The organism is Roseibium sp. Sym1 (genome assembly GCF_027359675.1).
GTDB lineage: Bacteria > Pseudomonadota > Alphaproteobacteria > Rhizobiales > Stappiaceae > Roseibium.
In genome coordinates this window covers 2448733-2505366 of the sequence record NZ_CP114786.1, presented here as the reverse complement: position 1 = coordinate 2505366, position 56634 = coordinate 2448733, and the positions used below count along the sequence as shown (strand labels likewise).

The 56634-nt window shown below is 62.5% G+C and carries 57 protein-coding genes (2 of these 57 cut by a window edge); 30 read left to right on the top strand and 27 right to left on the bottom strand.

Annotation, left to right across the window (positions count from 1 at the left end):
• On the top strand, positions 1-751 hold the 3' portion of the coding sequence (locus tag O6760_RS11455) for a Glu/Leu/Phe/Val dehydrogenase dimerization domain-containing protein (protein ID WP_269585493.1). 323 nt of this gene lie to the left of the window's left edge; 751 of the gene's 1074 nt are visible here — the last part of the coding sequence; its start codon lies beyond the left edge, outside the window; it ends in the stop codon at positions 749-751.
• 203 nt (positions 752-954) lie between these two features.
• Here O6760_RS11455 and O6760_RS11450 read toward each other — a convergent pair whose 3' ends face one another.
• From O6760_RS11450 to O6760_RS11430, 5 genes are all read right to left on the bottom strand, one after another.
• Positions 955-1494, bottom strand: a complete 540-nt coding sequence (locus O6760_RS11450) for a TetR/AcrR family transcriptional regulator (RefSeq protein ID WP_269585492.1) — start codon at positions 1492-1494, stop codon at positions 955-957.
• 193 nt (positions 1495-1687) lie between these two features.
• Complete coding sequence (locus tag O6760_RS11445; protein WP_269585491.1) at positions 1688-2587, bottom strand: LysR family transcriptional regulator; 900 nt, start codon at positions 2585-2587, stop codon at positions 1688-1690.
• Positions 2588-2674: 87 nt separating this feature from the next.
• A complete protein-coding gene (locus O6760_RS11440; protein ID WP_269585490.1) occupies positions 2675-3175 on the bottom strand; it encodes a DUF2937 family protein in 501 nt (166 codons plus the stop codon).
• A 14-nt stretch (positions 3176-3189) separates the two neighbouring features.
• Positions 3190-4167: a WD40 repeat domain-containing protein gene (locus tag O6760_RS11435; RefSeq protein WP_269585489.1), complete on the bottom strand. Its 978-nt coding sequence runs from the start codon at positions 4165-4167 to the stop codon at positions 3190-3192.
• Positions 4168-4179: 12 nt separating this feature from the next.
• On the bottom strand, positions 4180-5274 hold the full coding sequence (locus tag O6760_RS11430) for a CobW family GTP-binding protein (protein ID WP_269585488.1): 1095 nt from the start codon (positions 5272-5274) through the stop codon (positions 4180-4182).
• A gap of 215 nt (positions 5275-5489) precedes the next feature.
• Here O6760_RS11430 and O6760_RS11425 point away from each other — a divergent pair, with 215 nt between their 5' ends.
• The 4 genes from O6760_RS11425 to O6760_RS11410 all read left to right on the top strand — a co-directional run bounded on the left by O6760_RS11425 (position 5490) and on the right by O6760_RS11410 (position 11500).
• On the top strand, positions 5490-6671 hold the full coding sequence (locus tag O6760_RS11425; protein WP_269585487.1) for a pyridoxal phosphate-dependent aminotransferase: 1182 nt from the start codon (positions 5490-5492) through the stop codon (positions 6669-6671).
• 149 nt (positions 6672-6820) lie between these two features.
• Positions 6821-8989: a diguanylate cyclase gene (locus O6760_RS11420; RefSeq protein ID WP_269585486.1), complete on the top strand. Its 2169-nt coding sequence runs from the start codon at positions 6821-6823 to the stop codon at positions 8987-8989.
• A 400-nt stretch (positions 8990-9389) separates the two neighbouring features.
• On the top strand, positions 9390-9830 hold the full coding sequence (locus tag O6760_RS11415) for a universal stress protein (protein ID WP_332306221.1): 441 nt from the start codon (positions 9390-9392) through the stop codon (positions 9828-9830).
• A 29-nt stretch (positions 9831-9859) separates the two neighbouring features.
• Complete coding sequence (locus O6760_RS11410; protein WP_269585484.1) at positions 9860-11500, top strand: BCCT family transporter; 1641 nt, start codon at positions 9860-9862, stop codon at positions 11498-11500.
• Between the two features lie 70 nt (positions 11501-11570).
• Here O6760_RS11410 and O6760_RS11405 read toward each other — a convergent pair whose 3' ends face one another.
• From O6760_RS11405 to O6760_RS11390, 4 genes are all read right to left on the bottom strand, one after another.
• A complete protein-coding gene (locus O6760_RS11405) occupies positions 11571-12662 on the bottom strand; it encodes a LacI family DNA-binding transcriptional regulator (protein ID WP_269585483.1) in 1092 nt (363 codons plus the stop codon).
• Between the two features lie 104 nt (positions 12663-12766).
• Positions 12767-13294, bottom strand: coding sequence for an OmpA family protein (locus O6760_RS11400; protein WP_269585482.1), 528 nt, complete (start codon positions 13292-13294; stop codon positions 12767-12769).
• A gap of 42 nt (positions 13295-13336) precedes the next feature.
• Positions 13337-13981: a L,D-transpeptidase gene (locus O6760_RS11395; RefSeq protein WP_269585481.1), complete on the bottom strand. Its 645-nt coding sequence runs from the start codon at positions 13979-13981 to the stop codon at positions 13337-13339.
• A gap of 188 nt (positions 13982-14169) precedes the next feature.
• Positions 14170-15075: a DMT family transporter gene (locus O6760_RS11390; RefSeq protein ID WP_269585480.1), complete on the bottom strand. Its 906-nt coding sequence runs from the start codon at positions 15073-15075 to the stop codon at positions 14170-14172.
• A 131-nt stretch (positions 15076-15206) separates the two neighbouring features.
• Between O6760_RS11390 and O6760_RS11385 the strand changes: the two genes are divergently transcribed.
• On the top strand, positions 15207-15662 hold the full coding sequence (locus tag O6760_RS11385) for a methylated-DNA--[protein]-cysteine S-methyltransferase (protein ID WP_269585479.1): 456 nt from the start codon (positions 15207-15209) through the stop codon (positions 15660-15662).
• A 92-nt stretch (positions 15663-15754) separates the two neighbouring features.
• Here the strand turns inward: O6760_RS11385 and O6760_RS11380 are convergent, their stop codons facing one another.
• The 5 genes from O6760_RS11380 to O6760_RS11360 form a co-directional block, all read right to left on the bottom strand.
• The gene (locus O6760_RS11380) at positions 15755-15988 is read right to left on the bottom strand and encodes a hypothetical protein (RefSeq protein ID WP_269585478.1); all 234 of its coding nucleotides are present in this window, start codon (positions 15986-15988) and stop codon (positions 15755-15757) included.
• Positions 15989-16111: 123 nt separating this feature from the next.
• On the bottom strand, positions 16112-16654 hold the full coding sequence (locus tag O6760_RS11375) for a MarR family winged helix-turn-helix transcriptional regulator (protein ID WP_269585477.1): 543 nt from the start codon (positions 16652-16654) through the stop codon (positions 16112-16114).
• 159 nt (positions 16655-16813) lie between these two features.
• On the bottom strand, positions 16814-17602 hold the full coding sequence (locus O6760_RS11370) for an ABC transporter ATP-binding protein (protein WP_269585476.1): 789 nt from the start codon (positions 17600-17602) through the stop codon (positions 16814-16816).
• A 43-nt stretch (positions 17603-17645) separates the two neighbouring features.
• Positions 17646-18803, bottom strand: a complete 1158-nt coding sequence (locus O6760_RS11365; protein WP_269585475.1) for an MFS transporter — start codon at positions 18801-18803, stop codon at positions 17646-17648.
• 150 nt (positions 18804-18953) lie between these two features.
• Positions 18954-19913, bottom strand: a complete 960-nt coding sequence (locus O6760_RS11360; RefSeq protein WP_269585474.1) for a putative metalloprotease CJM1_0395 family protein — start codon at positions 19911-19913, stop codon at positions 18954-18956.
• 168 nt (positions 19914-20081) lie between these two features.
• Here O6760_RS11360 and O6760_RS11355 point away from each other — a divergent pair, with 168 nt between their 5' ends.
• On the top strand, positions 20082-20888 hold the full coding sequence (locus O6760_RS11355) for a creatininase family protein (protein ID WP_269585473.1): 807 nt from the start codon (positions 20082-20084) through the stop codon (positions 20886-20888).
• Between the two features lie 226 nt (positions 20889-21114).
• Positions 21115-22053: a LysR substrate-binding domain-containing protein gene (locus tag O6760_RS11350; protein ID WP_269585472.1), complete on the top strand. Its 939-nt coding sequence runs from the start codon at positions 21115-21117 to the stop codon at positions 22051-22053.
• Positions 22054-22154: 101 nt separating this feature from the next.
• Here O6760_RS11350 and O6760_RS11345 read toward each other — a convergent pair whose 3' ends face one another.
• Positions 22155-22457 carry a response regulator transcription factor gene (locus O6760_RS11345; RefSeq protein ID WP_269585471.1) on the bottom strand — a complete coding sequence of 101 codons (303 nt, stop codon included), beginning with the start codon at positions 22455-22457 and terminating at the stop codon, positions 22155-22157.
• Between the two features lie 225 nt (positions 22458-22682).
• Between O6760_RS11345 and O6760_RS11340 the strand changes: the two genes are divergently transcribed.
• From O6760_RS11340 to O6760_RS11315, 6 genes are all read left to right on the top strand, one after another.
• Positions 22683-24122 carry a helix-turn-helix domain-containing protein gene (locus O6760_RS11340; RefSeq protein WP_269585470.1) on the top strand — a complete coding sequence of 480 codons (1440 nt, stop codon included), beginning with the start codon at positions 22683-22685 and terminating at the stop codon, positions 24120-24122.
• Positions 24123-24382: 260 nt separating this feature from the next.
• Complete coding sequence (locus tag O6760_RS11335) at positions 24383-25105, top strand: response regulator (RefSeq protein WP_269585469.1); 723 nt, start codon at positions 24383-24385, stop codon at positions 25103-25105.
• A 9-nt stretch (positions 25106-25114) separates the two neighbouring features.
• Positions 25115-26284, top strand: coding sequence for an FIST N-terminal domain-containing protein (locus O6760_RS11330; protein ID WP_269585468.1), 1170 nt, complete (start codon positions 25115-25117; stop codon positions 26282-26284).
• Entirely contained in the window at positions 26281-28527 is a 2247-nt protein-coding gene (locus tag O6760_RS11325; RefSeq protein ID WP_269585467.1) for a hybrid sensor histidine kinase/response regulator, read from the top strand. Before O6760_RS11330 ends, O6760_RS11325 begins: the two co-directional genes overlap by 4 nt.
• Positions 28528-28664: 137 nt before the next feature.
• The gene (locus O6760_RS11320) at positions 28665-29363 is read left to right on the top strand and encodes a hypothetical protein (protein ID WP_269585466.1); all 699 of its coding nucleotides are present in this window, start codon (positions 28665-28667) and stop codon (positions 29361-29363) included.
• A 65-nt stretch (positions 29364-29428) separates the two neighbouring features.
• Positions 29429-29728 carry a hypothetical protein gene (locus O6760_RS11315; protein WP_269586261.1) on the top strand — a complete coding sequence of 100 codons (300 nt, stop codon included), beginning with the start codon at positions 29429-29431 and terminating at the stop codon, positions 29726-29728.
• Positions 29729-29740: 12 nt separating this feature from the next.
• Here the strand turns inward: O6760_RS11315 and O6760_RS11310 are convergent, their stop codons facing one another.
• Entirely contained in the window at positions 29741-30616 is an 876-nt protein-coding gene (locus O6760_RS11310; RefSeq protein WP_269585465.1) for a quinoprotein dehydrogenase-associated SoxYZ-like carrier, read from the bottom strand.
• A gap of 121 nt (positions 30617-30737) precedes the next feature.
• Here O6760_RS11310 and O6760_RS11305 point away from each other — a divergent pair, with 121 nt between their 5' ends.
• A complete protein-coding gene (locus O6760_RS11305; protein WP_269585464.1) occupies positions 30738-31775 on the top strand; it encodes a quinoprotein relay system zinc metallohydrolase 2 in 1038 nt (345 codons plus the stop codon).
• A gap of 182 nt (positions 31776-31957) precedes the next feature.
• On the opposite strand, the gene O6760_RS11300 is transcribed toward O6760_RS11305, so the two are convergent.
• A complete protein-coding gene (locus tag O6760_RS11300) occupies positions 31958-32557 on the bottom strand; it encodes a hypothetical protein (protein WP_269585463.1) in 600 nt (199 codons plus the stop codon).
• Between the two features lie 199 nt (positions 32558-32756).
• On the opposite strand from O6760_RS11300, the gene O6760_RS11295 reads away from it, so the two are divergent.
• From O6760_RS11295 to O6760_RS11270, 6 genes are all read left to right on the top strand, one after another.
• Complete coding sequence (locus O6760_RS11295) at positions 32757-33869, top strand: S-(hydroxymethyl)glutathione dehydrogenase/class III alcohol dehydrogenase (protein WP_269585462.1); 1113 nt, start codon at positions 32757-32759, stop codon at positions 33867-33869.
• A gap of 9 nt (positions 33870-33878) precedes the next feature.
• Entirely contained in the window at positions 33879-34763 is an 885-nt protein-coding gene (gene fghA / locus O6760_RS11290) for an S-formylglutathione hydrolase (RefSeq protein WP_269585461.1), read from the top strand.
• A 320-nt stretch (positions 34764-35083) separates the two neighbouring features.
• Entirely contained in the window at positions 35084-36883 is a 1800-nt protein-coding gene (xoxF5, locus tag O6760_RS11285; RefSeq protein ID WP_332306220.1) for a lanthanide-dependent methanol dehydrogenase XoxF5, read from the top strand.
• 158 nt (positions 36884-37041) lie between these two features.
• Positions 37042-37569, top strand: coding sequence for a c-type cytochrome, methanol metabolism-related (locus tag O6760_RS11280; protein ID WP_269585460.1), 528 nt, complete (start codon positions 37042-37044; stop codon positions 37567-37569).
• 91 nt (positions 37570-37660) lie between these two features.
• Positions 37661-38491, top strand: a complete 831-nt coding sequence (locus tag O6760_RS11275; protein ID WP_269586259.1) for a substrate-binding domain-containing protein — start codon at positions 37661-37663, stop codon at positions 38489-38491.
• A 2-nt stretch (positions 38492-38493) separates the two neighbouring features.
• Positions 38494-39105: a PQQ-dependent catabolism-associated CXXCW motif protein gene (locus O6760_RS11270; RefSeq protein ID WP_269586258.1), complete on the top strand. Its 612-nt coding sequence runs from the start codon at positions 38494-38496 to the stop codon at positions 39103-39105.
• A 36-nt stretch (positions 39106-39141) separates the two neighbouring features.
• Here O6760_RS11270 and O6760_RS11265 read toward each other — a convergent pair whose 3' ends face one another.
• The 4 genes from O6760_RS11265 to O6760_RS11250 all read right to left on the bottom strand — a co-directional run bounded on the left by O6760_RS11265 (position 39142) and on the right by O6760_RS11250 (position 42004).
• A complete protein-coding gene (locus tag O6760_RS11265) occupies positions 39142-39987 on the bottom strand; it encodes a quinoprotein dehydrogenase-associated SoxYZ-like carrier (RefSeq protein ID WP_269585459.1) in 846 nt (281 codons plus the stop codon).
• Complete coding sequence (locus O6760_RS11260; protein WP_269585458.1) at positions 39960-40868, bottom strand: YncE family protein; 909 nt, start codon at positions 40866-40868, stop codon at positions 39960-39962. The genes O6760_RS11265 and O6760_RS11260 overlap by 28 nt, the downstream gene beginning before the upstream one ends.
• Before the next feature lie 82 nt (positions 40869-40950).
• Positions 40951-41496: an SRPBCC family protein gene (locus O6760_RS11255; protein ID WP_269585457.1), complete on the bottom strand. Its 546-nt coding sequence runs from the start codon at positions 41494-41496 to the stop codon at positions 40951-40953.
• Between the two features lie 7 nt (positions 41497-41503).
• Positions 41504-42004: a DUF3280 domain-containing protein gene (locus tag O6760_RS11250; protein ID WP_269585456.1), complete on the bottom strand. Its 501-nt coding sequence runs from the start codon at positions 42002-42004 to the stop codon at positions 41504-41506.
• 184 nt (positions 42005-42188) lie between these two features.
• Between O6760_RS11250 and O6760_RS11245 the strand changes: the two genes are divergently transcribed.
• The 9 genes from O6760_RS11245 to gfa all read left to right on the top strand — a co-directional run bounded on the left by O6760_RS11245 (position 42189) and on the right by gfa (position 49602).
• Positions 42189-43343, top strand: a complete 1155-nt coding sequence (locus O6760_RS11245; protein ID WP_269586257.1) for an ABC transporter substrate-binding protein — start codon at positions 42189-42191, stop codon at positions 43341-43343.
• Positions 43344-43352: 9 nt separating this feature from the next.
• A complete protein-coding gene (locus O6760_RS11240) occupies positions 43353-44369 on the top strand; it encodes a PQQ-dependent catabolism-associated beta-propeller protein (RefSeq protein WP_269585455.1) in 1017 nt (338 codons plus the stop codon).
• Positions 44370-44628: 259 nt separating this feature from the next.
• A complete protein-coding gene (locus O6760_RS11235; RefSeq protein WP_269586256.1) occupies positions 44629-45528 on the top strand; it encodes an ABC transporter substrate-binding protein in 900 nt (299 codons plus the stop codon).
• Between the two features lie 60 nt (positions 45529-45588).
• A complete protein-coding gene (locus O6760_RS11230) occupies positions 45589-46281 on the top strand; it encodes an ABC transporter permease (protein WP_269586255.1) in 693 nt (230 codons plus the stop codon).
• On the top strand, positions 46278-46928 hold the full coding sequence (locus O6760_RS11225) for an ABC transporter ATP-binding protein (protein ID WP_269585454.1): 651 nt from the start codon (positions 46278-46280) through the stop codon (positions 46926-46928). The genes O6760_RS11230 and O6760_RS11225 overlap by 4 nt, the downstream gene beginning before the upstream one ends.
• The gene (locus O6760_RS11220) at positions 46925-47356 is read left to right on the top strand and encodes a hypothetical protein (protein ID WP_269585453.1); all 432 of its coding nucleotides are present in this window, start codon (positions 46925-46927) and stop codon (positions 47354-47356) included. Before O6760_RS11225 ends, O6760_RS11220 begins: the two co-directional genes overlap by 4 nt.
• 37 nt (positions 47357-47393) lie before the next feature.
• On the top strand, positions 47394-48125 hold the full coding sequence (locus O6760_RS11215; RefSeq protein ID WP_269586254.1) for an ABC transporter ATP-binding protein: 732 nt from the start codon (positions 47394-47396) through the stop codon (positions 48123-48125).
• Positions 48122-48916 carry an ABC transporter permease gene (locus O6760_RS11210; RefSeq protein ID WP_269585452.1) on the top strand — a complete coding sequence of 265 codons (795 nt, stop codon included), beginning with the start codon at positions 48122-48124 and terminating at the stop codon, positions 48914-48916. Before O6760_RS11215 ends, O6760_RS11210 begins: the two co-directional genes overlap by 4 nt.
• Before the next feature lie 116 nt (positions 48917-49032).
• A complete protein-coding gene (gfa, locus tag O6760_RS11205; RefSeq protein ID WP_269585451.1) occupies positions 49033-49602 on the top strand; it encodes an S-(hydroxymethyl)glutathione synthase in 570 nt (189 codons plus the stop codon).
• Positions 49603-49803: 201 nt separating this feature from the next.
• Here gfa and O6760_RS11200 read toward each other — a convergent pair whose 3' ends face one another.
• The 6 genes from O6760_RS11200 to O6760_RS11175 form a co-directional block, all read right to left on the bottom strand.
• The gene (locus O6760_RS11200) at positions 49804-49956 is read right to left on the bottom strand and encodes a hypothetical protein (protein WP_269585450.1); all 153 of its coding nucleotides are present in this window, start codon (positions 49954-49956) and stop codon (positions 49804-49806) included.
• A gap of 31 nt (positions 49957-49987) precedes the next feature.
• Positions 49988-50701: a HoxN/HupN/NixA family nickel/cobalt transporter gene (locus tag O6760_RS11195; RefSeq protein WP_269585449.1), complete on the bottom strand. Its 714-nt coding sequence runs from the start codon at positions 50699-50701 to the stop codon at positions 49988-49990.
• Positions 50698-52032 carry an MFS transporter gene (locus tag O6760_RS11190; RefSeq protein WP_269585448.1) on the bottom strand — a complete coding sequence of 445 codons (1335 nt, stop codon included), beginning with the start codon at positions 52030-52032 and terminating at the stop codon, positions 50698-50700. The genes O6760_RS11195 and O6760_RS11190 overlap by 4 nt, the downstream gene beginning before the upstream one ends.
• Before the next feature lie 125 nt (positions 52033-52157).
• Complete coding sequence (locus O6760_RS11185) at positions 52158-52499, bottom strand: copper-binding protein (RefSeq protein WP_269585447.1); 342 nt, start codon at positions 52497-52499, stop codon at positions 52158-52160.
• A gap of 40 nt (positions 52500-52539) precedes the next feature.
• Complete coding sequence (locus tag O6760_RS11180) at positions 52540-55719, bottom strand: efflux RND transporter permease subunit (RefSeq protein ID WP_269585446.1); 3180 nt, start codon at positions 55717-55719, stop codon at positions 52540-52542.
• A protein-coding gene (locus O6760_RS11175; protein WP_269585445.1) for an efflux RND transporter periplasmic adaptor subunit crosses the window boundary here: on the bottom strand, positions 55719-56634 show its 3' portion. It continues 1274 nt past the right edge of the window; the window shows 916 of its 2190 coding nt (coding positions 1275-2190); its start codon lies off the right edge, out of view; the stop codon is at positions 55719-55721. The genes O6760_RS11180 and O6760_RS11175 overlap by 1 nt, the downstream gene beginning before the upstream one ends.

Sequence of the window (56634 nt, the reverse complement as noted above, 5' to 3'; positions counted from 1 at the left end):
CTTCGGACGCCACGTGGACCGCCTGGCCGGCACCTATATCACCGCGGAGGATGTCGGCGTATCACCGGACGACATGGAAGCGGTTGCCCGCCAAACGGATCATGTGCGCGGCACAAGGGCCACCGGTCTCGGCGATCCGTCTCCCTATACCGCGCTCGGCGTCTTTGAAGGCATCAAGGCATCGGCCAGGCATGTTTTCGGCAACAGCGACCTTTCCGGCAAGACCGTGTCGGTCCAGGGGCTCGGCCATGTCGGCTACGACGTTGCCAGCCAGTTGCACGAGGCCGGCGCCAGGCTGATCGTCTCTGACATTCACGCCCCTGCCGTCCTGAAGGCCATCGAGGTCTTTGGCGCCACGGCCGTCGACCCGGGCGAAGCCCACATGGTCGACGCGGACATCTTCGTGCCTTGCGCACTTGGAGCGGGCCTCAACGCCCGGACCATTCCGCACATCCAGGCGAAGATTGTTGCCGGTGCCGCCAACAACCAGCTCGAAACCCCGGCGGACGGCGAAGCCCTGCGCAAGCGCGGCATTCTTTACGCGCCGGACTATGCCATCAATGCGGGCGGCGTGATCTCGATCGCGCTGGCCACGCCGAGCGGCGGGGACAATCTGGTTCGGCAGAAGACCTTTGCCATCGGCGACACCCTGGCTGCCATCTTCAAACGCGCAGCCGACGAGGGGACCACTCCGGAAAGGGTGGCCGACACCATGGCCGAGGAACGGCTCGCCAAGGCGAAAGCCGCCTGAAACAAAAAATCGCGCGCAGAAAGGAAAACGGCGGTCAACCCGCCGTTTTTTGTGCAACCTCGCACCATCATTCCGAACGGTCTGCAGCCCAGCCGCTTGGCCAGATCCGGAATGACCCGACGAGAGTTGGCCAACTGCCTCGAACCGAGGTCGCCTGCCGTTTTTTGATCGATGGATAAGCTCTGGGCTGTCGTGACAACAGCCTAGGACAACAGCCGCTCGTTCGCGGACTTGAACATCTGCTGCACAAGGAGCTTCGCGTCTTCCACCGCTGTTTCGCCCATTTCGGCGTAACAGGCAGTCACACCCTCATGCAGCAGATAGAGCTTCGAGGCAAACTGCTCCTGACCGCTGAGCTCGCCGAAGAAACGCAGCAGCTCGCCCTTGTGACGCTTCACCATGGATTCGATTTCGCCGCTGTCGGGATTGGCCGCGAGCGCCTGGCGGAACAGGCACTCCTTGCCTTCGGTCATGCGCATCCAGCCGCCCAGCTTGTCAAACAATTGCTCGGCCGCCGCCAGTCCCGGTTCGCTGACCCCTTCGCGCACATATTCCATATAGCGGCGGTGCCGATGTTCGAGCGCTCCCAGAACCATCGCTTCACGCGATGGGAAATGGCGGTAGAGAGTCCGCATGCTGACGCCGACACCGGCCCGCAGTTCAGGTACACTCGGCTCCGCGAAACCCCTGTTCCAGAACACCTGTTCCAGGCGCGCGGCAATATGCTGTTGGGCGTCATTCATGACTCGAGAGTGGTTGGTATACATCACATTTTCAAGTCAAACTTATCCGGAACCTTAATCCACGTAGTTTTACGTAATTACCCATGGCGGAAATTCTATCTGCAGGTCACACATAGAAAGAATTTCCGCAGCTTTTCAGGGAAACACGGCCCGTCGCAGACAGCGTTTCAACCATCCGAAATCACTTGTCCTTTCAGGTGCAGCTCTTGCTCTGCGAGTACCATTCAACCAGAAAATCGACGAACGCACGGACCTTGGCGCTCAGGTGACGCCGATGTGGATAGACCGCATGGATTCCGCGCAGCGGCTCCTCATACTCTTCCAGAAGCGTGACCAGCCGGCCGGCGGCAATGTCCTCGGAAACAAAAAACAGCGGCGTTCTGAGAAAGCCCAGGTCACAGAGGGCGGCCTCCCGGGCCGCGGCCGCGCTGTTCACCTCAAGCGGCCCCTTGACCGCCACCGACTGCCGGACGCCATTTTCGTAGAAAGCCCAGTTCTGCTTGTAGCGGTAATTGGTGTCGATGATGCAGGGGCGCGACGCCAGATCGGCAGGCACCTTGGGAGCACCGTATTTCTCGATCGCCGCGGCGCTCGCGCACACCACCGTGCGGAAGGGGGCGATCTTGCGCGCGATCAGGCTGGAGTCGTCCAGCTGGGTCACCCGCACCGCCAGGTCGAAGCCTTCTTCCACCAGATCCACGAACCGGTCTTCGAGCCGCAAGTCGAGCGTGATCTCCGGATAGCGGACCAGGAACTGCATCATGGCCTTGTTGAGCATGTCGTCACCCATCGACCTGGGCGCCGACACGCGCAGACGGCCACGGACTTCCTGATGCGACGACTGAACGGAGGCCTGAAGGTCATCGATCCGCTGAAGGATCTCCAGGGCTTCCTTGTAATAGGCTTCACCGACCTCGGTCAGCGACACCTGCCGGGTCGTCCGGTTCAGCAGCCGGACCCCCAGTTCGTCTTCCAGTTCGCCCACATATTTGGATACCAGTGCCTTGGACCTGCCCATTTCCCGGGCTGCCGCGGAAAATCCGTTCGAATCGACAACTTGAATGAAGCAGCGCATCCGCGTGATCGCATCCATCCGGCATCCTTCCCGTGGGCAAGTAACAGGCGAGTTGCTTAGCGTATTTTCCGCACAAGCGTCAAAGCTCTTGGCACAGGTCCGGTTTCAGTCCGTCCTCGGCCCGCGGCGGCGGCCGAGACGGCCGACACCGATCAGGAGACGCATCGTCAGCAGCCCGGCCAGGGCGCCGACACCGGCAGTCACGAAACCGGTCGCCGTCACGGGCACGGCAGGTTCGTAGTCTTCGGCGGTTGCCTGTGCCAGCTGCGGGTCGAAGCCGCGCGCGAAAATCATCAGCCGTTGAACCGGCCCCGCCGTCTCCAGCTCGGCCTGCTGCTGCTTCAGCCGGCTCAGGCGGATTTCCGCATTGAGCATGCTGGTGCCGCGTGCCCTTATGAAAGGGTCCTCGGATTCCTTCTGGCGGGCAATTGCTTCGGCGGTGGTCAGCCCGTGCGCGGCCGCATCCCGGTTGAAATCCGCCAGGATCTCCTGCAGCGCGTCGATCGCACCGCCGAGTCTTTGCCTGTATTGCTGTGAGAATTCCGGCAGCTGCGACGTCGCCGTGCCGCTCACCAGCATCACAATCAGCATCAGGACCCGCGCCATCCCAACCTTCCCCGTCAGTCGCTAAGACTTATGATCCCCGCTTCGGCGGTCTCCGTGCCGAAAACGAGCCGCTCCCCTTTCGCGTCCCAGTCCATGGTCGACACCGGACCCTGACCCGGGCGCCTGAGCAGGACTTCCGCATTGTCTTCGAACCGGCACATCAGGATCATGCCGTCCTGATAGCCGACGGCAACGACATCCTCCTTCGGATGACAGGCCACCGCCGACACCAGATTGTCGCCCCTTGCCCCAAGTTGCAGCGGCGCCTGACCCATCGGCCCGGTCTTGCCGGAAAAAGGCCAGAGGATTGCGGCATTCGCGCCGGAAGTTGCCAGGTATTTGCCTTTCGCTGACCAGCTGAACGACTTCACCTTGGCCGGATAGCCGGTCATGCGCATGTCCTGCGTGTCGGACAGGCGCCATCCGTGCAATGCATTTTCCTGCATGGCCGTGACGAGATACTTGCCGTCCGGGGAAAAACTGATCCCCAGATGCGCGCCCTTCCAGCTGAACTCGACCGGGTCCCCGTCGGTGCCCGCCCACCAGAGCGTCGCTCCGTCGTAACGGGACACGGCAAGACGCATGCCCTTGGGCGCGAAGGCAAGGCCGCCGACCGCACGCTCATGCGCGAATTCCTTTTCGCGGCCGTCGCCGAGACGGACCCAGGCGGTGCGCCCGCTGGCAAAGGCGACCGCGCCGGACGGTCCGGCCGCGATCAGGTCGATCCACTTGCGCGCACGCTCGGCAACGAGCCCGCCCGACCCGTCGGGCGCGGTGGCATAGATGCAGCCGTCGTCTCCGGAGGTGATCAGGCAGGACTTGTCCAGCGCCGGCTCTGCGGCCAGCAGCCCGCCCTTGTGGGGAGCATGTTTCGTTTCGCCCACCCCGGAAAACAGGATCTCCCCTTCGCCGGAAGCGAACCAGGCGCAGTCTTTCAAGAAGCCGGCACGAACGACAAAGCCGTCCAGCTCAACAGGTGCGATTGTCGGCACGGCGGTCGATCCCTATTGCGCGGCACAAGCCTGGAAACTGTCTTTGAGCACGTCCCAGTTGAGATCGCGGCCGATGAAGACGAGGCGGCTTTCGCGCGGCTCATCCTCTTTCCAGTCGCGCTGGTGATCGCCTTCGACGATCATGTGCACACCCTGGATCACGTAGCGCTGCGGATCGTCCTTGAAGGCCAGGATCCCCTTCATGCGCAGGATGTTCGGCCCCTGCACCTGGGTAACCTGGTTGATCCAGGGAAAGAACATGTTCGGGTCGAGGTCACCGGCCTTCAGCGAAATGCTCTTCACCGAATGCGGGTCGTCATCATGATGATGGTGCCCGTGATCATGGTGGTGCCCGTGATCATGACTGTGGTCGTGTCCATGCTCATGATCGTGATGATGATGATCATGGTCGCAGTCCGGGCCGCATTCGTGCTCGTGGTGGCCATGTTCGAGGAAATGCGGATCGAGCGACAGGATCCGGTCGAGATCGAAGGCGCCGCGATCGAGCACCTTGGCGATGTCGACGCCGCAGCGTTCGCTGTGATGCAGCACGGCATAGGGGTTGATCGCCTTGATCCGCGCCTCGACGGCTGCGAGTTCTTCCGCGCTGACGAGATCCGTCTTGTTGATCAGGATCACATCGGCAAAGGCGACCTGGTCCTCGGCCTCTTCGGTGTCTTCGAGGCGTTGCAGCACATGGCGCGCATCGACAACGGCGACAACCGCATCCAGCTTGGCCGATGCCCGGACATCGTCGTCCATGAAGAACGTCTGGGCCACCGGCGCCGGGTCGGCAACGCCCGTGGTCTCCACGATGATGGCGTCAAAGGCGTTCTTGCGCTTCATCAGGTTCTGCACCGTGCGGATCAGGTCGCCGCGCACGGTGCAACAGATGCAGCCGTTGTTCATCTCGAAGATTTCCTCGTCGGATTCGACGAGCAGGTCGTTGTCGATGCCGACCTCGCCGAATTCATTGACGATCACCGCGTAGCGCTGCCCGTGGTTCTCGGTCAGGATCCGGTTGAGAAGAGTGGTTTTTCCGGCGCCGAGATAACCCGTCAACACGGTGACGGGGATCTGGGCCGGAGCGTCCTGGGTCGCGGTCATTGCGCAGCTTTCTGGCATGAGAGTGGTCTGACGGCCTGTCCCGCAGGCCTCCTGGGCGCGAATATAAGCACATCCAACGGCCAATGGGAGAGCCGGGGACAAATTTCCCCTCTTCCGGCGCCACCGTACCTTTTGAGGGCCGAAACACCTTTCCAAGGGCTTCGAACAGGTCTTAACGTCTATCCGCAAAGACCAACAGGCGCGGGAGGCCCATCATGCTTCAGACAATTGCCGGATTTGACCGCATAGGCGAGGAAAACGCGTTTGCCGTGCTGGCACGGGCCACGGAGCTGGCGCAACAGGGCCGCGACATCATCAATCTCGGCATCGGCCAGCCGGATTTCAAGACACCCGGGCACATCGTAGAAGCGGCGGTCAAGGCACTCAGGGACGGCCATCACGGATATACACCGGCGACCGGCATTGCGCCGCTCAGGGAAGCCGTCAGCGCGGATCTCCTGAAACGGCACGGTGCGGAGACCGATCCGGGCAACGTCCTGATCGTGCCCGGTGGCAAGGTGACCATGTTCATGGCCATCCTGATGTTCGGCGAACCGGGGACCGACATTCTCTATCCGGATCCGGGCTTTCCGATCTACCGTTCGATGATCGAATTCACCGGCGCCCGCCCGGTGCCCGTGCCGATCCGGGAAGAAAACGACTTTGCCTTTTCGGCTGAGGAAACACTGTCCCTGATAACCGGGCGCACGCGGCTTCTGATCCTGAACTCGCCGGCCAACCCGACCGGTGGCGTGACACCCCGCGCCGAGATCGAAAAACTGGTCCGCGGCCTCGAACACCATCCCCAAGTCGCGGTCCTGTCGGACGAAATCTATTCGCAGATGACCTATGACGGCATGGAACACGTGTCGCTGCTGACATTCGACTCTCTGCGCGACCGCCTGATCCTGCTGGACGGATGGTCGAAGACTTACGCCATGACGGGCTGGCGCCTCGGCTTTGCCGTCTGGCCGGACGCCCTGATCGACAAGGCGCGGAAACTCGCCGTGAATGCCTGGTCCTGCGTCAACGCGCCCGCCCAGTATGCTGCCCTTGCCGCCCTGACCGGCCCGCAAACGGCCGTCACCGAGATGGTTCGGGAATTCGATGACCGGCGCAAGGTCATCGTCGCGGGTCTGAATGCGATCGACGGAATGAGCTGCCGGACGCCCCTCGGGGCATTTTATGCGTTCCCGAACATCAAGAACACCGGCTGGAAATCCAAGGAACTCGCGTCAAGCCTGCTTGAACACGCGGGTGTCGCAACGATCGGCGGACCCGACTTCGGGATCCTCGGCGAAGGTTACATCAGGTTGTCCTACGCTAACTCGACCGGGAATATCCAAAAAGCACTGGGACGGATCGGGGAATTTCTTTCCCGGAAATCAAAGAGCTAACTTCGGCAAACATTACCTTTACGCACAACAGGAATTCGTGACTATCATCAAGTCAACCCGGAACACTTCCGCAACGTATCCCTTTTATTAAACTTTTATCGTCTTGAATACGGACAAGCCTGACCATGGGCGCGATGACGAGGACCGATATGGCTGAAAGCATCATACTGGATCTGGAGCGGTCGTTCGGAAGTTTGAACGAATGCGTGCTGATCACGAATGCGGAACGGACCATTGTCTTCGTCAACGATGCCATGGTCGATCTCCTGCGCGAGAGCAAGGACAAGCTGGTCGGTTCGACAACCGAGCGCTTTTTCGCGGACGCGTCGCAATTCGCGGCAATGGGTGAACTCTACAAGACGCCGTCTGATCAGCGGCACCGAAAATCCTACGAACTTGAACTGGTGCGTGGCGACGGCTCCAGGACAATTGCGGAAGTTGTCAGTGCTCCGTTGTTCGACAGCAAGCACAGCCTGGAAGGCCTTCTTTTCATCGCCCGCGACCAGTCCGAACGCAAGGCGCTGGAAAGCAAGCTCAGCGACATCGCGCTCACGCTGGAAGACGCCCTGGATGCGATCACCGAGGGGTTCGCGATCTATGACAGTGAAGACCGCCTGATCATCTGCAACGACCAGTATCGCGAGATCTATGCACATTCGGCGCCGGCGATTTTCCCGGGCAACCGGTTCGAGGACATCCTGCGGTTCGGCCTCAACAGGAACCAGTATGACACGGGCAATCTCAGCAATGATGAATGGCTCGAGGAGCGCATGGCCCGCCATCTGGCTGCAGACGGATCCGTCGTGGAGCAGAACCTCGGCGACGGCCGCTGGCTGCGCGTTTCGGAAACGCGGACCACCAGCGGCGGCATCGCCGGCATCCGGGCCGACATCACCGAGCTGAAAAAGGCCCGGGCCCAAGCGGAAAACGCCTATCGCAACCTGTCCCTGATGGCCGACAACATCACCGCGAGCGTCACCGAGGTGGATGTGGACGGCAACTGTGTCTTCGTCAACAAGACCGGGTGCGAATGGTTTGCCGAAAAGCCGGAAACCCTGATCGGCACCCGCCTGCGCGACCGGCTGCCCTGGAAGGAACGCGAACAGGTGCGCGCCGCCTTCGACCAGGCCCTGAGAGGCGAGAAGGTGTCCGCGGAGGTCAGCTTTCACTTTCCGGACGGCGTTCATCGCGAATGCCTGATGAGCTGCAATCCCCGCGTCGCCGAAGACGGCACGGTGGAGGGCATCGTTGTGCTGATCTCCGACATCACCGATCGCAAGAAGACCGAACGCACGCTGGCCGAGCTTTATGCAATCACCTCCACGCGCGAACTCAGCCATGATGACAAGATCGCCGAAATCCTGCGCCTGGGGACGGAGCATTTCGACCTGCCATTCGGCATCATCAGCCACGTCATCGACGATCACTACACCATCACCCATGCGCACAGCCCCGGCGAAGAATTCGTGCCCGGCACCTCCTTCCCGCTGGAAAACACCTACTGCAGGCTGACGCTGGACGCCGATGGCCCGCTGGCGACCGCGAAAGCCGGCGAATCCGAATTTGCCAGGCATCCCTGCTACGAGATCTTCGCTCTCGAGACCTATATCGGCGCGCCGCTCCTGGTGGACGGCGTGGTTCATGGAACGATCAACTTCACGTCGCCCGATACGCGTAAACGCCCGTTCTCTCCGGCGGACATTCAGATCGTGCGCCAGTTCGCGGACTGGGTCGGCCATGAAATTGCCCGCCAGCGCGACCATCAGGCCCTGATGGATGCCAAGATCAACCTGGAGCGTGTGGCCAGCATTGACGACCTCACCCAGATCCTGAACCGCCGCGCCTTTCTGGAACGCGCCAATACGGAAATCCAGCGCTTCCGCCGGACGAAGCAGCCTTTCACCGCGGTCATGATGGACATCGACAAGTTCAAGCAGATCAACGACCTGCATGGCCACGCCGCCGGTGATGAAATCCTCAAACTGTTCGCGAACGTCGTTGGCGGCGCCCTGCGCGCCGTTGATGTGTTCGGGCGTGTCGGCGGCGAGGAATTCTGCATGATCCTGCACAACACCAGCATGGAAGATGCCATGCTGGTCTGCGAACGGCTGCGGGTCAGGATCATGGAGGAGTGCCAGCTGGATCGCGTCGAGCAGACGGTCACCTGCAGCCTGGGTCTGGCCGCGGCGGCCCGCGAGGATGTCGAATTCTCGACCCTCATGCAAAAGGCGGACACGGCGCTCTACGAGGCCAAGTCCACCGGCCGCAACAAGTGCGTCGCCTATGTGGGGGAGCCTGAGAAGGTTTCGGTTTTTTAGACGGACGCACCGCGTCTGCCCACCCGGTTGCCCGGCCACGCCGGAACCGCCGGCAGGAAGTATGGCGCCAACCTGAAATCCGGGCCTTCAAGGCACGACCGCCATAGCCACACGTGACGGATCAGGTGGTCTTTGCCGTGATAAGGGCCTATGTGGTCCGGCATTTCCGACGCATTCCGAAAAGACATCCCGCCGCAAACCGGACACCCGAACGGCCTTCCGCACAAGCCTGCGCGGCACCCGTGTCGCCTGACAGCATTTTGGTGCCGTTCTTTTGACGCACACGGCCCGACATGCAACAGTACGGTGAAGCGGGCGGAGTGGTTTATAAATCAGAAACTGAAACAAAATTATTACGACCCCTTCGCCGGATCACCTCTACGGCTCGACTTGTCATTTCTTGCCTATACAATTCAGGGAGGGACATTTGTTCAAGAAAATACTCATTCCTATTGACCTAAGTCATGCGGATAAACTGGAAAAAGCTGTTTCCACGGGCGCATACCTGGCAAAACAGGACAATCTTCCTGTGGTCTTCACGGCCGTGACGACGGCTGCCCCGGGACCTCTGGCGCACACCCCTGACGAATTCAGGAAAAAGCTGGACGCGTTTGCCGCCGAGCAAGGCACGAAACACGAAGTTCAGGCTTCCGGCCATGCCGTGTTTACCCATGATCCGACGATCGACCTCGATGAAGGCCTCCTGCAGGCCGTTCATGAAACCGGTGCGGATCTTGTGGTCATGCAAACGCATATTCCCAACATCGCGGATCATCTCTGGCCCTCCAATGGCGGACGCCTCGCAAGTCATGCGGATGTCTCCGTCTTCCTCGTCAGATAAGTGAATCCCGAACCACAAGGAACGCGCCCATGAGCGACAGCACAGGCAACCAGGGCATCCCGGATCCTGAAGGGGATGCCAATATCATCGACACCGATTACGAAATCGGCCAGGACAATATCGAGACAAGCGTCGGCCCCTTCAACCTCGACATCCACAACCCGGTCTTTCTGGTCTCCGGACTGACCATCGTCGCCTTCGTTTTCCTGACCCTCGCCTTCCAGACCGAGGTCGGACCACTCTTCGACGCCTTGCGCAAATGGCTGACGTCCAATCTGGACTGGTTCTTCATCATTTCGGGCAACGTTTTCGTGCTTGTCTGCCTGGTGCTGATCGTCACGCCGCTTGGCGGTGTCCGCATAGGCGGCAAGGACGCGGATCCGGACTACACCTATTTCGGCTGGTTCGCGATGCTGTTCGCGGCCGGCATGGGCATCGGCCTGATGTTCTTCGGCGTTCTGGAACCCGTCTATCACATGGCCTTTTCCGAACCGCTCGGTGTGGCCAAACCCTTCGATGCTGACGGCAACCTGATCCCTGAAAATGTCGCTGCGGCGAAAGCCATGGGCATGGCGGCCACGATCTTCCACTGGGGACTGCATCCCTGGGCGATCTATGCCGTCGTTGCGCTGGCACTGGCCCTGTTCTCGTTCAACAAGGGACTGCCGCTGACCATGCGGTCGGTGTTCTATCCGATTTTCGGAGAGCGCACCTGGGGCTGGCCGGGTCACATCATCGACATCCTCGCGGTGTTCGCCACCCTGTTCGGTCTTGCGACCTCGCTCGGCTTCGGTGCCCAGCAGGCCAATGCCGGGCTCGACTTCGTGTTCGGCATACCGGTCAGCGACACCGCCCAGGTGATCCTGATCATCGGCATCACCACGGTCGCACTGGTCTCGGTGCTGCGCGGTCTCGATGGCGGCGTCAAGGTCCTGTCCGAAATCAACATGCTGATTGCGGCCCTGCTCCTGGTGTTCGTGATCGCCGCCGGGCCGACGGCCACGCTGGTGTCCGATTTCTTCGCCAACCTGGTAGCCTATGGCAAGGATGTCATTCCGCTGTCCATGCCGTTTGGCCGGGACGACGACGGCTTCCGGCAGGGCTGGACATCGTTCTACTGGGCCTGGTGGATTTCCTGGTCGCCGTTTGTCGGCATGTTCATCGCCCGGGTCAGCCGGGGCCGGACCGTGCGTGAATTCGTGGTCTGCGTCCTGATCATCCCGACCATTGTCTCGGTTGTCTGGATGACGGCCTTCGGCGGCACCGCGGTCGAGCAGGTTCTGACCAGCGGTGCCGACAGCAAGGTCCACGAATACGTCATCGCCAGCTACAGCCCGGAACTGTCGCTGTTCGGCATGCTTGCCGACCTGCCGATGGCCTCGATCACCTCGTTCATCGGCATCGTCCTGGTGATCGTGTTCTTCGTCACCTCGTCCGACTCCGGTTCGCTGGTTATCGACACGATAACGGCGGGTGGCAAGGTCGACGCACCGGTGTCACAGCGCGTGTTCTGGTGCACCTTCGAGGGGCTTGTGGCCATTGCCCTGCTCCTCGGCGGCGGGCTCGGGGCGTTGCAGGCCATGGCCGTCTCGACGGGCTTCCCGTTCACGATCGTGCTGCTCCTGTCCTGCTATGCCATCTTCAAGGGCCTCATGGACGAGCCCCGCTAGCACAGGGCACATTGACAAACACAACGGGCGGCCACTGGCCGCCCGTTTTCATGTCCGGAACCTGATGCACTTATTCGGTCAGTTTCGGTGCCAGCCGAACCCCGGGCGGCGGCGAACTTTCGCGGATCCGCAATTCTGGTTCGATCACGATCGGGGTATTGGGCACACGATCACCCGCAATCTGCCGCAACAGGGTCAGGGCCGCCAGGCGGCCGATCTTGTCCGGTTGCGCGGAAACAGTGGTCAGGGCGGGGGTCCGCGCATCCGCACCGTCGACATCGTCATAGCCGGTGATGGCGATATCCGGCCCGGGTTCGATACCAGCACGCCGGAAGGTGGTCATCAGTCCAAGCGCAACCAGGTCGTTGAAGGCAACGATCGCCGTCGGCCTGTTCGGAGCTTCCAGGATCTTGGGAACCGCGGCCCGGCCGTCTGCCTGTGTCATCAGTTCCGGAAGGTCGAGCTGCTTGTCCGGATCCAGTCCGGCCTCTTCAAGCGCCATGCGCCAACCCGCGTTGCGGTAGCGGCCGGTCGAGCTGCCGCGCCGGCCGCCGACCATGGCAATGTCCTTGTGCCCCTGCCGGATCAGGTGGCGGGTGACCTGGTAGACACCGCTCTGGTCGTCGCCGCGCACGCACGGCGCCCACACGCCCGGGACTTCGCGCGCCACCAGCGTGACCGGGATGCCCTGATCCACTAGGCGGTTGATTTCTTCCGCGGTGGTGCCGACCGAGGGACACAGGATCAACCCGTCCGCCCGATGCTGCAGCAGTGTGTTCACGAAGGCGCGCTGGCGCTTGACGTCGTCCCTGTGGTTGCTGATGAAGATCATCTGGCCCTGCTCCTCCAGAACGTCTTCGAGCGCGGAGAAGACTTCGGCGAAATAGGGGTTCAGGATGTCATGAACGGCAACGCCGACGATCTGGCTGCGCGCCGTGCGCAGCGACGCCGCGGAGCGATTGTAGATATAGCCGATTTCCTGGGCTGTCTGCTTGACCTTTTCCCTGGTTTCCTCGGCAACAAGCGGACTGTCCCTGAGCGCCAGCGACACCGTGGCGGTCGAAATGCCGAGCTGGTCGGCAATATGTCCAAGAGTGAGCCGCTTGCCTGGTTTTTGCGGGAGGTCCGGCGGAGGGGGCTTGGATCCGTTGTCTTCAGACATTCATTTTTCTCGGTGACCGCGGCAGCGATGGGAGCAACCGTTATATCTCCCGGCCACCGCGGTAAACAGGTTTTTCTGAATTTCCTGCGTTTCCTCTGAAAACCTCACCGGCCCGGCGCGGAATCATCGAATTCTTCGCGCAGGTTGACGACGACCCGCCGGTTCTGGGACTGGCAGGTCAGCTCGTCGCAGTCGGTGACCGGCCGTTCCACGCCGTATCCCTTGACCCACAGGCGTTTCTGGTTGACCCCAAGCTTGACGAGTTCGGCCATGACCGCGTTCCCGCGCTGCGTGGACAGGGTTTTCTGGGCCGCCTCGCTGCCTGGGTCGTCGGCATGTCCCTGGATCTTGACCAGCCACTTCTTGTTGCGCTTCAGCCAGCGCGCCTGGTTTTCGATCGTGATCCTGGCTTCGTCGGTGACAACGGCAGAGCCCTTCTCGAAATAGATCCGGCGGCCGACATTGATGATGAACTCTTCCTCGGAGCCGGGCGAGATATTGCCGAAACCGGCTGCCGGCGCGTTGGTGACGTCCGGAGACGAGATGCTGGAACTGTTACAGCCGGCAAGCGCGAATCCGATGATGAGCGCGATCGCCGCACCCTGGCCAAACCGGCCAATCCAATTTTCCAAGGAAGCCCCCACGGTCCTTTGTTGTTTTTATGAATGCCGGCATCAGCCGGCATTCGCCCCAAGGTGCTCCAGCACCAGAACGCCGGTTCCTTTCGGACAGCGCTGATAGAGATCGATCACGTCCTCCGGAAACATCCGGATGCAACCGCTCGACACATCACGGCCGATGCTCCAGGGCTCCAGTGTCGAGTGCAGCCGGTAGCCGAGATCGCGGCCGTCACGATAGAGATAGAGCGCGCGCGGCCCGAGCGGATTGTTGGCCGCCCCGCCCTCCACCAGGCGCGGCAGGTCAGGCTGTCGCTTGAGCATCTCGGGTGGCGGCACCCAGCGCGGCCACATCGCCTTGCGATCGATACGTGCGCGTCCGAACCACTGGAACCCTTCCCGGCCCACACCCACACCATAGCGAAGCGCGGTGTTGTTTTCCCAGACCCAGTAGAGGAAGTGGTTGTTGGTATCGACCACCACGGTGCCCGGTGGCTCGTCGCTGAAATACTTGACCATCTGGCGGTGCCAGACCGGGTCGATGCGCTTGAAATTGGTCCTGCGGTATTGAAAGCCGCTGTCGGGCTGATAGCCATTGAAATAGGCATTTGCGGCGGCATTCGCCCGGGCTACATGCGGCATGGCAAGCGTGCCCGCAACGGCAGCAGCCCCTCCCAGAAATCCGCGTCGGTTCAGTTCCATGCCATACCCCCTTCAGACAGGCTGGTGACCCTTGCTGACCGGCATGTTGCCAACAGCAGACATTCTCTCAGGCATCCACCGGCGCGCGATGAACCGCCCTTGGCACAAGAATGACAGGCGGTATTAAGACGGAAAGACACCTGAGCCGTCAACCGCTTCGCAGGCAAGAACAGGTTGCCGGGGCAAGGTTATATGCCTTTCACCCGCTCCCGGTAGAGGATGTAGAGACCGGAAGCGACCACGATGGCGGCCCCCAGAAGGGTGGTGAATGTCGGCACATCCGCAAAGATGAAATAGCCGAGGGTGATCATCCAGACGATCTGGATATAGATGAACGGTGCCAGAACCGGGGCCGGCGCGATCCGGTGGGCCATGATGAACAGGAAATGCCCGCCCGCTCCGAAGACGCCGGTGGCAAGCAGAAGCAACCAGGTCCAGGCGTCCGGAGGCGTTTGCCACACCGTCAGCCCTGCCGGTGCCATGGCAACCGCTGCGACGATCCCGGAAATGATGAGGAGCCCCGCGGATCCGTCCGTCGCCGTCAGCATCCGGGTCAAGAGCGCATAGAGTGCGTAGAAGATCATGGCCGCGACGGAGTAGATCGCCGCCCAATGCATGCCGCCGAGCCCGGGCTGCGTCACGACCAGGACACCGATGAACCCGACAATGATCGCCGCCCAGCGCCGCGCGCCCGCCCATTCCCCGAGCATTGGCCCGGCAAGCGCGGTGATCACGAAGGGACCCGCGAACATGATGGCCATCGTTTCCGCCAGCTGCAGGTAGCGCACGGCCAGGAAGTTGCAGATGGTCGTGCCGAGAAGGCAGAAGGCCCGCACGATCTGCAGGACGGGCCGACGTGTTTTCAGGAGCGAAGGTTTCTTCCAGACCTGGAAAAGAACCAGCGACAGGAACACATGGCTGACGAAGCGCATCCAGACGATCTGCAGGGTCGGCAGGCTGGTCGACAGGTATTTCGCCGTGGCGTCCAGAACCGAGAAGCTGAGACAGGCCAGCACGATGAGACCGATGCCCGCGATCGGCGCGGCGCCGGACGCACCGTTGCCACCGGACTGTTTCTGACTGTCATGTGTCATGGGCGGTGAGCCTTGAAAGCAGATCATCCGCAGATGACGGAAATTCGGAACGGACCGTTCCGGAGGGAACCACCCGCTTGAGAAAATATCAGTCAGCCATTACCTGAAAGGAAAGACACACGGAAACCGGCATGCCTGTTGCGGATATCGATACCTGGCTGGGGCGCCTGTCCATCGAAGAAACTGACGGCGCACTCACCCGCATACAATGGAACGGCCCCCCAAGCCAAGACAAAACACCTTTGCTGGCGGAGGCCGTCAGGCAGATCGGGGCCTACATGTCGGGTGATTTGAAAACATTCGACCTGCCGCTTGCCCCCAGGGGCGGAGAGCTTCACCAGGCGGTGTTCAGGGCCATGCTGGCGATCCCGTATGGACAAACCAGGACGTATGGCGATCTGGCCAGGGAATTGGGCACCTATGGCCAGCCCATCGGCCAGGCTTGTGGTGCCAACCCGCTCCCGATCGTCATCCCGTGCCACCGGATCCTGTCGGCCAACGGGCTTGGCGGCTATTCCGGCGACGGCGGCACGGAGACCAAGATCGCGCTCCTGAAACTGGAAGGCGGGTATCCGTTCCTGGTCTGAAAAGCGACGGCAGCCTGGTCGCTTCAAGACCCGGAGCGAAACACGCGTCCGTGCGCCGGTGTTCAGGCCCGGCGCCTGACGAACCGTGAAGATTAGAAAATCAGGAACCCGATGAACATCATCACGCCGGCAAGCGCGCTCCAGGCCAGGAATTCCTGCCACCGGGTCCGTTGTGACCGGCTGGACCCCCAACCACGGACCGCTGGCGCCGAACGCAGGCCGAAACGCTGACGCCCGATCGAGCTGTCGGTCACATGCGCGAAACGGCGACGCAGTTCCGCTGCCCGGCGCTCACCCCGGTTTTCGTTGATCGTCTGCGTGCTCATTGCCATTTCCCGTGTCCTCCGCGTGTCTTCGGATCTTGCGGAGAGATGGTTTTGGCCGGATCCGAATTCAAATGAGCGATTTGTAATGTTCGAGATCAGACCGGGGCACGGTGCCTCACCGGATCAGGCAGCGGACAGTTCCTTGGCTTTCTTGCCGTCCTCGCCGGCCTTTTCATCACCGGCCTTTTCATCGCCGTCTGTGTCGAAATCGGCTTCGTGCTCGGGGTCAAGGTCAACCGCGATCGACAGGTTCTTTTCCACCTGACGCAGCAGCTTGCGCAGTTTCTTGCGGTCCTTGTCGTCGAGACCGGACATGGCTTCGCGCTCGAGCCGTTTCCAGGCCTTGTCCACCGACAGGACCAGCTCCCGTCCGGTGTCCGTCAGGTAGACACGGGCCAGACGCCCGTCGGAATCGGACACCTGGCGCCTGACATAGCCCTGGCTGGACAGCCGGGTGACCATCTTCGTGACGGTCGGCGGCTGAACGCCGAGGGCCAGCGCCAGCTGGCTCATGGTTCGGCCGTCTGAATCGGCGAGAACCTTCAAAACCAGTTCCTGCCCCGGATGCAGGCCGATCCGCATCAGGTGCGAACCGGAGCGGGCACGCTGCGCCTTCGCGGCCTGAACCAGCCGAAACGTTATGCTTTTCTTGTAGTTGAAAGCCATCAACACACCCCCGTCCTCAATCAATCCTATCACGTTCGTCTTCAACGCGCGGAACCCTAGCGGGAGTATTTAACCGACGAATGACAGTTGCCGCCTTCCCGCCGATTTTTCCGCAGGGGCGAGGACTTGGGTGTTTTTAGCCTGCTAACCGGGCAACACCTAGAGCACATCGGCCGGGTTCATGGCATCCTGGAGCGCGGCCGAGACCACCCGGCAATGGTCCGTGTAAGACGCCGAGGTCCGAAATCCGTCTCCACGCGGCCGGGGCGCGTCGATCACCTGCTCGCAGATCACCCGGCCGGGCCGGGCCGCCATGACAACGACGCGGTTCGACAGATAGACCGATTCAAACACCGAGTGGGTCACGAACAGGATGGTCCAGCCAAATTTTTCCTGCAGGTCCAGGAGGTCTTTGTTCAACTTGAAACGGGTGATTTCATCAAGGGCGGCGAATGGCTCGTCCATGAGGAGAACCCTTGGCCGCGTGATCAATGCCCGGGCAATCGACACCCGCATTTTCATGCCTCCGGACAGCTCTTGCGGCAGCTGATCGGCAAAGTCCGAAAGCCCCACGGTTGCAAGCGCCTCCATGATCCGGTCACGGGCCGCCAGTCGCGACACGCCCTTCGCCCGCAAGGGCAGCCAGACATTGTCAAATACGCTCGCCCAGGGCATCAGGGTTGGTTCCTGAAAGACGAACCCGAGTTCGTGTTCGGTCTGCGAGCGCCCTTCCAGCGGCCAGTCGAGCGTTCCCGTGCTCGGATCGGACAGGCCGGCGATGATCCTGAGTGCACTCGACTTGCCACAGCCGGACGGCCCGAGCAAAGACACGAACTCCCCCGCCCGCACGTCGAGTGAAAAATCCGCCAGGGCCGTGGTTCCGTTGTCGAAGACCTTGCGGATGCCCTTCAGGGAGACGATGACCGGGGCCTTGTTCTGCTCTGACATCTGGTCGGCTGTATCCTTTCCGGTTGAGCGCTGGAGACGAAGGTCAGTCCCGGACCTTGAGGGCCCCTGCCAGCAGCGGAATTGCGAGCGTCAGGATGGCGACGGTAGCAAACGACGCCCTGAGCGACAAAAGATCGCCGACAAATCCCAGAAGCGGCGGCCCGAACAGGAACGCCCCGTAGCCCAGGGTGGCGACGGCAGCCAGGGCCGATCCCTTCGACATGTTCGGATCGCTGGCGGCACGCGACATGGCGAGCGGAAACAGGACCGCATATCCGAGCCCCATGACGAAGCTGCCAGCCCAGACCATCCAGATATTCAGACCGGACACAAGCAGAAGGCAACCGGCAAGGGCGACGACCCCACTCATTCGCGCGACGATGACCGGACCGAAGCGGGCGATCACCCTGTCTCCGGCCAGCCGCATGATCACCATGGCCACGGAAAAGACGGTGAAGGCGGTCGGCGCGAGGGATTCCGGATAGCCGAGATCCTCGATCTGGTAGAGCGCCGCCCAATCGGTCATGGCGCCTTCGCCCAGGGCGGCGACCAGCGCCAACAGGCCGACCAGGATGAGAGCTCCCTTCGGCAGGGCGAACAGCGGCGCCTTGCTTTCCTGCGCAGCGCTGTCCTCGCGTGGCCATGGCTGACGCCAGAACCAGATCAGGAACGGGGCCACGACCAGGCTCCAAAGCGCAAAATGCACGGGAACACTCAGGCCGAACTCAATCGCAAGTCCGCCAACCAGGGCGGCGGTGCCCGCACCAAGGCTGAACAGCCCGTGATAGGACGACATGATCGGACGGTCGTAGGCGGTCTCGACCTCTGCCCCCCAGCCGTTCATCGAAATGTCGAGGGCGCCAAAGGTGAACCCGGCGAAAAAAAGCGCCAGCGTCAGCAGCGCAACGGAAGGTGCCAGCCCGACCAGCAGGAAAGCCGCGACATTCGCGGCCGCCAGAAGCTTGCTCATCGGCGCCGCCCCCATCCGGTCGATCAGCATTCCGGTCAAGGGAAACGCGACAAACGCACCGAAGGCCATGACAAGCAGCAACAGGCCGAACCCGCTCTCGTCCAGACCGGTCGCCTCCTTCACATGCGGGATGCGGGAGGCCCACATGCCGATGAAGGTGCCGCACATGAAAAAGATCGCCGAAACAACCCGGCGCGCAGCGGAAGCGTGGTCCTTGAAAGGGTCTGACATGGGCTGAACGGCTTGGGAAGCGGCACGAGGAAGGAGGTGGCCTTCTTCTCACGGCACAGGCCGCGACACAAGCACTCCGCCAATCAAATCCGGACCCGCGCACAAAAAGCATCACCGGCACAAGGCAGTTTCAAGGGCAACGCGGCGCGCTCAGGCGAAGAGTGCGTTCTCCTGTCCATTGCCGCCGGCGGCGCGTTGCGACGCGCTTTCGTAAGCGGATATGGCAGCGGCGAATTCGGACTGACGATCATCGCGCTCGGAGCCGGTGCCGCCGTTTTCGTCAGCGCTCTGCGGATCCCCTGGAGGCCTGTTGGCCTCGGGCGGACCGTCCTCGGCCGGAGACACCTCGGTGCCGGATGGGCTGTCTTCATCTTCCCCGCCGCTCAATTCCTCGGCCTGTTGCGCGCGCAGCTCCGCCTGCGCTTCGGAAAGCTGCGAGCGGGCCTGCTGTGCAACTTTCAGATCCTGCGAGGATGGTTCAGCGGGCGCCGTTGCGGCCCGGATGACAATCTGCATCTTGCGGACGGTGGCTTCGGGCGTGCGTTCCTTGGAGGTGTCGATCTGAACCTCACCGCCAACGGCATAGCGCTTGCCGTCCGGCCCCTGCTGGAAGGTGTAGCTCGGCGCACCGGCATAGGCACCGCCCACGCGGGCATGGGCCTGCTCATGCGCCCGCACTTCCCTGTCGCGTTCCTTCAGGTCCTCGACCTGTTTTTCCTCGGCCTCGTTCAGGCCGTCGCCATCGGAATCGCCTTCTTCCTGCGCGGCGGCCGGTTCTTGCGCGGCGGCGCTCTCGGCTGTGTTCGCCGTGGCCGGGTTTCCCCCGGCAGCCTCGCCCTCTTCAGACCCGGCCTCGTCCGCCCCCCCGGAAGCGCGACCGGAAGCGTCGCTGGAATTTTCCGCGCCCTGCAGGGCGACGACTGCCTCGGCAGTCAAGGGCGGCGCGCTGCCCGCCCGGACGGTCGCCGCCCGGGAACTGGCCAGGCTGTCGCGCGCAGCAACCTGGTCCCGGCCCGGGGCTGTCTCCCCCGTGCCAGGTTCCGAAACGCCAGCGACACCGCTGCTCTTCAAGAGGTTCGCCGGCGTGTTGGACAGAAGCGCGCCGATCATGATGCGGATTGTCCATGGAAGGAGTCAGCAAATTCCTAACAGCGGTTAAGAACCTGACATCATATCCTCGTGATCGAGCCGGAATTCCGCCGCTCCGGCCCGGGCCCTTGCCTGCCCGGGCGCACTGTGCAAATGAAGTCGGACGGTTAACGGTTGAAACGGTCCGACATGACGCTTCCCCGCCCCTTGTGGCAAGACATGACCACGCTCGATTTTCAGGCGTCCGGCACGGACAGCTGGATTGCGGTTCTGCCCGTGGCGGCCGTGGAACAGCACGGACCCCACCTGCCCGTCTCCACCGACCTGACGATCGCCGAAGGCCAGGTCGGCCGTGTCCTCGAGCTGCTGCCCGAGGGATTGCCGGCAACCTTCCTGCCGGTCCAGGCGGTCGGCAAGTCGGACGAGCATCTCTCGTTTCCCGGCACCCTTACACTGAACTGGGACACGGTTACCCGAAGCTGGCTGGAGATCGGTGAAAGCGTCGCGCGTGCCGGCATCAGAAAGCTCGTTCTGATCAATTCCCACGGCGGCAACGTGCCGGTTCTCGACATCGTCGCACGGGACCTCAGGATCAGGCACGGAATGTTCGTAACCGCAACCAACTGGTTGCGGTTCGGTCAGCCGGACGGTGTCTATCCGGAAGAGGAATTCGTCCATGGCATCCATGGCGGCGACATCGAGACCTCGCTGATGCTGCACCTGCGCCCGGATCTCGTGCGCATGGAACTGGCCGCGGATTTTCCCTCCGAACAGCAGCGTTACCTGAAGGAGTTCAAGCACCTGCGCGGTCACGGCAAGGCGCAGTACGGCTGGATGTCAGAGGACCTCAACCCGTCCGGCGCGCTCGGCAACGCGGCCCGCGCCACCGCGGAAAAAGGCCGCCTGTCGCTGGATCACGCGGCACACGGCTTCATCGAACTCCTGAAGGATATCGATGCTTTCGATCTCGCACGGCTGAAGCAGCCCAAGCTGTAACTGCGCGCGTCGCGCCTGGATTGTTAATTGCGCCCACTGTTTGTTTACGTCAACGGAAGCAGAATCGCGTTCATTTCCACGTCAACTGCTCTCCGTCCAGTGAAAATAACAAATAACAAACCCTGAATTTCTTTGCGAATGACGCCATCTTCTGAGTGTTGACCTTTCCACCAATAGGCGACAGATTAATCAGTCTGACGTCTGGAGGGACGGGTCCCGCGAAATCATGAATCTGTCAATCAGGCAATTGGCGACCTTTCGCGAGGTCATGCGGAGCGGCTCGATCTCGGAAGCAGCCAGAACGCTTGGCCGGACGCAGCCTGCGGTCAGCTCCACCATTGCCGGCCTGGAGACGGAACTGGAACTGAAACTGTTCGTGCGCGAACAGGGCCGGCTGGTGCCGACACCGGAGGCAGAGTTCTTTCTGGAAGAAGCCGAGGCGATCCTGAAGCGGCTCGAGATTTCCAAGCGCACCCTGCGCGGCCTTGCCAACCGGGAACACGGCCAGCTGCGCGTCGCGGGTATCCCGGAAGCCACGGCCGACTTCCTGCCGAACAGCCTGTCCCGCTTCCTTGCCGACAAGCCCAGCGTGAAAGTGGCCCTGGCAAGCCGGACGTCGGGGGAGATCGAGGAACTGATCGCCGCCCAGCAATTCGACATCGGGTTTGCGGAAACACCGCGGGCGCGCAATTCCTTCGACCAGACCGATTTCGACCTGGAATGCATGTGCGCCCTTCCGGCCACCGACCCGCTTGCTTCAAGGGAAGTGATCACGCCGGCCGAACTCGACGGCTACCCGCTGGCGCTGCTGCAGTCGGAACATCGCAGCCACAAACAGACCCTGGCACGGTTCCGCGACGCGGGTGCCGGCTTCAATCAGCGCTTCGAATTGCAGACCGCGTCACCGGGGCTGCGCTTTGTCGAAGCCGGGCTCTGCGCCCTGATCTGCGACATGATCACGGCATATGACGCGCAGGAAAAGGGGCGCACCGGCATGGGGCCACCCATGATCGTGTTCCGGCCGTTCCGGCCGCGGGTCCAGAACAGCTTGTCCATCCTGACGCCGACACATCGGCCAATCTCGATCGTCGCCAAGGATTTCTGTGCCTTCCTGGCTCAGGACGTCGCGACCGTACGCAACGCAATGATCAAGCGCGGCGCCTGAAGGTCCGGTCCGGCCGTATCCTGGGTTGCCGCACGCCTTGTTGTTGTCTTGCGCGCGGCCGATGGGGCCATGGTGCACGGAAAGGCAGGACCGCCGGCAGGTCAGCCGGCTGCGTTCTGGAAGATCGCCGTGTTGGCGGCAACGATTGCGACCGCGTTGGTGCGGTTCTTGGCGCCCAGGCGCGTGATGGCGTTGCGGATATGCGCCTTGACCGTTGCGATGGAAACGTCGAGTTCATAGGCGATCTGCTTGTTCACCTTGCCCTCGCAAAGCTTCAGCAGGATTTCCAGCTGACGGGGTGTCACGAGTTCGGTCAGGTTGAGCGGCCACCGGATTCCTCCAGCGAAGCGGCCGGTCGTGCCATCCTGTGCGGCGCAGCTGGTTAGGGCGAAATGGGCAGTCATCGCAGTGCTCCTTGGGGTTCCATGTGTATCCGGATCAGCAAACGGTCAATCGAACCCGAAGATCCGCCGCGAAACTGATCGATCTTGAAACATGAGGCATCTCGCCGGGTCCTCGGCCCGCGGGATGCTGACGGGACTTTTCATCATTCTTCCCGTGTTGTAAAATGTTAAAATGAATACTGCATAATGCTAATTTTTAGCATTATGACATCGGAGAACTTCCGCATGAGCAAAAAGCTCTTTTCCGGACACACCTTGCGCCAGATCCGTTCGGATTTCGGCCTGTCCCAGGTGGAGTTCGCCAAGAAAATCGGCCTGTCCACCGCCTATGTGAACCAGATCGAAAACAACAACAGGCCCGTCACCGCGTCCGTGCTTTTGACGATCAACCGGATTTTCGGGGTCGACCTGTCGGCCTTCGAAAAGAACGACCTCGACCGCGTTGTCCAGGATCTGCAGGAAATCTTCGCCGACACCCAGTTTCACAGCGCGTCGGTCGGCCGCCAGGAAATCCATGAACTGGTCACCCGGGCACCGGCGGTCACCAAGGCGATCATGGATCTTTACGGCGCGCTCAGGACCTACCATGACCGGGAAGCGATCGAGGACGATCTCGTCCAGCAAGGCGGCACAGGTGAGGAAGACACAGGCCCCAGGAAATCCGCCTATGACGAAGTCCGCGACTATTTTCACTACATGGACAACTATGTCGATGCGCTCGACCGGGCAGCGGAAAAGCTGGCGCGGGAGACCGGGCTAGCGCGGGCGCCATCAAAATTCGCCGCCCTGACGGCCTGGCTGAACGAGCGCTTCGGCATCACCGTGACCGAATTCCGCGACTACGAAGGCACCCTGATCCGCCAGGAGGATTACGCCCGCACGATTTCGCTCTACAGCGCCGTCCCCCAGTCAACCAAGAGCTTCCTGCTCGGATCCGTGATCGCGGAATTGTGCGTCCGTGACCTGATATCCGAGGAAGTCGAAAGGGCCCGCTTCAAGACCAAGTCGGCGGAGAGCATCGCGCGGCTTGCCCTCAGGAACTATTTTTCCGGCGCGCTCTTGCTGCCCTATGACGATTTTCTGAAGGCGGCCGCGGAATGCAGGCACGATATCCAGCTGCTCAGCAACCGGCTCGACGTCAGCATCGAAACCATCTGCCATCGCCTGTCGACCCTGCAGCGCCCCGGAGCGATGGGACTGCCGTTCTACTTCGTGAAGATCGACCGGGCCGGCAACGTGGTCAAGCGGCACAGCGCGACACGGTTCCAGTTCGCCAGGTTCGGCGGCTCCTGTCCGCGCTGGAACGTCCATCAGGCTTTCGAGCAGAACTCCAACAAGTTCACGTCCCAGGTCGCGCAGATGCCGGACGGTGTCCGCTACCTGTGCGTGGCCACCAGCATCACCAAGCACCAGCCCGACTACCGCAGCGGCGAACGCCGCTATGCGCTCGGCATCGGTTGCGAGGTCAAATATGCCGACGCGGTCGTCTATGCCGACGGCCTTGCGGTGGAAGACATTGCTTCACCGGAACCGATCGGTGTCAACTGCCGGATCTGTCCGCGCGACACCTGCGACCAGCGCGCCTTCCCCGCCATCGACAAGGAGCCCTTCATCGATTCCGGCCGGCGCGGCATTGTTCCCTACAGGGTGAAGGCCGCCGACTGAACATGCGCCCCTCGGCGGCCGGACGATCACCAAGTCGATCGGGCAACAGCGTTTTTTCCGGCTTTGCCCATTTGGGCGGGGCCGGGCGCATCACCGCGTGCCGGTGGGAAATCGCTCCCGGCCAGGCAATGCGGCTGCAGTCGGGATTCCCGGCAGAAAACCGGCGATCTGCTTGAAGCTGCGCGACGGCGGTTGTGTTTTTCTTGCTTTGGGTCACCCTCGATTGTTACTGTAATCTTCTCTCGGGAGGAGGATGACGGATGAGCAAGAAATGCTGTCCGCAGGAACACGTGGTTATCAATTCGATCCTCGTGATCGATGACCACCCGCTTTATTGCGATGCGCTTGCTGCGACACTCGAAAAACACTTCGACTCCAATTCAGTCAAGAAAGCGACCTCATTGAAGGCAGGCCTGCGCCTGGTTGGGCCCCGGTTCCAGCCGGACCTGGTGATGCTGGATCTCAAGTTGCCGGACGTGACCGGCCTCAGCGGCTTTCTGAAGGTCAAGGACCGCCTGCCGGACGTACCGGTCCTGGTCATCTCGGCCGAAACGTCGGACGAGACGATCAGCATACTCATGTCGTCCGGTGCAGCCGGTTTCATTCCAAAGGATGCCTCGCACAAGGTGCTGCAACAGGCGCTTCTGGACATCCGGGACGGGCGCCGGTTTCTGCCCCCTGGCTACACGCCGCCGAAACGGGCGAGCCGGGCCGACCTCAGCGTTCAGCAGATCGCACACAAGATCGCGGACCTGACGCCCCAGCAGAACCGGATCATGAAACTGATCTGCGCGGGCAAGCCGAACAAGCAGATCGCCTATGAGCTTTCGCTCGCCGAGGCAACCGTGAAGGCGCATATAACCGCGCTCTTGCGGCGGCTCGGAGTGAACAACCGGACCCAGGCTGCGCTTCTGGTCAAGAGCGCCAGCCTGGACGGGCGGGCTCATCTTTCCGAAGGCGACACCAGGGCCTTGCTGAGCTAGGCGTTGACGATGAACATACGGCATTCCCACAAGACCGGACAGCCGCTCACGGTGCAGGTCGGGGTTTCCCATGCGCGTTCGCCCGAGACCGCCGTCAGGGAAGCCACGACGGACCTGAGGCTGCACGCGACGTGCTTCCTGCTGGTCTTCGTGCCGGATCACCTGGACAGCGACACCGTCGCCCGCATCATGGCCGAGGTCATGCCGTCGGCGACGGCCTTCGGCTGTTCGACCGCTGGCCAGATCACCCCGGAAGGTTACGAGAACGATGCCCTGCTGGTCATCGCGTTTCCCAAGCGGCACTTCCGATGCTCGTCCACGCTGCTCAAGCCGCTCAGACCCGTCGCCATCGAGGGCATCGCGGCCCAGGCCGAGATGTTGGCGTCGCGTTTTCCGCGTTCGGCAAACTGGAAGCGCGTCGCCCTCGTTTTCGCGGACGGCCTTTCCAAGCAGGAAGATCTCCTCGTCGCGGCGCTGAACGCGGGTCTGGGCGATGTCCCTGTGTTCGGCGGCTCGGCCGGGCACGGGCTCGCCTTCGATGAGACATTCGTGCTCCACGGCGGCAGGGCACACAGCGATGCGGCACTGCTCGTTCTCCTGGAAACGGATCTTGATTTTCGGGCGCTCGGGTTTGACCATTTCCTGCCGACGGACAAGCGCATGGTGGTCACCAAGGCCATACCGGAAGAGCGGCTGGTGCTGGAAATCAACGGCGTTCCTGCGGCCCGGGAATATGCCCGCTACATCGGATGCAGCGTGAAGGACCTGTGTCCGAAGGTCTTCGCCGACAATCCGGTTCTCGTGCGCAACGGAAAGAGCTGGCACGTGCGCGCCATCCAGCAGGTTGCCGACGATGACGGGCTCTGGTTTCTTTCGGCAATCGATGACGGCCTTGTGCTCACTCTCGGGCAGGGTACCGAAATCCTGAAAACACTGGAGGCGGGTCTCGACTGCGGGGCCGGCGTGGGCGAGGATCCCGACTTCATTCTCGGCTTCGACTGCTACCTGCGCCGTCTCGAGATCGAGCAGAACAACCTGGTCGAGGATGCCTCGGGTGTGCTGTGCAAGCATCACGTCTTCGGTTTCAACACCTATGGCGAGCAACATCTGGGTGTTCATGTGAACCAGACATTCGTCGGCGTCGCGTTCTTTCCTCCAAAGGAGGAAACCCTGTTTTGATCGACCCGAGCGAACCCCTTGAAGACCAGGTCAGGCGCCAGGAAAAAATCATAGCGGCGCTCATGAAGCGTGCCAGCCGGGAACACGATGTCGGCGACAGCGCCTATTCCCTGTTCCAGTCGGCAATCGCCCTGCAAGGAGAGGTCTGGGAAAAGACGCGGGACCTGGAACAGGCGCTTGATACGCTCGGCAGGGCCAGCAACCAGCTCAAGATCGCCGAATATGCGCGCGAGCAGACCGAGCGCAACCTGGCCGACGCGCTGGACAGCATGGAGGGCGGCTTCGCCCTTTTCACCGAAGGCACCCTGGAAATCTGCAACGACCAGTTCCGGGTGATGATTCCCGACATGGCCGGGAAAGTCATCGCCGGGCTCGACATCAGCGACTACTTCAAGGCTCTCAGGCTGAGCAAGCATGTCGTCTCCCGGGCGACGACCGAGAACGGCGCGAACCGGAGATCCGTGCGCTCCCGCAATGGCGTCGAGACGCCCTATCCCTCCGTGGTCGGCCTGCGCGGCGACCGCTGGTTCCAGATCACGCACAAGACGGCCTCGTCCAGCAAGACCGTTCTCCTGTCGACGGAGATCACCAGCATCGTCCGCCAGAACCGGCGCGAAAAGAACCGCCTGATCGATGAACAGACCCTGTTTCTGCAGGCCGCGTTCGATCACATGACCCAGGGTGTCTGCACGTTTTCCCCCGAGGGCGCCCTGCTCATTCACAACGATCGGTTCCAGGAACTGCTGCGCCTGCCGGTGTCGCTGGTGCGAAAGGGCACCGCGTTCGGCCAGATCCTCGAGTTTCTCCTGCGGCACAGGACCCTGGACAGCGGCCAGCGGGAGGACGCGCTCGCCAGATGGATATCCGAGGTTCACGCCGGGCAGGGAATGGAGACCAAGTTCCGTCACGACGACGGTGACATCCTGGATATCCGGGTTCACGGATTGCCCGACAAGGGCTTCATCATGAACGTGATGGACATAACCGCGGAGACCCAGACAACGGAGCTCCTGGAGCAGCGGGTGCGCGAGCGGACGCAGGAACTGACCCTCGCCAATGACCGGCTGCGCAAGCAGAATGAGGAACAGGCCCTCATCGACGAGGAGCTGCGTCTCGCCAAGGAACGGGCCGAGGAGGCCGTCTCCTCCAAGACCAAGTTCTTCGCGGCGGCAAGTCACGACCTGCTGCAGCCCATCAACGCTGCAAAGCTGCTTATTTCGACCATGAGCGACAGCGCCGCGAAAACGCCGCTGGCCGCCACCGTCAACCGCCTGGAGCGCTCGTTCAACTCGATTGAATCGCTGCTGCACGCGCTGCTCGACATATCCCGCCTGGAATCGACAGGCACGGAAATGTCGGTCAGCTCCTTTTGCATCGGCGAGTTGCTGACCTCTGTCCGGGAGGACTACACGCAACTGGCGGAGGAAAAGGACATCCGCCTCGACATCGTCCCCAGCAGTGCCTGGGTCTCCAGCGACCAGCGCTATCTGTTGAGGTCGATCCAGAACCTGGTCGTCAATGCCATCCAGTATACCGAAAGCGGCAGGGTGCTTGCCGGCTGCCGCCGCCGGGGCTCCAACCTGGTGCTGGAGGTCTGGGATACGGGCATCGGCATTTCACGAAAGGATCAGCACAGGATCTTTTCCGAGTTCACCCGGGCCTCGCCGGAACGCTCCGGCTTCGGCATGGGACTGGGACTGTCCATCGTCGATCGTGCCTGCAGACGGCTGGGACATCCGGTCTCGCTGCGGTCGGCCCCGGGCAGGGGCTCGGTCTTTTCGATCACGCTGCCCGTCGTCAGCGCTCCGGCAGAGGAGCACCGGGGCAAACCCGAGACCGTTCCGGTGCGCGCCGACGACATGGACCTCATCGTCCTGATCGTCGAAAACAATCCCGACGTTCTCTACGCGACAGCACGTAAGATCGAATCCTGGGGCGGCAGTGTCCTGACGGCGGCCTCCACGGAAGAAGCCATCGGCCAGGTGCGCGACATCGGCATGGCACCCGACATCATTCTGGCGGACTACCAGCTCGATGGCGACGACACCGGCATCAGGACAATCGTCGCGGTCAGAGACGAAACGAAGACGCACGTGCCGGCCATCATGATCACCGCAAGCCCGGAGGAACAACTGGCCGAAGACAGCAGGCGCCATGACTTCACCGTGCTGACCAAGCCGGTGAAACTGTCCCGCCTGCGCCCGCTTGTCGACTGGAAGACCCGCCGGTCGGCGGCCATGTGAACCGGTCCCGTTCCGGAGAAACCCGATCAGGGTCCATGGACATGAAACGCAGACAAAAGTCTGCAGTGACAGCCGGCTGCATCGCGATAGGCTCAAGGCGAGTTCCGTATCGACGGATCAGGAAAAGGAAGGAAGTCATGATGCCATGCCGGAAGCTTGGGCCGGCGGCCAACGGCCTTTTGGTCGCCGCTTTGCTGTTTTTTGCGGCGCTTCAGGCGGCGGCGGCCGCGGACACCTACGACCTGCTCTTCAGGACGGGCACGCTTGACGGCCTGTCGCGGGAAACGCCCCTTACCTACGAGCGCCGGGTTTCGGCACGCGCGAACGAACAGATCGCGGACCGCGAAACCGGGACGGTCAGACTGGACTTCGCACCGGAAGACATGGCCGTCCTGACGTTTCGTCAGGGCGAAAGGCACCGCACGATCGGCTCCTTTCCCGCAAAGGTCGGCAATCCGCTGATCCTCTATTTCGTCGAGTCGATCGTCAGGGATATGGCGACGACCGCCGGGGGAAGCCCGTACTATATCCGCAACAGGATCAAGGCTGCGCTTGAGCAGGACAATCCCGTCCGGGAGGAAATCCTGGAAACCGACGATGGAAGCATCGAAGTCACGACCGTGACACTGCAGCCCTTCCGCAACGATCCCAACAAGGACCGGATGAAGGGCTTCGGCGACCTCAAACTGACCGTCAGAATGTCCGAACAGATACCGGGGTGGTATTATCAACTGCAGGCAGAGGCCCCGGCCGGTCCGAAGACGGACGGGGACGCGGAGCAAACGCCCGTCTATGCCAGCTCGATCCGGTTCCGGTCGAAGGAGATGACAGAGTGAGCAAAAAAACAGCCCGCGCCATCGCCGTTCCGATCGCCTTTCTCATCTTTGGCTCGGGAGTGGCCATGGGGCAGTCCGTGGCCCAGCGGTTCAACGATTATCCGACGGAGGCCAGGGCCGACTACGTGTTCGGCTGCATGGCGTCAAACGGCCGGAGCGCGGATGTCCTCCGGCGCTGTTCCTGCTCGATCGACGTGATTGCGACCATCGTCCCCTACGAAGATTACGTCGAGGCCGAAACCGTCCTGTCTCTGCAACAGGTCGGTGGTGAAAGGATGTCCATTTTCCGGACCGCGGCCATGGCAAAGGAACTGGTGGCAACCCTGCGCAGGGCACAGGCGGAGGCGGACATCATCTGCTTCTGAGCGTCGACGCGCTCAACTGGCCGGATCTTTTTCTATGGTCTTTTCCCAGACGTTGCCGTCCGTGTCCTCCGCGTGAACGTGGAGCGTCTCCGCGCCATTGTCGGTATAGGCGAACCGGATCACCGGATTTTCAGACAGGGAAATGCCGCCCTCGACGGTGAACAGGAGATCGTCGCCCTGCCGCACCTCGACGATATTGACGAAATGGGCGGGAATGAACAGCTGCGTGACCTGGTCGCGCTGCAAGCCCGAATAGTTCGGATGCCGGATCATGAGCTGTGCCTCCCGCCGCGACCCGGGCGCACCGGTGGCAGACCCGAAGTGTTTCACCCGGATCTCCCCCATGGTCGACAGGGCGACTTCGGGATCCCTTGTCGCCGGCGCGGAACAGCCGCCTGACGCCTTGACGAAACGGCCTGTCATCAACGCGCCGTCCGCGGTTTCCGCGATCAGCCTGACGTTGGAATACTGGTTGACGCGTATCCTGAGTTCGAGATCCAGCGGATGCATGTCGGGAGCAAATGTCAGTTCGGCGGCAACCGGCGCCGGATTCTCGTCGATGACAAGAATGGCACTCTCGATCAACGGGGCGGAGGGCCCGGGCTGTTTCACGCTGACGGGAACAGTGGCGGCATCATGGGCCCGGTAGGGCGCGCTCAGCTCCACCGCGCCCTCCGCTGCCGCAGGCATCCGGTCGCCAATGATGTCACCGCGCAAGTCGGGCCAGCTGCCCTCCTGCGTCAACGGGTTGCCCGTCTCCGTGTCACCCGTCTCCGTGTCTCCCGCCGCGCGTGCGGGACCGGGAAGCACAATCAATGCCGGGGGCAACGCCACGGCCAGCGCGATCAGCGCACGGCAGGCGGGCTGCAGGATGTGGCGAACGGTCATGGCGATCCGGCACCTCTGTCACTGGTTAGAATGCGGGATTCTACCACGCGGCTGCAGTCCCCCGAACCGATCCTTTAGGATGTATTGTCCCGCGCGGTCCGGACGGGGATCCTTGTCCCCGATGTTCGAGCTTGTCGTCATGATCTGCCTTTTGGCTCAACCCGATACCTGCCGCGCACAGCTCGTGCCCGGCATGGAGCGTCAGTCTCTCGAGGAATGCGAAGCGCTCCTTCCCGGCCTGGCCTTGCCGGCAACGAACGTGCCGGCAAATGCACGGGACACAGGCAACGCCACCTGCCGCCCGATGGGCCCGGGCCTGAAGCTCACGCAGGTTGCCCCGGGGGTTTATGTCCACCGCGGCGAGATCGCCGAACCCGGCCCGGACAACCTGGGAGATGTCGCCAACATCGGTGTCGTTGTCGGCGACACGTCGATTGCCGTGATCGATACCGGCGGCTCCAGGGCGGTCGGGGAAGAGCTCTACCGGGCCATACGAGCGCTCAGCCCGCTGCCCGTAAGCCATGTGATCCTGACCCATATTCACCCCGACCACGTCTTCGGTGCCGCCGTGTTTGCGGAAGCGGGAGCGACGATCGTTGCCCATCCGGGATTCATCCGGGCGTTTCGTGACCGGCAGGACGCCTATCTGACCGGGTTCGAACGGCTGATCGGCCCGCAGGGATTTCTGGGAACGCATCCGGTCCGGCCCGGGGAAGCGGCGGGAGAGATAGATCTCGGCGGCCGCGTCCTGTCCATCGAGACCTGGCCGGCGGCCCATTCGACGACGGACCTCACGGTGGTGGACAGGTCGACGAACACGATGTTTGCCGGTGATCTTGTCTTCGACCGGCATTTGCCCGCTCTCGACGGCTCCCTGCCGGGATGGCTCACCAGCCTCGACCGGCTGGCGGCAACGGATGCCGAAAGGATCGTTCCGGGACATGGCGCGCCGGCGCTTCCGCTTGAGGCGGCCCTGGAACCGATGCGGCGGTATCTGGACACACTGCAAGGCGACACACGGCAAGCCTTGCAGAACGGCGAGCGGATCGGAGAGGCCGTCGAACACATTGCACAAAGCGAGTCGACCGAATGGGAGCTGTTCGACCTCTTCAACACGCGCAACGCCACCGCCGCCTTCACGGAACTGGAATGGGAATAACCGGACTGGCCGTTACAGGGCCTTGCGTCTCTAGTTTGCCATGGTTGCCCATGGCCAGTATCAAACGCCCAGCGTCAAGCCGGGTTGAGCGCCTGAACGGGACCCGGCCTGCCAGACATGGCCCAGACGTGGCCCAGACATGGCCGCACGTTCCGCCGAAGCCTCCAGGCCCGGTGAAGGCATCACTCCGGGGTGTATTTCAGCAGGATCTGGGCCAGCGCGTACAGGCGCTTTTCAATCAGGACCGGGGTTTCGCAGACATAGGTGAGCGACCGGGCCCGGTCACGATAGACCCTCTCGTCCCAGTCGAGCTGCTCTTCCAGCTGGTCGACCCGGTCGTAGTCAGGCTCGTTCTCGCCCATGATCCGGTCCATTTCCGCGCGGGTCGCGTCGATCTTCTTCGCAAGGTCGATCTGCTTGGCCGAATAGCGCCCTATGCCGGAGATGATCTTGCTCCGGGTCGTGCCGAGCCGGTCGAAAATGTCGGTGAACACCGCTTGCATCAGATCCGCCGTCACGCCCGGGTTGCGCTCGCGGAAGCCGGCCACAAGCTGCTCCGCTTCTTCCAGAGACGTCCGGCGCAGTTCAAGCCGGCCCGCAAGCTCCCGGGCTTCCGGCGGCAACGCGATCTCCCCGGTTTCCTCCGGGTCGTTCACGCCGGCACCCGGCCACATGAGCCCGAGGGAAAGCTTCTCAACCTTGCGTTGCTGGCACGGCCAGCTCGGATCGTCGAAGGACGCCGCTCCGGCCGGCAGGACCAAAGCCCCATGCAACACAGACATAAGTATTAAAAACGCCGACAGTTCGATTAACCGCATGTTTTCAGGCCTCCCGATCGAAAAGGGTATCCGCTCCTCCGATTTTGTCCATGCCGAAAAACACACACTAAGGTCGCAATTGTTCGATTGAGGCTTCCACCTATAGTCGAGATAAAGCAGCCGCCTTGCCTGAAACGGCGGCATCACATGTGGAGATCGCTTTATGCAAACACGCGCAGCCGTCGCAGTCGGTGCCGGAAAGCCGCTTGAAGTCACCACGGTCAACCTGGAGGGTCCGCGTGCCTTCGAGGTTCTGGTGGAGGTCAGGGCCACGGGCATTTGTCATACGGATGAGTTCACACTTTCGGGCGCCGATCCGGAAGGGCTTTTCCCGGCGATCCTCGGTCACGAGGGTGCGGGCGTTGTTGTCGAGGTCGGGCCGGGCGTGACGACGCTGAAGCCGGGAGATCACGTCATTCCGCTCTATACGCCGGAATGCCGGACCTGCGAATACTGCCTGAACCCGAAGACCAACCTGTGCCAGTCGATCCGCGCCACCCAGGGACAGGGCCTGATGCCGGACGGCTCGTCCCGGTTCTCGACACTCGATGGCGACCCGATCCTGCATTACATGGGCACGTCGACCTTCGCCAACCACACGGTGGTTCCGGAGATCGCACTGGCGAAGATCCGTTCCGACGCGCCGTTCGACAAGGTCTGCTACATCGGCTGCGGTGTCACCACCGGCATCGGCGCGGTGATCAACACGGCCAAGGTGGAGATCGGCTCGCGGGCGATCGTGTTCGGCCTTGGCGGCATCGGCCTGAACGTCATCCAGGGCCTGCGCCTTGCCGGCGCCGACCAGATCGTCGGTGTGGATCTCAACCCGGACAAGAAGGAAATGGCCGAACGCTTCGGCATGACCGACTTCGTCAACCCAGGCGAAGTGGAAGAGGATCTCGTTCCCTATCTGGTGAACCTGACCAAGGGCGGCGCCGACTACACGTTCGACGCCACGGGCAATGTCAACGTGATGCGCACGGCGCTGGAATCGGCCCACAAGGGCTGGGGCGAGAGCATCATCATCGGTGTGGCTCCGGCGGGCGCCGAGATCTCGACGCGTCCGTTCCAGCTGGTGACGGGCCGGTCCTGGCGCGGCACCGCCTTTGGCGGCGCGCGCGGGCGCACGGATGTGCCGAAGATCGTCGACTGGTACATGGACGGCAAGATCGAGATCGATCCGATGATCACCCACACCATGCCGCTGGAAGACATCAACAAGGGCTTCGACCTGATGCATGCGGGCGAATCCATCCGCTCCGTGGTGATTTACTAGGAAACCGTCATGGAAACCGTTTCTGAAAATCGGTGTTTCGACGGTGTTCAGACGATCTACCGGCATGACTCCGAGGCCTGTGGGGGCAAGATGACCTTCGCGGTCTACATGCCGCCGCAGGCGCAGGACGGACCGGTTCCCTGCCTGTGGTACCTGTCCGGCCTGACCTGCACCCATGAAAACGCCATGACAAAAGCCGGCCTGCAGCACCATGCCGCCCGGCACGGACTCGCGCTTGTCTTTCCCGACACAAGCCCGCGCGGCGACGACGTTGCCGATGACGAGGCCTATGACCTCGGACAGGGGGCGAGCTTCTACGTCAACGCCACCAAGGCCCCGTGGAACAGCCATTTCAGGATGTACGACTACATCGTGAGCGAATTGCGCGACCTTGTCGTTGGCAACCTGCCGGTGAACGGGCGCCACGGCATCACCGGACATTCGATGGGGGGACACGGCGCGCTGACCATCGCGCTTCGCAACCCGGACCTTTACCAGTCGGTATCCGCGTTCGCACCGATTACAAACCCGACCCAGTCGGCCTGGGGCCGCAGGCAGCTTTCCAGCTATCTGGGCGACGATGAGTCCGTCTGGGCCGACTACGACGCCACCATTCTCCTGAAGGAGCGGGGCTGGAACGGGGACATCCTGATCGATCAGGGCACCGATGACCAGTTCATCGACCTGTTGCGGCCGCACGCCCTCGCGGAGGTCTTGACCCAAACCCGCCAGCCGAGCGTGATCCGCATGAAGGAAGGCTATGACCATTCCTATTTCTTCGTGTCCACCTTCGGGGGCGATCATGTCGCCTGGCACGCGGACCGGCTGAAAGCGCACGGACGCCAGGCGGCGAACGGAAGCGCCGCCGGCAACGGCTGCCACGCGGAGAGCTAGGACAATGAGGCACCTCCGGTGGGCGGAGGCGCTTCGACGACTACCGGGGAGGCCGGGGGACGTTCAGCTGCGGAAGAGGCAAGGCGACGTCCAAAACAACGCCCCTGACAGGGGCAGAAGACCGCAGGGGGTGTCACCGACGCACCCGCGAAACCTAACAGGGAAGGAGAAAATCAGGAATCGATTTGCGAGGAGCCGGCATCACACGGTCGCCTGGGGGAGAAAACAGATGCGGAAGCAAAAAGGGCATCCATCTTCCTTCTCAGTCCCCGTCTCGCCGGAAATACGGATTCCCAACGCTATCATCATGGGAGGAAAAGATGAGAACGCTACCTATTTTGGGCTTGGCAATGAGCCTTTGCGTGGGCACTGCCTACGCGGACGCGGACTTGCAGAAACGGATGGACGACCCCAACCAGTGGGCCATCCAGACCGGCGACTATCAGAACCAGCGTTATTCCGAACTGGACCAGATCAACAAGGATAACGTCAAGGACCTCCAGGTCGACTGGACATTCTCCACCGGCGTCTTGCGCGGGCACGAAGGCTCGCCGCTCGTCATTGACAATGTCATGTACGTGCACACGCCCTTCCCGAACATCGTCTACGCCCTCGACCTGAAGGACGACGGCAAGATCATCTGGAAATACGAACCCAAGCAGGATCCCAACGTCATTCCCGTGATGTGCTGCGACACGGTCAACCGTGGCGTCGCCTATGCGGACGGCAAGATCATCCTGCACCAGGCAGACACCAACGTCGTGGCACTCGATGCCAAGACCGGTGAAGTGGTCTGGAGCGTCACCAACGGCGATCCCTCCAAGGGCGAAACCAACACAGCCACCGTGCTGCCCGTCAAGGACAAGGTCCTTGTCGGCATTTCCGGCGGCGAATTCGGTGTGCGCGGTTCGGTCACCGCCTACAGCCTGAAAGACGGAAGCCAGGTCTGGCGGGCCTATTCCATGGGACCGGACAGCGACATGCTCGTCGATCCTGAGAAGACCACCCACCTGGGCAAGCCGGTCGGCAAGGATTCCAGCCTGGCGACCTGGGAAGGCGACCAGTGGAAGATCGGTGGCGGAACGACCTGGGGCTGGTACTCCTACGATCCCGAGTCGAACCTGGTCTATTACGGCACGGGCAACCCCTCGACCTGGAACCCCGCTCAGCGCCCAGGCGACAACCGCTGGTCCATGACCATCATGGCCCGCGACCTGGACACCGGGATGGCCCGCTGGTTCTACCAGATGACTCCGCATGACGAATGGGACTACGACGGGATCAATGAAATGATCCTGACGGACCAGGAGTTCAACGGCGAACAGCGCAAGCTGCTCACCCACTTCGACCGGAACGGTTTCGGCTACACGCTGGACCGGCTCACGGGCGAGCTCCTGGTGGCGGAGAAATTCGATCCGGCAGTGAACTGGGCAACCCACGTGGAAATGGACAAGAACTCCGACCAGTATGGCCGCCCGCAGGTGGTCGCGGAGTATTCCACCGAGCATAACGGCGAAGATGTCAACTCCACCGGCATCTGCCCGGCCGCTCTCGGCTCCAAGGACCAGCAGCCTGCGTCCTTCTCTCCGAAGACCGGTCTCTTCTATGTTCCGACCAACCACGTGTGCATGGACTATGAGCCGTTCCGGGTCGCCTACACCGCCGGTCAGCCCTATGTGGGTGCGACGCTGGCGATGTATCCCGCTGCCGACAGCCATGGCGGCATGGGCAACTTCATTGCCTGGGACAACGAGAAGGGTGAGATCAAGTGGTCGATTCCGGAGCGTTTCTCGGTCTGGTCCGGCGCATTGGCAACTGCCGGCGATGTCGTTTTCTACGGCACGCTGGAAGGTTACCTGAAGGCCGTCGACGCCAATACGGGTGAAGAACTCTACAGCTTCAAGACCCCGTCCGGCATCATCGGCAACGTCATGACCTACACGGTGGACGGCAAGCAGTATGTCGGCGTCCTGTCCGGGATCGGCGGCTGGGCCGGCATCGGGCTGGCAGCAGGCCTGACCAATCCGAACGAAGGTCTCGGTGCCGTCGGTGGCTATGCCGCGCTCAGCGACTACACCGCACTGGGCGGCCAGCTGACCGTGTTCGCACTGCCGAACTGATCGGATGACGAACTGATCGGATGACGAACCGGGCCGGTGCGGTGTCCCCGCACCGGCCCGGATGACACAGCAGGGACCTCCGGGCAGAGGCAACGGCAGGCTGGATGACAAAACCAAACCCCTGCGCGACCCGGACATTACGAACCCAAGGACACGAAATGCGAAATCTGAAGGTCTTCCTGGCAGCCGCCACTCTGGTCGCCGGCACCGCATCGGGGCCGCTGGCCGAAGAGCTCGACCATGATGCGAACATCAAGGCAGCCTACAGTGAGGACGGCCGGTATTTCACGGCAGAAGACATTCCGACCTACAACATCACGGAAGACGGCACCGTCGACTGGCCGACCTATTCCGGTTTCCGGCGGTATCACTCCGAATGCCATGTCTGTCACGGTCCCGAGGGCGAAGGATCGACCTATGCCCCGGCACTCAAGACCTCCGTGCTGACCATGGACTATTACGAGTTTCTCGAGGTGGTGACCAACGGACGCCAGAAGGTGAATGCCTCCGAAAAATCCGTCATGCCTGAACTCGGCAGCAATCCGAACGTCATGTGCTACATCAATGATATCTACGTCTACCTGAAGGCGCGCGGAACGGATGCCCTGGGACGCGGACGCCCGGGGAAGAAAGAGCCCAAAACGGACGTCATTCGGGAGGATGAAAGTGCCTGCCTTGCGCAATAAGCGCCGAGACCTGTGCAATCGGTCCCAACAAGCCGTCTTGTCCGGGAAAGGACAGCGCAGGCGCTTCGCATTCGCGCGCGTTGCGGCGGCCCTGAGGCCGCTCGCGGCAGGCGCCGCGCTCAGCGCCGCCTTCTGCACCACGGCACTGACCGCCGCGGCGCAGACGTCGGACCTGGTGTCACACAACGCGTTCAGGGTTTGCGCGGACCCGGCCAATCTGCCCATGTCCGACGAGGCGGGCGCCGGATATGAAAACAAGCTGGCGGAGCTCATGGCCGCGAAGCTGGACCTGCCGGTGGCCTATACCTGGTACCCGATGGCCACGGGTTTCATCCGGAACACGCTCCGGGCCAATCGCTGCGACGTGGTGATGGGCTATGCCCAGGGTCACGAGATGGTGCTGAACACCAATCACTACATGACGTCTGCCTACACGCTGATCGTTCCAAGGGACAGCGACCTGGCGGAGGTGACACAGCTCTCCGACGCGCGTCTCAAGGACAAGCGGATCGGCATTGTCGCCGGTTCGCCGCCCGCCACTCACATGGCCCACAACGGGCTGATGACCAGGGCAAAACCCTACAGCCTCATGGTCGACCGGAGGTATGAATCGCCGACGGTCGACATGCTGGAGGATCTTTCCTCCGGAGACATTGACGCGGCCATCCTGTGGGGCCCGATCGGCGGACCCCTTGTCAAACAAGGCTACCCGGCATTCAAGGTCACGCCCCTGATGCAGGAAACCCTGCCGCCGCGACTGTTCTTCCGCATCACGATGGGCGTTCGGCAAGGGGAAAAGGTCTGGGCCCGGAAGCTGAATTCGCAAATCAGGCGCAATCGGGCGGAAATCGACGCCCTCCTGATCGAGGCGGGCGTGCCGCTTCTGAACGACATGGGAACCGCCCTTTACGGCGAAGAATGACGATGCAAACCGCGCAGCCAGCCGCCAAGCTTCAAGTCCGGGCACCGGACCGGCGAAGCCGTGTGCGCCTGTTTGCCTTGCTCGGTCTGGCGGCAGTCTTCCTGCTGCCGGCGCCGCTCCTGGCCCAGGACGTCCCCGAACCGTCCGGATACCGGGGGGAACCCTACCGCGCACCGGTCCCCGACACGCTTCAGGGCGGTCATGTCGTCTCGACGGAAGAGGCGCATGCGCTCTGGCAGGAAGGCGACACCGCCTTCATCGACGTTCTGCCCCGCGCACCCAAGCCGAAAAACCTGCCAGCCGGAACCATCTGGCGCGACAAACGGCGCCTGTCGATACCGGGCAGCATCTGGTTGCCGAATGTCGGCTACGAGCAGATCGCGGACACCACGGCCGACTATTTCCGCGCCGGGCTGACGAAAGCCAGCGGCAGCGACGCGGCGCATCCCGTCCTGTTCTTCTGCCTCGATGACTGCTGGATGTCCTGGAACGCGGCCAAGAGGGCGCTCGAATACGGCTACCGGACTGTCTACTGGTATCCGGAAGGAACCGATGGCTGGGACTTCGAAGACTACCCTCTTGAAGAACTCAAGCCCGAACCGGAACCGCAATAGCCGTCCGGAATGCCCCTCCTCGAAGGGACGCCCGGATCAATAGTCGGTCAGGTCCCGCTCGACTTCCGATTCCGTACCGTCCGTGTCCGTGAGTTTCGCCCTGACCCGGCGGGTGCCCGATGGCACCGATACCGTGACCTCGGGGTTTTCGCTCAAGGAAATGCTGCCGGTCATCGTGACAAACGGGGCACCGTTCAGATCGATGTCCAGGGTTTCGACATAGCGCATGGGAATATAAAGCAGGGAGATCTGGTCCATCTGCATGCCGGAATGGCTCGGATGGCTGATCTGCACATCCAGCGCCATGTCGCTGACCTGACCTTCCCGCAGATTGCGCACGAGGCTCGCGGTATCCGTGCGCGGCCGGATCAGCAGTTCCATCTGCCCGAGGGTTGCCAGGGCCTCTTCCGGATCGGTGCCCGGAGGGGCCGCGCACGCGCCCGTGCCGGAGGTCTTGACGAAACCCTCCGCCATGAACAGCTGGCCGTTCTCGAGTTCGGCCACGGCATGAACCGGCGTCGGGCCGTTGACCCGCATCGTTGCGGCGAATTCGAAGTCGGTCAGCGGCTGGGCGAAAACGAGCTGCGCCGAGACCGGCATCGGATTCTCGTCCAGGATCAGATGAAATCCCCTGATCATGTGTCCATCGGGAGCCGCCAGCCGGACGGAAATGCTGGTGCGGGCATCGTTGTCGGTGCGGTAGGGAGCACTGATGCTGATGACATCGTCGGAAACGGCGAGGAAGCGCTGTCCATAAAGTTCCGCGCGCAGGTCAGGCCAGCTGGCGTCAGCGGCTGCTGCCGGATCCGGCAGCAGCAACGCGGCGGCGGCCAGCGCCAGACAGACCCGCAAGCTCAATCGACGTGATGGTTTTCCCCGCATGGGACTTCTCCTCCGGAACTTTCCTGAATGAACCTTCCAACCGCGCGCGGTCCGTCTCCGGTCTCGATCTCGCCGATGACTTCGACGCTGTCGGGATCGATCAGGCTGACCGTGTTGGAAAACCAGTTGGTCGACACGATGAGCCGGCCGTCGGGCGTCGCGTCGATGCCTTCCGGCGCTTCACCGACATCCAGGGTGCCTTCGCTCTGGAAGTCGGACAGCCGGTAGATGCTGACGGTGTCCGCGTACTGGTCGGTGGTGAAGGCATGGCCCGCGGCAAAGGCGATGCCATAGGGCCTGTCGCCGACCGGAACGGTCGCGGTGACCGTGGCCGTCTCGGGATCGATGATGGTGACGCTGTCCGACCCGACATTCGCCGCGTGGATGCGGCCTTCCGGATCCACCGCGATGCCGAAGGGCCGCTCGCCGACCGTGACGCGGGCCCGGAGCGTCAGCTCAGGCAGATTGAAGATCGAGACTTGGTTGGAATCCCGGTCGGCCGTGGCAAGCCAGCTTTCGTCCGCGGCAACGGCCAGTCCCGCCGGCGCCCCGCCGGTTGCCAGTTCCCCGGCAGGAGACAGCGCCTCGGCGTCGAGAACGAAGACGCGGGCTTCGTACCAGTCGGACACAAACACCAGGCCGGACCGCGGCGCGGCGGCAATGCCCATCGGCCCGCCGTCCAGTCGGGCTTCCGCCAGGACTTCGCAGGTGGTCATGGAAAACCGGCGCACGGTCTTGCTGTCCGGGCTGACGGTGTAGAAGGCGTTCAGCGGGCCGCTGACCGCGACACCGGCAGGCTTTCCGGGAACCGGTATCCTCCTGATCTCCCGCCGGTTCTCGAGATCCAGGATGCTGAGGTCGGAACTGTTCTGGTTGGTCACGAACGCAAAAGACCCCGCGAGCGCGGGAACGCTCGCGGGGAAGGTGAGGAGGAAGCACAAGAGGAGTTGGCGAACCCGCGGGTTACTTCCCCGAAAAACGTTTTTGCAGGGCATCGAAGCCGGCCTCGTAGACAGCGGTCACAGCCGCAATCGCGGCTTCTTCATTGAGATTTTCCGGCGGATCGTTGTTCGGGTAACCGCGATAGAAGGCACCGCGCCATTCGACCAGCGATCCGCCGTCCTTGCCCGGCTTGACCGTGAGATGGGACGAATAGTTGGTCACCGGCAGCACTTCGACCTTCACATCGGTGATCCGGTAGGAGTAGCTCATCTTCTCGTCGCTGTATTTGTAGAGGACTTCCGAGATGGTCGGGCCGCCCTCCTCGCCGAGCGTCAGGACCCGCGTGGCGTCGATGGCGTTGCCGCCTTCCCCCTTGGTGGAGAAAACCGCGGGATGCCAGCTCATGTCCTGAAAGTTCCCGATAACGGCCCAGACATCCGCGGGAGCTGCAGGCACTTCCGTCGTCAGGGTCAGCTTCTGGCGTGTCGGGCCGTGCGCCTGCGAAGGCGACACGAGGACAATGAGGGCAAGCAGCAGGGAAAATGCAGCGATCAGTCTCAACAACATGTGGTCTTCATTCCTCGAAGAAAGTGGTTTTCAGGATGTAGTTCATGCCGTGGCTCCAGGAGGCGTCCGTGTTGGAACGTATCCCGACGGATTTGGCGCGCACGATGTCGCCGGTATTGGCGTCGCGCAGGATGAGCTGCTCGGACAGGATCAGGTTCGAGACCTTGTGAACCGCTCCGACAAGGGAAAAATCCGCACCGAGGGTTTTCGCCATGCGGACGTCGCAGCCGTAACACTTGGCCGGATTGACGATATTTGCCAGTTTCTTCGAGACCGGCGCCGTATCGACCAGAACCAGGCCCTCCGCCCGGAACCGCTCTTCGATCAGGGCTTCGAGAAGCGCCAGGCGCTCGGTCTGGTCCGCCCTGACGCCGTCATAGGCGCCCTCGGTCGAAAAATCGACGAAACCAAGTCCCAGGAAGGCAACCTTCTTTCCGGGCACAAAATCGTCCGCAGTCGCGGAAACGGTCAGGACAAGCAGCACGGCGAGCGTCAGAAACGGTTTCATGATCACATCTTAGGCGTGTGCCTGTGCGCGACAATGCATTCTAAAGTATCGGTTTTTCTGCAGCTAACTTGCGTGGCACACTCAAGAAAAACAAGGGAACCGGGAAACGCCTGAAATGTCGCTACGCCTTCTGTCAAGGATCGGCGGGTCCTGCACACTGTTCGCGGTCTGTCTCTCGGGTTGCATGGCCGTGGCCGGCATGTTTTCCCCGGCCGGTGCCGTTGAGGTCAAGGTCGGCATTCTCAGGATCGACTATCCGGTGCTCGCGCCGGTGTCCCGCTATGATCGGACGCCGGACGACCTCGGCTTCGCCGGCGGCCAGCTTGGCAACGAGGACAACCAGACGACCGGATCCTTTCTCGGCAACGACTATTCCCTCGAGACCCTGGCGGTAACACCCGATGACGCGGTGGCGGCCGCGCGCGAACTCATCGGCAAGGGCAACAGGCTGCTCGTGGTTCTGGGGAATGGTGAAGACATCCTGCGCGTCGCCGATGCCGCCGGAGAAGAGGCGCTGGTCTTCAACGCGAGCGCGCCGGATGATGTGCTGCGCGACAGCGAATGCCGGTCAAACCTCATCCATGTCGCCCCGAGCCGGGCGATGCTCGCCGATGCCGTCGCGCAGTTCCTCGTCTGGAAGAAATGGAACCGCTGGTTCCTGATCGAAGGGTCCAATCCCGACGACCAGAAGCTCGGCGAAGCCTATCGGAGGTCGGCGGCCAAGTTCGGTGCGAAGATCGTAGAGGAACGGGTCTTCGAAGACACCGGCGGGTCGCGGCGCACCGACAGCGGCATGGTGCTGGTTCAGCGCCAGATCCCGGTCTTCACCCAGGACGCGGCGGAGCACGATGTCATCGTGGCGGCTGACGAAAGCGATGTTTTTGCCCTTTACCTGCCGTTCCATTCCTGGGAGCCCCGCCCGGTCGCGGGCTCCGCGGGACTGCGTCCGGTCAATTTCGACCCGACCTCCGAGGCCTGGGGCGCAACCCAGTTCCAGCGCCGGTTCGAGAAGCTGACGGGCCGCTATATTCACCCGGAGGACTACAACGCCTGGCTTGCGTCCCGCGTCATTGGCGAGGCGGTCACACGCACATCGAGTGCGGAGCCGCAGTCGCTCAAGGAGTATGTTCTGAGCGATGAATTCGAACTGGCCGCCTTCAAGGGGCAGAAAGTCACTTTCCGGCCGTGGAACGGCCAGTTGCGGCAACCGGTTCTTCTGACGGACAGCAAGATCACGGTCAGCGTGTCGCCACAGGAAGGCTTTCTCCACCAGCGGTCACCGCTCGACACGATGGGGCTCGATGAGCCTGAATCCGCCTGCACTGCTTTCGACAACTAGGAGCATTCCATGACACGGCCCTTCACAACGGCGTTGCGCATTCCAGGTCTCCTGACCGGTTTCCTTGGTCTGGCCGCCTCGGTGCTCCCGCTTTCAGGAACCGCCCTGGCAAACCAGGCATTCGTCAGCAACGAAAAAGGCAACACCGTCACCGTGATCGACACCGAGACCTGGGAGGCGACCAACGAGTTTGCCGTCGGCAACAGGCCGCGGGGCATCGGGCTCAGCCCGGACGGACAGCACCTCTACGTTTGCGCGTCCGACGACGACACCATTCAGGTTATCGATGCGCAGACATACGAGTTTCTCTGGTCGCTGCCCTCGGGCCCGGATCCGGAGCTCTTCGTCCTGAACCCGGACGGCAGCAAGCTCTACGTCTCCAACGAGGACGACAACCTCGTCACCGTGGTCGACACGGTCAAGAAAACCGTGGTCGCCGAGATCCCGGTCGGCGTGGAACCCGAAGGCATGGCGGTGAGCCCTGACATGCGCTTCATCGTCAACACGTCCGAAACCACGAACATGGCGCATTTCATCGCCACGGAAGACTACAAGATCAAGCACAACGTGCTGGTCGACCAGCGTCCGCGATACGCCCGCTTTACCGGGGACGGCAGCATCCTTTTCGTCAGCTCGGAAATCGGCGGCACGGTCTCCGTGATTGACATGCTCGGGGAAACCGGGCCGGAACTGGAAACAAAGATCGGTTTCGAGGTGCCGGGTGTGCTGCCGGAATGGCTTCAGCCGGTCGGCATGCGGATCACTTCGGACAACAAGTGGCTCTTTGTTGCCCTGGGACCGGCCAACCGCGTCGCCGTCATCGATGTCGAAAGCCGGGAGGTGGTCCGCTACATCCTGGTCGGTCAGCGGGTCTGGCAGCTGGAATTCACACCGGACGAAAAATACCTGCTCACCACCAACGGCAATTCCAATGACGTGACCGTAATCGATGTGGATGCCCAGGAGGCCATCAAGTCGGTCCAGGTCGGCCAGCAGCCATGGGGGGTGGTCGTCACCCCGGACTGAGGCCCGCACGGGCAGGAACAGGACCGGACACAGTCAAGCCTACCGAGACACAACAATATCCGGCACCAAGCCGGAAGGTCTCACCGCAAGGGAGGAAATCATGAAGTACCTCAGTGTATCCGAGGCGGACGCCACGTCCGCAAAAGCGCGTTTCCACGCACGCAGGTCTCTTCTCGGGGGCCTTGCCGCAGTGGCCCTGGGTGCCGCCGGCACGCTTCTGGGTGGCCTGACGGTCACGGGAACGGCCCAGGCAGCGGACATGCCGACTCTCAGGGCGGCTGTCCTGAAAATCGGCACGGTCAACTGGGAACTCGACACCATCACCCGCAACGGGTTCGACAAGGCCAACGGGTTCGAACTCCAGGTGCAGCCCTATGCCGACAACGGTGCCACGCGGGTCGCGCTCGAGGGCGGCGAGGTCGACATGGCCGTCGCGGACTGGATCTGGGTTGCTCGTCAGCGGGCCGCCGGCAAGGACTACGTGTTCATTCCCTATTCCAAGGCTGTCGGCGGTGTCGTGGTCCCCAAGGACAGCCCGGCCCAGACGCTGCAGGACCTGAAGGGCAAGAAAATCGGCATCGCGGGCGGCCCTGTGGACAAGAGCTGGCTGATCCTGCGCGCCTATGGCGAGAAGGAATACGGTTTCGACCTCGCGGACGAAACGGAGCAGGTCTTCGGCGCCCCCCCGCTTGTCTTCAAGACGGCGCTGAACGGGGAAACCGATGCGGCCATCAATTTCTGGCACTTTTTGGCCAAGATGAAGGCCGCCGGCATGCGAGAACTGATCTCCGTGTCGACCGCGTCCACGGCGCTCGGCCTGAACCCGGACATCCCGCTGCTCGGCTATGTCCTCAAGGAAAGCTACCTGGCGGAAAACCCGCAGATGGCGCACGCGCTCTACCAGGCCTCGCGCAACGCCAAGGAGCTGCTTGCCGAAGACGACAGTGCGTGGGAACCCCTGCGCGACCAGATGAATGTCAAGTCCGAGGCGCAGTTCGAAACGCTGCGGCAGGACTTCCGCGCCGGCATTCCCGCACCCGGCAATGTGGCCGTGGATGACGCGGCAACGTTCTATTCCCTGATGGTCCGCCTCGGCGGCAGCAAGCTTGTCGGCGAGGCGACCGAACTGCCCACCGGCCTGTTTGCGAACGTCGAGTAGACGGCGTTGTCAAACACGCTCATCCGCGGGCTTTCGCTGGCCGCCTTTCTGCTGGCCTGGATGCTTCTGGCAAGGTTGGCCGGCGACCCGAGCGTTCTGCCGCCGCCGCAAGGTCTCGTGGAGCCGTTCCTGTCCGAACTGGCGTCGGGAGACCTGCTTTCCAGCCTGGGCATCACGGTTCTGAGGGTCATAGCGGCGTTCGTCCTGGCGATGGGCATCGGCCTGGTGCTCGGGCTTGTCATGGGAACCAGGCCTGCCATCGACCGCTGGCTGGACCCGTGGCTGGTGGTGTTTCTCAACCTGCCCGCCCTCGTTCTGATCGTGCTGTGCTACCTCTGGATCGGACTCAACGAGACCGCCGCAATCGTCGCGGTCACGCTGAACAAGATCCCGAATGTGACGACGATCATCCGCGAAGGCGCCAGGGCGCTCAATCCCGAACTGAAGGCCATGGCACAGGTCTACCGCATGCGGCGATCCGTCTATCTGCGGCACGTGATCCTGCCACAGCTGGCACCCTTCATCACCGGGGCCGCGCGGTCGGGGATTGCCGTCATCTGGAAGATCGTGCTCGTGGTGGAATTCCTCGGCCGGTCAAACGGCATAGGCTTCCAGATCCACCTCTATTTCCAGCTGTTCGACGTCACGATGGTGCTGGTCTACTCGCTCAGTTTCATCGGCTTCATGCTGCTGGTGGAGTGGCTGCTGCTACAGCCGGCCGAGCGGCGCGTCACCGCCTGGAGGCACGCATGATCCGGGTCGACGTCAAGTCCAAGGCTTTCGGCAAGACGCAAGTCCTGAAGGATGTGAAATTCACCCTCGCGCCTGGAGAAACCCTTGCCATTCTCGGCCGGTCCGGCATCGGCAAATCGACGCTGCTGCGCCTGGTTGCCGGCATCGACCCGGATTACTCCGGCGCCATAGAGCGTCCCGCCTCCCTGGCCTTTGTCTTTCAGGAACCGACGCTCCTGCCCTGGCGCAATGCCCTCGACAACCTGTTGCTCGTGCATCCCGCCCTGTCGCGCCAGCAGGCCCTGGAGAGCCTGGCCAGGGTCGGATTGATCGAGAAGGCCGAGATGTATCCCGGGCAGCTCTCCCTCGGCCAGCAGCGGCGCCTCGCCCTGGCCAGGGCCTTCGCGGGCCGGCCGGAGCTGCTCATCCTCGACGAACCGTTCGCCTCGCTTGACGAGAAAACCGCGGCGCAGATGATTGCCCTGACCCGGGATCTACTGAAGGATGTGCGACCGGCAACCCTGTTCGTTACCCATGAACGGGACGAGGCGCGACAGCTGGCCGACCGCGTTCTGGAGTTCGCGGGTAGCCCCGCAACCATTGTTTCCGACACGGACACGCCACTCAACGTGGTGCGGCCGCTGTTTCAACGGGAGGAAGTTAAATGAAGAAAACACTCATCTGTACACTGGCCGCTGCAATCCTTGCAGGTCCCGCCGCCGCTCACGAGTTGGGTTTTGCGGGTATTCTCTCCAAATCCAACAGGGAAGAACTGCCGGAACTCACGCTGTCCTCCGGCAAACCGATCGCGGAGGGCCCGCTTTTGCTCAAGTCGGGAACGGTCTACGAGATCGAGATCGTATCCGACGGCAGCGCCGAACTCGCCCTTGAAGGTTCCGGTTTCTTCCGGGCAATCTGGGTCAACGAAGTGGTGGTGAACGGACTTGAGATCCGCCCCTTCGGCCTGGAAAGCGTCGAGTTCGACGACGCCGGAACGATGGAGATCGAATTTCTGGCAATCAAGCCGGGACGCTATTTCCTGCGTCAGCCCGGAAGCACCGGCGAAAGCCAGCGCGTGGATATCATCATTGAATAAGACGGTGGTCGAAAACCCGACACGCGCTGCTGCGGACATGTTCTCGGTGCGCGATGTCAGCTACAGCTACGGTGCGAAAAAGGCCCTCGACAAGGTGAGCATCCAGCTGGATGCGGGGCGCTTTTGCGCGCTGCTCGGCCCGAATGGAGCGGGCAAATCGACATTGTTCAGCCTGCTGACCCGTCTCCTGGTCTGCACCGAGGGCAGCATCCGGATCGCCGGGTACGACCTTGCCCGCGAACCACGCAAGGCGCTCGCCCGGCTCGGCGTCGTCTTCCAGCAGCCGACACTGGACCTCGACATGTCCGTTTCGTGGAACCTGTCCTATTTCGCGGCGCTGCAGGGCCTGTCCGGAGCTCCCGTGAAACGGCGGATCGACGCGGTCCTGGACCGGCTCGACATGCGCGAGCGCGCGCGTGAAAAGGTTCGCGATTTGAATGGCGGGCACCGGCGCCGGATGGAAATAGCCCGGGCGCTGATCCACGAACCGGACATCCTTCTCCTCGACGAGCCGACCGTCGGTCTCGACACCGCGAGCCGCACGGCAATCACCAGCCATGCCCATGACCTGGCCGACAGCGGGCTCCTGGTCTTCTGGGCAACCCATCTCGTCGACGAAATCCGCCCGGCCGACGATGTCGTCATCCTGCACAGGGGCAAGGTGCTGGCCCATGAAACCGCCGGGGAGCTGGCCCGGGACGGAACGCTGGCCGACGCCTTCACCACGCTCACCAGCGGCGCTCCCGGACAGCAAGAGGTCATCGGATGACGCCGTATCTGGTCGCCATGCGGGCCATCGTGATGCGCGAGGCCTGGCGCTTTCTCAATCAGCGCAGCCGCTTCTTCGCCGCCCTGGTGCGTCCGATGGTCTGGCTGGTGGTGTTCGCCGCCGGGTTCCGCGCCGCCCTGGGCCTCTCCATCATCCCGCCGTACCAGACCTACATCACCTACGAGGTCTATATCGTGCCGGGACTGTGCGGCATGATCCAGCTTTTCAACGCCATGCAGTCTTCCCTGTCGCTGGTCTATGACCGGGAAATGGGGTCGATGCGGTTGTTGCTGACCAGTCCCCTGCCCCGGGGCTGGCTGCTGTTCTGCAAGCTGCTGGCCGGGACCGCGGTTTCACTGCTGCAGGTCTACGTCTTTCTGCTGCTGGCGGCCCTCTTCGGGATTAAGATGCCCGCCGCCGGTTATCTCTATGTCCTGCCGGCACTGATCGTTTCGGGTCTGATGCTCGGCGCGCTCGGTCTTCTGGTTTCCTCGACGATCCGCCAGCTCGAGAATTTCGCCGGGGTGATGAATTTCATCATCTTTCCGATGTTCTTCCTCTCCTCCGCGCTCTACCCCTTGTGGAAGATGCAGGAAAGTTCGGCCCTGCTGCGCGACATATGCGCCGTCAACCCGTTTACCCATGCCGTCGAGCTGATCCGGTTTGCCCTTTACGAACAGGCCAACCTCACCGCGCTCGCCTGGGTCGCCGTCACTTTCTTCGTCTGCCTGCTCGGTTCCTTCTGGGGATACGACCCGGGGCGGATGATGATGCGCCGCAAGGGCGGATAGGTTGCGGGAGGCCCAAAACCGCGACTTTCCGCTGTATTGCCTATGTCCTGCTTTGTCTGGATGCTTGAAAAAGCCGGTCAAAGGCATACGGCCACCGGCAAAGTGGAGGAACCGTAATGATCAAATTGCACCCTGCCATAGACAATGGCTTTCCGCCGGCCAAACCCGGCTTTACGGGCGGAACATTGAAATGCCACTGCGCCAGCGATCCCGTCACCGTCGAGGTCGGATCCCAGACGGCTCACAATCACGCTTGCGGCTGCACGAAATGCTGGAAACCCGCCGGCGCGATCTTTTCCCAGATCGCCGTTGTCGACCGCAACAGCGTGAAGGTCACCTCCGGCGAGGACAAGCTTCAGGTGGTCGACCCGAACGCCGCCATCCAGCGCCACGCCTGCAAGGACTGCGGTGTGCACATGTTCGGCCGTATCGAGAACACCGGGCATCCCTTCTATGGCCTCGATTTCGTTCACACGGAACTCAGCGACGACGAGGGCTGGTCCCCACCCGAATTCGCCGCCTTCGTGTCCTCGGTCATTGAAAGCGGCGTCAGCCCCGACAAGATGCCCGAAATCCGGCAGCGGCTGGAGGAACTGGGGCTCCATCCGTATGACTCGCTTTCACCGCCCCTCATGGACGCGATCGCGACCCATGTCGCCAAGCAGAGCGGCGTCCTCGCAGCCTGAGGGCTTCCGGCCGGGCTGCACCGTCCCGGGATGGCCTGTTCACCGGCCGGAACATGCGGCTTTCGCGCTCTGACCGCCGGCGCCTGCCAAGCTGGCTGGACAAGAGTCGAGGGTGACGACAGAACGCCAACAAGCCCGCTCGTTTCAACCGAGCGGGCTTTCTTGATGTGTGGTTGCGGCAGCATGAAACCGTCGGGCCACTCAATCCGTCGCGAGCGCCTGAACCAGGAAACGCTGGTCAGGTGTGATCACCCTGCGGCCGGTATTGTCGGTCGCCGAAACATGGAAGGTGACCCGGTCACCGGTGTCGAAGGGGCCGATCCCGGTTACCCAGGCACCGTCCTTCAAGACCATGATCGCCGTTTACTGACGCCTTGCGCCCCTCCTATCGCAACAGATCGAGACCGGCGAACAGGATGATGAGAAACCCGGCCAGAGCGTCGAGCCCGCGGGAGAGACCGGTAATCGCCGTTCCTCTTCGCTCGGCAACCGACAGGAACGCGCGCCTTCCCGCAACGGCCAGCACCGCGACAAGCCCGAGCGTCAGGGCGATGCCCGCAAGCATCGAAGCCGCGAACATCAGTCCGGCCAGGGGCACACCGCGGGACAACGCCGCAACAACAACGAACAGGGTGAGCGGACAGGGCACCAGACCCGCGGTCAGGGCCACCCCGAAACCCTCGCCATGATCGCGGTGGGAAGGAGCCTTCAGGGCACGGAAAAGCAACCACGCACCGATGCCGGCCAGCAGCACCCGGCTCAATGTCTCGAGCGCAGGCGCGCGTCCTCCTCCGACGAAAGACCGCTCCATCAGATGGGCCGCGAAAAAGGCGATCAGGACCGCGGTCAGGACATGGGTCGCCGCCAGGAGGGTCGATACGGAGAGCGCGCGCATGAACCCGCTTCGGGACCCGGCAAGGTAGCTTGCCAGAATGGTCTTGCCATGGCCCGGTGTCAGGGCATGGATCGCGCCGAACAGGACCCCCGTCGCAGCCATGCTCGCAAGCAGCCAGACGTCACCGGACTGGCTGAATTCCAGGAGCATCCCGCGCACCCCGTCGTAGATCCAGCGCTGCCAGGCAACAAGAAGGTCCATCATGGGCGCCTGTCCGGCCAGGAGGGATGCAGACTGTCGATGACAAAGGCATGAGCGTGGCGTTTGCCGTGCGCCTCGGCCAGGTGCGGATGGTCCGGCGGCAGGTCCGGGTGTTCGTGTTCGAGGATCTTCCGGTCGCCCTGCGGCCAGAACCTGCCCGCCGCGAGAACGCCGGCAATGGCCAGGACCGCCAGCGTGGCCGACGTTGCCGGGAGCGGGGCCGTGCTGCCCATCCACCCCGCCAGGGGATAGGCGATCAGCCAGCATCCGTGGGACAGGGCAAATTGCGCGGCAAACACCAGGGGCCTGTCATCGGAATGAGCGGAGGTCTTGAGCAGCCGGCCCGACGGAACGAGGACAGCGGACATGCCGGCTCCCATGAAGAACCAGATTGCCAGCACCATCGGCCACAGCGCGGATCGCGGCAAAAGGATCATGGCTGCCGAGAAGACCAGGAGACACAGAGGCAGTAACGCGGCTCCGGCGAGCATGATGGTGCGGTCGGGTCGGGCTCTCAGAACCCCGGGAAGCAGCATTGCGGTCAGCATCGAACCGGCACCGTAAGCCGCCATGGACAGCGCCAGGTCGGTATCGCTCAGGCCGAGAACCGACTTCACGACCACCACACCGTTCACGATCACCGTGGCACCCGACGCGGCAACGGCCAGGTTCAGCGCGAGCAGCCCCTTGAGACGGGGTGTCTTCAGGTAGATGGCCAGTCCCTTCAGGGTCCGGCGAAACGGGGCTTCGGTGCCCGAAGAGCGAACGCCCGGAAGCGCGACACTCAGGACAAGGGCCGCGGAGACCAGGAAACCGGCGACGGTTCCTCCGAAAAGCCACTGGAACCCCACGAGCCCGATCAGAAGCGCCGCGATCATCGGGCTCAACAGGTTTTCCAGGTCATAGGCCATCCGCGAAAGCGACAGGGCGCTGGTGTAGTCCTCCTCATCCGGCAGGATGTCGGGAATGGTCGCCTGGAAGGTCGGCGTGAACGCGGCGGACGCCGATTGCAGCAAGGCAATCAGGACATAGACCTGCCAGACGGCGTCGACAAACGGCAGGGCCAGCGCCGTGCCGGCCCGGACCAGGTCGAGGATGACCAGAAAGGTCCGGCGCGGGAACCTGCCCGCGAACCCCGCGGCAACCGGGCTGAGAAAGACATAGACGATCATCTTGATCGCAAGCGCCGTTCCCAGCACTGCGCCGGCGTTGTCACCCGCAAGGTCATAGGCAAGCAGTGCAAGAGCGACCGTCATCAGGCCTGTGCCGAACAGGGCGATGACCTGCGCGAAAAAGAGATGCCGGTAGGTCCGGTTTGCAAGAACGGAAATCACTGAGCATCCAGACTGTTGAAGAATCCGAAGGTCTGTCCTGGGGGCAGGACCCTAGCAACTCCTTTTCCGTCAATAAAGGTGCTGCCCGGAACCGGCATTCTGGGCAGCTATGTCGTTTACCGAATTCAGTTCGGCATCATCGCGCCGATCGCGTACATGCCGTCGTCGTCTTTCACCAGCATCAGGGTCACGGTGTCACCTTCCTTGATGTCGCCGATCATCTGAGCGCCGTCCAGAAGGGTCAGGTCCATGGTCATTGCCGGCCAGCCGATCTCGGGAATCGGGTCGTGGCTGACATTGGCAGTGCCGTCACCAATCGAGTTGACAACGGCCCTGGCGTGGACCGCGCCCTCCATCTGTTCATCGGACATCGGCATGTTGGAATGATCCATGCCATGCGACGACTGCGCCAGCGCCGCGGGCGTCATGGCGAGGGAGAGAAACGCTACGAGAGTGAGGGTCTTCATTTCAGGTTCCTTTCGTTGGAGTGCTTGCTGTTCCACGGGATCATTCGGCGGGCTGCGCCGTTCCGATGTCCGGTGTCCTTTCGCTGAGTTCGCGGTTCACGCGGGTAAGCGCGAGCCGCTTCCAGATGACGAAAATCGAGGGAATGACGAACAAGGTCAGAAGGGTCGCCGTCGCCATGCCGCCCACCATCGGGGCTGCAATTCGCTGCATGATTTCGGACCCGGTCCCCTGCCCGTACATGATCGGGATCAGGCCGGCGAAGATCGTGGCAACCGTCATCACCTTGGGCCGGACACGCAGCAGCGCGCCTTCGAAGACCACCTCCTCGACGTCAAGCGTGGTCATTTTCCGGGCTTCGCCGGCGGCCAGCTTCTTGCGCTTCTCCCAGGCCAGGTTGAGATAGAGCAGCATGACGATGGCGGTCTCGACGGCGACCCCGGCCAACGCGATGAACCCGACAATGACCGCGACCGACATGTCGAAATCGAGGTACCAGAGGAACCAGACACCCCCCGCCAGCGCGACCGGAAGGGCGGCCAGGATGATGCCGACCTCGATCACCCGGTTGAACGCCATGAACAGCATCAGGGTGATAATCAGAAGCGTTGCCGGCGCAACAAGCTTCAGACGCTCCTGCATGCGTTCGATATATTCGTACTGACCGGACCAGGAGATCGAGTAGCCGGGCGGCAACTGAACCATCTCCGCCACCACCTTGCGGGCTTCCTCGACATAGCCGCCGAGATCGCGCCCGGCGATGTCGATGAAGACGAAACCCGTGCGGCGCGCGTTCTCGGACCGGATCATGCCAGGACCGTCCACAACGCTGACCTCCGCCAGTGCCCCGAGCGGGATATGGGCACCCGACGGCGTCACCACCGGCAGGTTCCTGAGGCGTTCGGGACTGTTGCGCCACTCCTGCGGATAACGAAGGTTGATCGGGAAACGTTCGAGTCCCTCGACGGATTCCGACACCTGCATGCCGCCGATCGCGGTCTGCACGACGTCCTGGACGTCACGGACGCTCATCATGAACCGCGCGGCCGCTTCCCGGTCGACGTCGATCTCGACGAAGCGTCCTCCGACGGGCCGTTCCGCATAGGCCGACGCGGTTCCCGGGATGCCGGAAACGGCGGCCTCGACTTCGATCCCCACCTGTTCGATGACCGAAAGATCCGCGCCGGTGATCTTGACCCCGACCGGCGTCTTGATGCCCGTCGCCAGCATGTCGATCCGGTTCTTGATCGGCTGGATCCAGACATTGGTGACCCCCGGGATCCGGACGGCCTTGTCCAGTTCGTCCCGAATGCGGTCCATGGTCATGCCCGGACGCCAGTCGCCCTGCGGTTTCAGCTGGATGGTCGTCTCGATCATCGTCAGCGGTGCCGGATCGGTGGCGGTCACCGCGCGGCCCAGCTTGCCGTGCACGGTCAGCACCTCCGGTACGGTGGCGATCAGGCGGTCGGACTGCTGGAGAACCTCGCGCGCCTTGCCGATGGAGACACCGGGATAGAGCGTCGGCATGTAGAGGAAATCACCTTCGTTCAGTTCCGGCATGAACTCCGTGCCGATCCGCTGAAGCGGCCACCACAGCGAAGCAACCAGGGCTGCCGCCAGCAGCGTTGTCGCCCAGGGCCAGGCGACGGCGGCGTCCAGGAACGGCCGGTAGACCCAGATGACGATCCGGTTCAGCGGGTTCCGGCTTTCCGGCAGGATGCGGCCGCGCACGAAATAGCCCATCAGCACCGGAACCAGGGTGATCGAGAGGATCGCCGCCGCCGCCATGGCATAGGTCTTGGTGAAGGCCAGCGGCTTGAAAAGGCGGCCTTCCTGGCTCTCCAGAACGAAGACCGGCAGGAAACTGACAGTGATGATCGCAAGCGAGAAGAACAGCGCCGGACCGACTTCCGAGGCGCATTCGCCGACTATGCGCCAACGGTTTTGAGGGGTCAGTTTTTCGTGTTCAAGGCGGCGGTGCATCGCCTCGATCATCACGATGGCCGCGTCCACCATCGCCCCGATTGCGATCGCGATCCCGCCCAGCGACATGATGTTGGCGTTGACGCCCTGCAGCTTCATGACGATGAAGGCCGCCGCGATGCCAAGCGGCAACGACAGAAGGATGACCAGCGACGACCGGACGTGCAAAAGGAAGGCCGCGCAGACCAGAACGACCACGATGAATTCTTCGGTCAGTTTTTCCTTGAGGTTGTCGATGGCCCGTTCGATGACGCCGGAGCGGTCATAAGTCGTCACGATCTCGACGCCCTCGGGCAGACTGGCGCGCAGTTCACCGATCCTGGCCTCGACCGCCTTGATCGTTGCCAGGGCATTGCCGCCCCAGCGCAGGATGACCACACCGCCGACCGCATCGCCTTCGCCGCCGAATTCACCGACGCCGCGGCGCATTTCCGGTCCGAGGCGAATGTCGGCGACATCGCCGAGGGTCAGTGCGGCGCCGCGGTCATTGACCATCAGGGGCGCCTTGGCGAGATCGGCGAGTTCGTCGACATAGCCGGTGGAGCGCACCATGAACTCGGCTTCGCCCATCTCGATGACGCTGCCCCCGGTCTCCCGGTTTGCCGCCTGGATGGCATTGCGGATCTGGGCAAGCGTCACGTCATAGGCCCGCAGCTTGTTCGGGTCGACCACGACTTGGTACTGCTTGACCATGCCGCCGATGGTGGCGACTTCCGAAACACCCTCGACGGTCTGGAGTTCGTATTTCAGGAACCAGTCCTGCAGGGCCCTGAGCTGAGACAGGTCGTGATTTCCGGTCCGGTCGATCAGGGCATATTGATAGATCCAGCCGACACCTGTGGCGTCCGGTCCGAGCTGGGGCGACACGCCTTCGGGAAGGTTCGCCGAGATCTGTCCCAGGTATTCCAGGACGCGGGTCCGGGCCCAGTAGAGATCGGTGCCGTCCTCGAAGACGACATAGACATAGCTGTCCCCGAAGAAGGAAAAGCCCCGGACGTCGCTTGCACCCGGAACCGCCAGCATCGCGGTGGCCATCGGGAAGGTGATCTGGTCCTCGACCACTTGCGGCGCCTGGCCCGGATAGGGTGTACGCACGATCACCTGAACGTCGGACAGGTCCGGAATTGCGTCGACAGGCGTTTCGCGGACCGCCCAGACACCGGCGACGGCGATCATGACGGCAAGCGCCAGCATGATGAACCGGTTGGCTATGGAGGCGCGAATGATTGCGGCAATCATCACATGCCCTCCTCAAGACGCGTTCCGACCAGCGTCATGGAAAAATCAGGATTGCGCCGGAGCAACAGCGTGATCTCGCGGTTCAGGGGCAAATCGGAGGTCCCGAGTGTCTGATCGACTGGAAAATCCATCGTCATGCCCGGCATGCCGATCTCGGTCATTGGGCCATGCGTGATGTTCGCGGTCCCCGCGTCCGTATCGACCGCATTGATCGTGCCGCGCACTTCCATCGGCGGTACCACCGGCTCCGCCTTTGCCAGCACCATGGTCATGCTGTCCGGCCGTTCGAAGGTCAGGGAGCTTTCCATGCCGACCGGCAAGGTTTCGAGGTCCAGCGCCTTGTCGACCGCAAAGGCCATGGTCATGCCCGGCATGCCGATGTCGGCGATGGGGCCATGGGTGATGGTTGCGCTGGCGGCCTGCACATCGATGGAGTCGATCGTTCCCGACACGACAATCGGCGCGGCTGCCTTCGGTTCATCCGGTACGGGCTCCGGGGATGCCTCTTCAGCACCTCCGGCCGGCCGGACCGCGACAATGGAAAACAGGCCGCTTTCATCCTTCGACAGGTCGAACTCGACCGGAACGTCGAGCGGCACCGTCGCGGGATCCAGACCGGCGACGGCCAGGTCCATCTGCATGGCGGGCCAGCCAAGATCCGGAACCGGGCCATGGTCCAGCGTCAGCTTGCCGTCGGCGGTCACCGCGAGCACCATGCCGGTGCCGGTCGCAGCCACGCCGTCGTCGCTGCCCAGTTCGATCAGGCCAAGAAGGCCGTCAGCGCCCCGTGCGGCCCGGAAGACAACCTGTTGACCTTCGCTCAGCTTCTCAAGGGGAACGCTTGCCTGCACCGGAAATCGCGATGTCATGGCCGGCCAGTCCAGGCTCTCCAGAACCTCGTGACGAATTGTTGCC

Bases quoted from the DNA above. Each gene is read 5' to 3' on its own strand.
- O6760_RS11340 (WP_269585470.1), top strand. From the start codon at position 22,683: ATGAGCAAAAAGCTCTTTTCCGGACACACCTTGCGCCAGATCCGTTCG.
- O6760_RS11195 (WP_269585449.1), bottom strand. From the start codon at position 50,701: ATGATGGACCTTCTTGTTGCCTGGCAGCGCTGGATCTACGACGGGGTG.
- O6760_RS11280 (WP_269585460.1), top strand. From the start codon at position 37,042: ATGCGAAATCTGAAGGTCTTCCTGGCAGCCGCCACTCTGGTCGCCGGC.
- O6760_RS11200 (WP_269585450.1), bottom strand. From the start codon at position 49,956: ATGGTCTTGAAGGACGGTGCCTGGGTAACCGGGATCGGCCCCTTCGAC.
- O6760_RS11440 (WP_269585490.1), bottom strand. From the start codon at position 3,175: ATGGCGCGGGTCCTGATGCTGATTGTGATGCTGGTGAGCGGCACGGCG.
- O6760_RS11185 (WP_269585447.1), bottom strand. From the start codon at position 52,499: ATGAAGACCCTCACTCTCGTAGCGTTTCTCTCCCTCGCCATGACGCCC.
- O6760_RS11345 (WP_269585471.1), bottom strand. From the start codon at position 22,457: ATGACTGCCCATTTCGCCCTAACCAGCTGCGCCGCACAGGATGGCACG.
- O6760_RS11270 (WP_269586258.1), top strand. From the start codon at position 38,494: ATGCAAACCGCGCAGCCAGCCGCCAAGCTTCAAGTCCGGGCACCGGAC.
- O6760_RS11250 (WP_269585456.1), bottom strand. From the start codon at position 42,004: ATGAAACCGTTTCTGACGCTCGCCGTGCTGCTTGTCCTGACCGTTTCC.
- O6760_RS11225 (WP_269585454.1), top strand. From the start codon at position 46,278: ATGATCCGGGTCGACGTCAAGTCCAAGGCTTTCGGCAAGACGCAAGTC.
- O6760_RS11265 (WP_269585459.1), bottom strand. From the start codon at position 39,987: ATGCGGGGAAAACCATCACGTCGATTGAGCTTGCGGGTCTGTCTGGCG.
- O6760_RS11220 (WP_269585453.1), top strand. From the start codon at position 46,925: ATGAAGAAAACACTCATCTGTACACTGGCCGCTGCAATCCTTGCAGGT.
- O6760_RS11370 (WP_269585476.1), bottom strand. From the start codon at position 17,602: ATGTCAGAGCAGAACAAGGCCCCGGTCATCGTCTCCCTGAAGGGCATC.
- O6760_RS11330 (WP_269585468.1), top strand. From the start codon at position 25,115: ATGAACATACGGCATTCCCACAAGACCGGACAGCCGCTCACGGTGCAG.
- O6760_RS11420 (WP_269585486.1), top strand. From the start codon at position 6,821: ATGGCTGAAAGCATCATACTGGATCTGGAGCGGTCGTTCGGAAGTTTG.
- O6760_RS11450 (WP_269585492.1), bottom strand. From the start codon at position 1,494: ATGAATGACGCCCAACAGCATATTGCCGCGCGCCTGGAACAGGTGTTC.
- O6760_RS11385 (WP_269585479.1), top strand. From the start codon at position 15,207: ATGCCTGTTGCGGATATCGATACCTGGCTGGGGCGCCTGTCCATCGAA.
- O6760_RS11235 (WP_269586256.1), top strand. From the start codon at position 44,629: ATGCCGACTCTCAGGGCGGCTGTCCTGAAAATCGGCACGGTCAACTGG.
- O6760_RS11240 (WP_269585455.1), top strand. From the start codon at position 43,353: ATGACACGGCCCTTCACAACGGCGTTGCGCATTCCAGGTCTCCTGACC.
- xoxF5 (WP_332306220.1), top strand. From the start codon at position 35,084: ATGAGAACGCTACCTATTTTGGGCTTGGCAATGAGCCTTTGCGTGGGC.
- O6760_RS11255 (WP_269585457.1), bottom strand. From the start codon at position 41,496: ATGTTGTTGAGACTGATCGCTGCATTTTCCCTGCTGCTTGCCCTCATT.
- O6760_RS11310 (WP_269585465.1), bottom strand. From the start codon at position 30,616: ATGACCGTTCGCCACATCCTGCAGCCCGCCTGCCGTGCGCTGATCGCG.
- O6760_RS11350 (WP_269585472.1), top strand. From the start codon at position 21,115: ATGAATCTGTCAATCAGGCAATTGGCGACCTTTCGCGAGGTCATGCGG.
- O6760_RS11395 (WP_269585481.1), bottom strand. From the start codon at position 13,981: ATGGAACTGAACCGACGCGGATTTCTGGGAGGGGCTGCTGCCGTTGCG.
- O6760_RS11430 (WP_269585488.1), bottom strand. From the start codon at position 5,274: ATGACCGCGACCCAGGACGCTCCGGCCCAGATCCCCGTCACCGTGTTG.
- O6760_RS11210 (WP_269585452.1), top strand. From the start codon at position 48,122: ATGACGCCGTATCTGGTCGCCATGCGGGCCATCGTGATGCGCGAGGCC.
- O6760_RS11445 (WP_269585491.1), bottom strand. From the start codon at position 2,587: ATGGATGCGATCACGCGGATGCGCTGCTTCATTCAAGTTGTCGATTCG.
- O6760_RS11410 (WP_269585484.1), top strand. From the start codon at position 9,860: ATGAGCGACAGCACAGGCAACCAGGGCATCCCGGATCCTGAAGGGGAT.
- O6760_RS11320 (WP_269585466.1), top strand. From the start codon at position 28,665: ATGATGCCATGCCGGAAGCTTGGGCCGGCGGCCAACGGCCTTTTGGTC.
- O6760_RS11405 (WP_269585483.1), bottom strand. From the start codon at position 12,662: ATGTCTGAAGACAACGGATCCAAGCCCCCTCCGCCGGACCTCCCGCAA.
- O6760_RS11365 (WP_269585475.1), bottom strand. From the start codon at position 18,803: ATGTCAGACCCTTTCAAGGACCACGCTTCCGCTGCGCGCCGGGTTGTT.
- fghA (WP_269585461.1), top strand. From the start codon at position 33,879: ATGGAAACCGTTTCTGAAAATCGGTGTTTCGACGGTGTTCAGACGATC.
- O6760_RS11335 (WP_269585469.1), top strand. From the start codon at position 24,383: ATGAGCAAGAAATGCTGTCCGCAGGAACACGTGGTTATCAATTCGATC.
- gfa (WP_269585451.1), top strand. From the start codon at position 49,033: ATGATCAAATTGCACCCTGCCATAGACAATGGCTTTCCGCCGGCCAAA.
- O6760_RS11315 (WP_269586261.1), top strand. From the start codon at position 29,429: ATGGGGCAGTCCGTGGCCCAGCGGTTCAACGATTATCCGACGGAGGCC.
- O6760_RS11305 (WP_269585464.1), top strand. From the start codon at position 30,738: ATGTTCGAGCTTGTCGTCATGATCTGCCTTTTGGCTCAACCCGATACC.
- O6760_RS11375 (WP_269585477.1), bottom strand. From the start codon at position 16,654: ATGGCTTTCAACTACAAGAAAAGCATAACGTTTCGGCTGGTTCAGGCC.
- O6760_RS11295 (WP_269585462.1), top strand. From the start codon at position 32,757: ATGCAAACACGCGCAGCCGTCGCAGTCGGTGCCGGAAAGCCGCTTGAA.
- O6760_RS11390 (WP_269585480.1), bottom strand. From the start codon at position 15,075: ATGACACATGACAGTCAGAAACAGTCCGGTGGCAACGGTGCGTCCGGC.
- O6760_RS11425 (WP_269585487.1), top strand. From the start codon at position 5,490: ATGCTTCAGACAATTGCCGGATTTGACCGCATAGGCGAGGAAAACGCG.
- O6760_RS11355 (WP_269585473.1), top strand. From the start codon at position 20,082: ATGACGCTTCCCCGCCCCTTGTGGCAAGACATGACCACGCTCGATTTT.
- O6760_RS11360 (WP_269585474.1), bottom strand. From the start codon at position 19,913: ATGATCGGCGCGCTTCTGTCCAACACGCCGGCGAACCTCTTGAAGAGC.
- O6760_RS11245 (WP_269586257.1), top strand. From the start codon at position 42,189: ATGGCCGTGGCCGGCATGTTTTCCCCGGCCGGTGCCGTTGAGGTCAAG.
- O6760_RS11230 (WP_269586255.1), top strand. From the start codon at position 45,589: ATGCTTCTGGCAAGGTTGGCCGGCGACCCGAGCGTTCTGCCGCCGCCG.
- O6760_RS11300 (WP_269585463.1), bottom strand. From the start codon at position 32,557: ATGTCTGTGTTGCATGGGGCTTTGGTCCTGCCGGCCGGAGCGGCGTCC.
- O6760_RS11180 (WP_269585446.1), bottom strand. From the start codon at position 55,719: ATGATTGCCGCAATCATTCGCGCCTCCATAGCCAACCGGTTCATCATG.
- O6760_RS11215 (WP_269586254.1), top strand. From the start codon at position 47,394: ATGTTCTCGGTGCGCGATGTCAGCTACAGCTACGGTGCGAAAAAGGCC.
- O6760_RS11380 (WP_269585478.1), bottom strand. From the start codon at position 15,988: ATGAGCACGCAGACGATCAACGAAAACCGGGGTGAGCGCCGGGCAGCG.